The 57671-nt window shown below is 38.5% G+C and carries 60 protein-coding genes (2 of these 60 cut by a window edge); 50 read left to right on the forward strand and 10 right to left on the reverse strand.

The window, feature by feature from the left end; genetic code table 11:
* Positions 1-661, reverse strand: partial view of a T9SS type B sorting domain-containing protein gene (locus ML462_RS12275; RefSeq protein ID WP_240714119.1) — the beginning only. It extends 3545 nt beyond the left edge of the window; 661 of the gene's 4206 nt are visible here — the first part of the coding sequence; its start codon is at positions 659-661; its stop codon lies off the left edge, out of view.
* Positions 662-976: 315 nt separating this feature from the next.
* Here ML462_RS12275 and ML462_RS12280 point away from each other — a divergent pair, with 315 nt between their 5' ends.
* Genes ML462_RS12280 through ML462_RS12315 form a run of 8 tightly spaced genes read left to right on the forward strand, consistent with a single transcriptional unit; the run spans position 977 to position 8692 of the window.
* Positions 977-1723: a tetratricopeptide repeat protein gene (locus tag ML462_RS12280; protein ID WP_240714120.1), complete on the forward strand. Its 747-nt coding sequence runs from the start codon at positions 977-979 to the stop codon at positions 1721-1723.
* 47 nt (positions 1724-1770) lie between these two features.
* Complete coding sequence (locus ML462_RS12285; RefSeq protein WP_240714121.1) at positions 1771-3123, forward strand: UDP-N-acetylmuramate--L-alanine ligase; 1353 nt, start codon at positions 1771-1773, stop codon at positions 3121-3123.
* Positions 3124-3183: 60 nt separating this feature from the next.
* The gene (gene radC, locus ML462_RS12290; RefSeq protein WP_240714122.1) at positions 3184-3882 is read left to right on the forward strand and encodes a RadC family protein; all 699 of its coding nucleotides are present in this window, start codon (positions 3184-3186) and stop codon (positions 3880-3882) included.
* A 12-nt stretch (positions 3883-3894) separates the two neighbouring features.
* A complete protein-coding gene (locus tag ML462_RS12295; RefSeq protein WP_240714123.1) occupies positions 3895-5184 on the forward strand; it encodes a polysaccharide deacetylase family protein in 1290 nt (429 codons plus the stop codon).
* Positions 5171-5860 (forward strand): YjjG family noncanonical pyrimidine nucleotidase, encoded by a 690-nt coding sequence (locus ML462_RS12300; RefSeq protein ID WP_240714124.1) that lies wholly within the window; start codon positions 5171-5173, stop codon positions 5858-5860. Before ML462_RS12295 ends, ML462_RS12300 begins: the two co-directional genes overlap by 14 nt.
* 42 nt (positions 5861-5902) lie before the next feature.
* The gene (locus ML462_RS12305) at positions 5903-6454 is read left to right on the forward strand and encodes a hypothetical protein (RefSeq protein ID WP_240714125.1); all 552 of its coding nucleotides are present in this window, start codon (positions 5903-5905) and stop codon (positions 6452-6454) included.
* A 1-nt stretch (position 6455) separates the two neighbouring features.
* Positions 6456-7865, forward strand: a complete 1410-nt coding sequence (locus tag ML462_RS12310; RefSeq protein ID WP_240714126.1) for a DUF5723 family protein — start codon at positions 6456-6458, stop codon at positions 7863-7865.
* On the forward strand, positions 7862-8692 hold the full coding sequence (locus ML462_RS12315) for a hypothetical protein (RefSeq protein WP_240714127.1): 831 nt from the start codon (positions 7862-7864) through the stop codon (positions 8690-8692). Before ML462_RS12310 ends, ML462_RS12315 begins: the two co-directional genes overlap by 4 nt.
* Here ML462_RS12315 and ML462_RS12320 read toward each other — a convergent pair.
* Positions 8686-9960, reverse strand: coding sequence for a replication-associated recombination protein A (locus ML462_RS12320; protein ID WP_240714128.1), 1275 nt, complete (start codon positions 9958-9960; stop codon positions 8686-8688). The genes ML462_RS12315 and ML462_RS12320 overlap by 7 nt on opposite strands.
* Positions 9961-10039: 79 nt before the next feature.
* Between ML462_RS12320 and ML462_RS12325 the strand changes: the two genes are divergently transcribed.
* Positions 10040-10783, forward strand: coding sequence for a rhomboid family intramembrane serine protease (locus tag ML462_RS12325; protein ID WP_240714129.1), 744 nt, complete (start codon positions 10040-10042; stop codon positions 10781-10783).
* Positions 10784-10848: 65 nt separating this feature from the next.
* Here the strand turns inward: ML462_RS12325 and ML462_RS12330 are convergent, their stop codons facing one another.
* From ML462_RS12330 to ML462_RS12350, 5 genes are all read right to left on the reverse strand, one after another.
* Positions 10849-12222, reverse strand: a complete 1374-nt coding sequence (locus tag ML462_RS12330; RefSeq protein WP_240714130.1) for a SusD/RagB family nutrient-binding outer membrane lipoprotein — start codon at positions 12220-12222, stop codon at positions 10849-10851.
* Between the two features lie 6 nt (positions 12223-12228).
* On the reverse strand, positions 12229-15441 hold the full coding sequence (locus ML462_RS12335; protein ID WP_240714131.1) for a SusC/RagA family TonB-linked outer membrane protein: 3213 nt from the start codon (positions 15439-15441) through the stop codon (positions 12229-12231).
* A 295-nt stretch (positions 15442-15736) separates the two neighbouring features.
* A complete protein-coding gene (rlmB, locus tag ML462_RS12340; RefSeq protein WP_240714132.1) occupies positions 15737-16471 on the reverse strand; it encodes a 23S rRNA (guanosine(2251)-2'-O)-methyltransferase RlmB in 735 nt (244 codons plus the stop codon).
* A 96-nt stretch (positions 16472-16567) separates the two neighbouring features.
* A complete protein-coding gene (locus tag ML462_RS12345) occupies positions 16568-18034 on the reverse strand; it encodes a SusD/RagB family nutrient-binding outer membrane lipoprotein (RefSeq protein ID WP_240714133.1) in 1467 nt (488 codons plus the stop codon).
* Positions 18035-18046: 12 nt separating this feature from the next.
* Positions 18047-21343 (reverse strand): SusC/RagA family TonB-linked outer membrane protein, encoded by a 3297-nt coding sequence (locus ML462_RS12350; RefSeq protein WP_240714134.1) that lies wholly within the window; start codon positions 21341-21343, stop codon positions 18047-18049.
* A 327-nt stretch (positions 21344-21670) separates the two neighbouring features.
* Between ML462_RS12350 and rpsL the strand changes: the two genes are divergently transcribed.
* The 38 genes from rpsL (at position 21671) to ML462_RS12540 (ending at position 46112) form a co-directional block, all read left to right on the forward strand.
* Positions 21671-22045: a 30S ribosomal protein S12 gene (rpsL, locus tag ML462_RS12355; protein WP_010230128.1), complete on the forward strand. Its 375-nt coding sequence runs from the start codon at positions 21671-21673 to the stop codon at positions 22043-22045.
* Positions 22046-22068: 23 nt separating this feature from the next.
* A complete protein-coding gene (gene rpsG, locus ML462_RS12360) occupies positions 22069-22545 on the forward strand; it encodes a 30S ribosomal protein S7 (protein ID WP_156274161.1) in 477 nt (158 codons plus the stop codon).
* 6 nt (positions 22546-22551) lie between these two features.
* A complete protein-coding gene (gene fusA, locus ML462_RS12365; RefSeq protein ID WP_240714135.1) occupies positions 22552-24663 on the forward strand; it encodes an elongation factor G in 2112 nt (703 codons plus the stop codon).
* Positions 24664-24673: 10 nt separating this feature from the next.
* Positions 24674-24979 (forward strand): 30S ribosomal protein S10, encoded by a 306-nt coding sequence (gene rpsJ / locus ML462_RS12370; protein ID WP_010519396.1) that lies wholly within the window; start codon positions 24674-24676, stop codon positions 24977-24979.
* 146 nt (positions 24980-25125) lie between these two features.
* Positions 25126-25737 (forward strand): 50S ribosomal protein L3, encoded by a 612-nt coding sequence (rplC, locus tag ML462_RS12375; RefSeq protein ID WP_240714136.1) that lies wholly within the window; start codon positions 25126-25128, stop codon positions 25735-25737.
* Positions 25737-26363 carry a 50S ribosomal protein L4 gene (rplD, locus tag ML462_RS12380; protein WP_240714137.1) on the forward strand — a complete coding sequence of 209 codons (627 nt, stop codon included), beginning with the start codon at positions 25737-25739 and terminating at the stop codon, positions 26361-26363. Before rplC ends, rplD begins: the two co-directional genes overlap by 1 nt.
* 9 nt (positions 26364-26372) lie before the next feature.
* Positions 26373-26663 (forward strand): 50S ribosomal protein L23, encoded by a 291-nt coding sequence (gene rplW / locus ML462_RS12385; protein ID WP_240714138.1) that lies wholly within the window; start codon positions 26373-26375, stop codon positions 26661-26663.
* Positions 26664-26672: 9 nt separating this feature from the next.
* Entirely contained in the window at positions 26673-27512 is an 840-nt protein-coding gene (gene rplB, locus ML462_RS12390; RefSeq protein ID WP_240714139.1) for a 50S ribosomal protein L2, read from the forward strand.
* 3 nt (positions 27513-27515) lie between these two features.
* Complete coding sequence (rpsS, locus tag ML462_RS12395) at positions 27516-27794, forward strand: 30S ribosomal protein S19 (protein ID WP_011710692.1); 279 nt, start codon at positions 27516-27518, stop codon at positions 27792-27794.
* 8 nt (positions 27795-27802) lie between these two features.
* Positions 27803-28210, forward strand: coding sequence for a 50S ribosomal protein L22 (gene rplV / locus ML462_RS12400; RefSeq protein WP_240714140.1), 408 nt, complete (start codon positions 27803-27805; stop codon positions 28208-28210).
* An 8-nt stretch (positions 28211-28218) separates the two neighbouring features.
* Positions 28219-28938 carry a 30S ribosomal protein S3 gene (gene rpsC / locus ML462_RS12405; RefSeq protein WP_072553859.1) on the forward strand — a complete coding sequence of 240 codons (720 nt, stop codon included), beginning with the start codon at positions 28219-28221 and terminating at the stop codon, positions 28936-28938.
* Positions 28939-28958: 20 nt separating this feature from the next.
* Positions 28959-29378, forward strand: coding sequence for a 50S ribosomal protein L16 (gene rplP, locus ML462_RS12410; protein WP_156274147.1), 420 nt, complete (start codon positions 28959-28961; stop codon positions 29376-29378).
* A 10-nt stretch (positions 29379-29388) separates the two neighbouring features.
* Positions 29389-29580: a 50S ribosomal protein L29 gene (gene rpmC / locus ML462_RS12415; protein WP_240714141.1), complete on the forward strand. Its 192-nt coding sequence runs from the start codon at positions 29389-29391 to the stop codon at positions 29578-29580.
* Between the two features lie 18 nt (positions 29581-29598).
* Positions 29599-29856: a 30S ribosomal protein S17 gene (gene rpsQ, locus ML462_RS12420; protein ID WP_240714142.1), complete on the forward strand. Its 258-nt coding sequence runs from the start codon at positions 29599-29601 to the stop codon at positions 29854-29856.
* A gap of 2 nt (positions 29857-29858) precedes the next feature.
* On the forward strand, positions 29859-30227 hold the full coding sequence (gene rplN / locus ML462_RS12425) for a 50S ribosomal protein L14 (RefSeq protein ID WP_026933550.1): 369 nt from the start codon (positions 29859-29861) through the stop codon (positions 30225-30227).
* 12 nt (positions 30228-30239) lie between these two features.
* A complete protein-coding gene (gene rplX, locus ML462_RS12430) occupies positions 30240-30551 on the forward strand; it encodes a 50S ribosomal protein L24 (RefSeq protein ID WP_240714143.1) in 312 nt (103 codons plus the stop codon).
* Positions 30552-30553: 2 nt separating this feature from the next.
* Positions 30554-31105: a 50S ribosomal protein L5 gene (gene rplE, locus ML462_RS12435; RefSeq protein ID WP_240714144.1), complete on the forward strand. Its 552-nt coding sequence runs from the start codon at positions 30554-30556 to the stop codon at positions 31103-31105.
* Positions 31106-31107: 2 nt separating this feature from the next.
* Positions 31108-31377, forward strand: coding sequence for a 30S ribosomal protein S14 (gene rpsN / locus ML462_RS12440; protein WP_026915158.1), 270 nt, complete (start codon positions 31108-31110; stop codon positions 31375-31377).
* 57 nt (positions 31378-31434) lie between these two features.
* On the forward strand, positions 31435-31833 hold the full coding sequence (gene rpsH, locus ML462_RS12445; protein ID WP_240714145.1) for a 30S ribosomal protein S8: 399 nt from the start codon (positions 31435-31437) through the stop codon (positions 31831-31833).
* A 19-nt stretch (positions 31834-31852) separates the two neighbouring features.
* Entirely contained in the window at positions 31853-32395 is a 543-nt protein-coding gene (rplF, locus tag ML462_RS12450) for a 50S ribosomal protein L6 (protein ID WP_240714146.1), read from the forward strand.
* A 12-nt stretch (positions 32396-32407) separates the two neighbouring features.
* A complete protein-coding gene (gene rplR / locus ML462_RS12455; RefSeq protein ID WP_156274135.1) occupies positions 32408-32764 on the forward strand; it encodes a 50S ribosomal protein L18 in 357 nt (118 codons plus the stop codon).
* 5 nt (positions 32765-32769) lie between these two features.
* Complete coding sequence (rpsE, locus tag ML462_RS12460) at positions 32770-33294, forward strand: 30S ribosomal protein S5 (RefSeq protein ID WP_011710679.1); 525 nt, start codon at positions 32770-32772, stop codon at positions 33292-33294.
* 13 nt (positions 33295-33307) lie between these two features.
* Positions 33308-33490 (forward strand): 50S ribosomal protein L30, encoded by a 183-nt coding sequence (gene rpmD / locus ML462_RS12465; RefSeq protein WP_240714147.1) that lies wholly within the window; start codon positions 33308-33310, stop codon positions 33488-33490.
* A 9-nt stretch (positions 33491-33499) separates the two neighbouring features.
* Positions 33500-33952 (forward strand): 50S ribosomal protein L15, encoded by a 453-nt coding sequence (gene rplO, locus ML462_RS12470; protein WP_240714148.1) that lies wholly within the window; start codon positions 33500-33502, stop codon positions 33950-33952.
* 11 nt (positions 33953-33963) lie between these two features.
* Positions 33964-35301: a preprotein translocase subunit SecY gene (secY, locus tag ML462_RS12475; protein WP_240714149.1), complete on the forward strand. Its 1338-nt coding sequence runs from the start codon at positions 33964-33966 to the stop codon at positions 35299-35301.
* Positions 35302-35303: 2 nt separating this feature from the next.
* Complete coding sequence (infA, locus tag ML462_RS12480) at positions 35304-35519, forward strand: translation initiation factor IF-1 (protein WP_072553873.1); 216 nt, start codon at positions 35304-35306, stop codon at positions 35517-35519.
* A gap of 117 nt (positions 35520-35636) precedes the next feature.
* Complete coding sequence (gene ykgO, locus ML462_RS12485; RefSeq protein WP_010519235.1) at positions 35637-35753, forward strand: type B 50S ribosomal protein L36; 117 nt, start codon at positions 35637-35639, stop codon at positions 35751-35753.
* Between the two features lie 2 nt (positions 35754-35755).
* Entirely contained in the window at positions 35756-36130 is a 375-nt protein-coding gene (gene rpsM, locus ML462_RS12490; protein WP_240714150.1) for a 30S ribosomal protein S13, read from the forward strand.
* Positions 36131-36138: 8 nt separating this feature from the next.
* Positions 36139-36540: a 30S ribosomal protein S11 gene (gene rpsK / locus ML462_RS12495; protein WP_026933561.1), complete on the forward strand. Its 402-nt coding sequence runs from the start codon at positions 36139-36141 to the stop codon at positions 36538-36540.
* 83 nt (positions 36541-36623) lie between these two features.
* Positions 36624-37229, forward strand: a complete 606-nt coding sequence (gene rpsD / locus ML462_RS12500) for a 30S ribosomal protein S4 (protein WP_240714151.1) — start codon at positions 36624-36626, stop codon at positions 37227-37229.
* Between the two features lie 22 nt (positions 37230-37251).
* Entirely contained in the window at positions 37252-38244 is a 993-nt protein-coding gene (locus ML462_RS12505; protein ID WP_240714152.1) for a DNA-directed RNA polymerase subunit alpha, read from the forward strand.
* Between the two features lie 104 nt (positions 38245-38348).
* Positions 38349-38888: a 50S ribosomal protein L17 gene (gene rplQ, locus ML462_RS12510; RefSeq protein ID WP_240714153.1), complete on the forward strand. Its 540-nt coding sequence runs from the start codon at positions 38349-38351 to the stop codon at positions 38886-38888.
* A gap of 113 nt (positions 38889-39001) precedes the next feature.
* Positions 39002-40114 carry a glutamine-hydrolyzing carbamoyl-phosphate synthase small subunit gene (gene carA / locus ML462_RS12515; RefSeq protein WP_240714154.1) on the forward strand — a complete coding sequence of 371 codons (1113 nt, stop codon included), beginning with the start codon at positions 39002-39004 and terminating at the stop codon, positions 40112-40114.
* Positions 40115-40254: 140 nt separating this feature from the next.
* Positions 40255-40779 carry a hypothetical protein gene (locus tag ML462_RS12520; RefSeq protein WP_240714155.1) on the forward strand — a complete coding sequence of 175 codons (525 nt, stop codon included), beginning with the start codon at positions 40255-40257 and terminating at the stop codon, positions 40777-40779.
* A gap of 1 nt (position 40780) precedes the next feature.
* A complete protein-coding gene (locus ML462_RS12525) occupies positions 40781-41440 on the forward strand; it encodes a hypothetical protein (RefSeq protein ID WP_240714156.1) in 660 nt (219 codons plus the stop codon).
* Between the two features lie 141 nt (positions 41441-41581).
* Positions 41582-42871 (forward strand): phosphopyruvate hydratase, encoded by a 1290-nt coding sequence (gene eno / locus ML462_RS12530; RefSeq protein WP_240714157.1) that lies wholly within the window; start codon positions 41582-41584, stop codon positions 42869-42871.
* Positions 42872-43026: 155 nt separating this feature from the next.
* Positions 43027-44571: a glycogen synthase gene (locus tag ML462_RS12535; protein ID WP_240714158.1), complete on the forward strand. Its 1545-nt coding sequence runs from the start codon at positions 43027-43029 to the stop codon at positions 44569-44571.
* A gap of 257 nt (positions 44572-44828) precedes the next feature.
* Positions 44829-46112: a citrate synthase gene (locus tag ML462_RS12540; RefSeq protein ID WP_240714159.1), complete on the forward strand. Its 1284-nt coding sequence runs from the start codon at positions 44829-44831 to the stop codon at positions 46110-46112.
* Between the two features lie 50 nt (positions 46113-46162).
* On the opposite strand, the gene ML462_RS12545 is transcribed toward ML462_RS12540, so the two are convergent.
* Entirely contained in the window at positions 46163-49951 is a 3789-nt protein-coding gene (locus tag ML462_RS12545; RefSeq protein ID WP_240714160.1) for a glycosyltransferase, read from the reverse strand.
* Entirely contained in the window at positions 49941-51158 is a 1218-nt protein-coding gene (locus tag ML462_RS12550) for a glycoside hydrolase family 2 TIM barrel-domain containing protein (protein WP_240714161.1), read from the reverse strand. Before ML462_RS12550 ends, ML462_RS12545 begins: the two co-directional genes overlap by 11 nt.
* A gap of 272 nt (positions 51159-51430) precedes the next feature.
* On the opposite strand from ML462_RS12550, the gene ML462_RS12555 reads away from it, so the two are divergent.
* Together ML462_RS12555 and ctlX are read left to right on the forward strand one after the other, a co-directional pair.
* Complete coding sequence (locus ML462_RS12555; RefSeq protein WP_240714162.1) at positions 51431-52342, forward strand: dimethylarginine dimethylaminohydrolase family protein; 912 nt, start codon at positions 51431-51433, stop codon at positions 52340-52342.
* 12 nt (positions 52343-52354) lie between these two features.
* Positions 52355-53281 carry a citrulline utilization hydrolase CtlX gene (gene ctlX, locus ML462_RS12560; RefSeq protein WP_240714325.1) on the forward strand — a complete coding sequence of 309 codons (927 nt, stop codon included), beginning with the start codon at positions 52355-52357 and terminating at the stop codon, positions 53279-53281.
* Between the two features lie 57 nt (positions 53282-53338).
* Here ctlX and ML462_RS12565 read toward each other — a convergent pair whose 3' ends face one another.
* Positions 53339-55822 (reverse strand): right-handed parallel beta-helix repeat-containing protein, encoded by a 2484-nt coding sequence (locus ML462_RS12565; protein ID WP_240714163.1) that lies wholly within the window; start codon positions 55820-55822, stop codon positions 53339-53341.
* A gap of 399 nt (positions 55823-56221) precedes the next feature.
* Here ML462_RS12565 and ML462_RS12570 point away from each other — a divergent pair, with 399 nt between their 5' ends.
* Positions 56222-57671, forward strand: partial view of a M61 family metallopeptidase gene (locus tag ML462_RS12570; RefSeq protein WP_240714164.1) — the 5' portion only. Its footprint extends 41 nt past the window's final position; only the first 1450 of its 1491 coding nucleotides appear in the window; its start codon is at positions 56222-56224; its stop codon lies off the right edge, out of view.

Raw genomic sequence — 57671 nt, forward strand, 5'->3', positions numbered from 1 at the left:
CAAGATCTGAAATAGTAGAATCTTCGCAAAGTGTTTGATTTGCAGAGGCAGATGGAGCAGTAGCTAAAATTGGATCATATTTTATAGCCAGTCTCGATGAATATTCACAAGATGTAGATGTATCATCCTGACCAACAAAATAACTACGACCTTCTACAAGAACGTCTGTGTCATCTAATTCTACAGTTCCGAATTCCTGGGATTGATCATATACATTTAGATCATCTGCAGATCCAGTTGTGCTGATTAGAGCTTTTAATTCTGCTACTGTTGTAACATCATCAGAGCTATATTCGCAAGGCTCGTAAAAGTTTCCAAAGGATGATACTGGTGGTCCAAGATCATCAACGGTTACAACTACTTCCTCTCTAGATGCACAATCACCAGAATTATTTCCAGCGAAATAAGAGCCATCCTGAAGGATTTCCTCACTTGGAATAGGAGTTGTAGATGTGGCAGTTCTGTACCAGCTTAATCCATCTCCGTTGGGATTGGCTTGTAGGTCTGAAACTCTGGATAAATAGCAGAAATTCTGCGTGTCATCACCAGGGTCTAGTGTGGGGCAATTCTGGGCGTAAGATGCCGACAAATTGCCAACAAATAAAATGAAGGCGAAAAGGAACCAGTTAAGTCCTTTCCTCCCAAAAGTAAAATTTTGCATAGGCTAGGTGTTAAATTCAAAATTAGTAATCGGTTATAACTCATTAAAAAGTTGCACAAATATTAAAATAATTTTTAATATGCGGAGTTAAATTAAGAAACATCTTAACATTATGCCGCTGGACACCTTAAGTTTTCTGACTTACAACAGTTTGGGTCGGTTAAATCTAAGAAAAAAATAATTATGTTAATAAAATTAAAGGTCTTATTCGTTTGTTTTTGTCTTTTGGCAGGCAATTCAGTTGCTCAAGAACCCCTTGAGAATGGTGAAATTCTACTCAATAATGGGGAAATTGAGGATGCAAAAAAATTTTTTTTGAAGCTTGAAAATAATGACCAGGCAATTCATTATTTAGGTGATATTGCAAGTTTTGAAAAGAACTGGGATGAAGCTATATCCTACTATGAAAATTTACTAGAAAAAGATCCAAATAATGCTATGTATAATTTTAAATTGGGAGGTGCACTGGGTATGAAAGCCTATTACGGTTCCAAATTTCAGGCGGCCATCCTAATTGGAGATGTCAAGAAATATTTAAAAAGAGCTGCAGAACTGGATACATCGCATAAAGAAGCTCGGCGTGCCCTTGTAGAGTTATACATGCAAATACCAAGTTTTATTGGAGGTAGTAAAACCATTGCAGAGAGCTATGCCTCAGACCTGGATAGATTGAATGAAGTAGATGCACTTCTTGCAGATGCATACATTTATAAAATTCAGGAATATAGAGATCTTGCAAAAGCCAAATATGAAGAGGCTATTCGGCTGGCGGAAAAAAAACCAGAATTGATCAGTCGAAATTATTTAAATTACGAATTGGGAGAAGCTGCCGCTATTTATGAAGTTCAGTTGAAGGCAGGAGAAAGCTTTCTTAAGAACTATATTGAAAATTACGGCTACAAAGACTTGAAGTCGCCTGCTTGGGCTTATTTGAGACTTGCTCAGATAGAAAGAAGTAAAAAGAACCAGTCTGAGGCTCTGGCTTTAATTGAAAAGTCCCTGGCTATAGATCCAGATTTTGATAAAGCACTTATTGAAAAACAAAAAATTCAAAGGTTGTAATCCTGCAATTGCTTCGAGCAACTATTATATTTGCACAAAATTTACATATGAGAATTCATTTTATTGCTATTGGAGGAAGTGCCATGCATAGTCTTGCTATAGCTTTGTCTCAGAAGGGGTATGAAATTACTGGGAGTGATGATGCAATTTTTGAGCCTTCAAAATCTAAATTAAGCGATCATGGAATTCTACCAAAAAGGCTAGGCTGGAATGAGGAAAATATCAATTCTTCAATTGATGCCGTGATCCTGGGGATGCATGCTAGGCAAGACAACCCTGAACTTTTGAAAGCCCAAGAAATCGGATTGAAAATATACTCTTATCCCGAATTTCTTTTCGAGCAATCAAAAAATAAAACTAGGGTTGTAATAGGAGGGTCTCATGGAAAAACCAGTATTACATCTATGATTCTTCATGTTATGAATTACCATGATAGGGAAATAGATTATATGGTTGGCGCTGCTCTGGAAGGAATTCCGAATCCTGTTCATTTGACCGAGGATAATGATTTTATAGTAATTGAAGGAGACGAATATTTATCTTCACCAATAGATCGAAGGCCTAAATTTCATCTTTACCAACCAAATATTGCCCTTTTAAGCGGTATTGCCTGGGATCATATCAACGTTTTTCCGACTTATGAGAATTACGTTGAGCAATTCAGGATTTTTATAGATACAATAGTAAATGGCGGGATACTGGTATATAATGAGGAAGATGCGGAGGTGAAAAGACTTGCTGAAGAAACAGAAAATCCAATTAGAAAACATCCTTATCATACACCGGAATACCACACTGAAGGAGAGGAAACTATTCTTGAAGTTCCTGAGGGAGAGATGCCATTAGAAATTTTTGGAAGACATAATTTGAATAATCTTGCCGGTGCAAAGTGGATCTGTCAGCATATGGGGGTAGATGAAGATGATTTCTATGAAGCTATTGCAACTTTTAAAGGTGCCTCTAAAAGGCTGGAAAAGATCGCGGAAAATAATTCAACCATAATTTTTAAAGATTTTGCCCATAGTCCATCAAAGGTTAAGGCGACTACGGCCGCGGTTAAAGAACAGTATGAAAATAAAAAGTTAATTGCGTGCCTGGAGCTTCATACTTACAGCAGTTTAAATGCAGAATTCTTAAATGAATACAGAGGTAGTCTAGAGAAGGCAGACGAGGCGCTTGTTTTTTATTCACCGGAAGCTGTGGCAACCAAAAAATTAGAAAGAGTAACTGCCGAACAGATTAAAGAAGCTTTTCAGGAAAAGGACCTGAAAGTTTTTGTTGAGCCTGAAAGTTTCAAAAGTGAATTGAAGGATCTTGACCTGGCGAACTCCGTTTTACTTATGATGAGTAGCGGAAATTATGGAGGTCTTCAAGTAGACGAAATAAAGAGGTTGATATAGTTCGCTGATATTTAATCAATTATTCAGATATTTCAATTCATTGTTTATCTTTAGAGAAGGATGAATAATGAGAATAATAGTCTAAGTATAAAAAAGTGGGCAGAGGATGATAGGCCCCGGGAAAAATTATTTCAGAAAGGTAGGGTTAGTTTAAGTGATTCAGAATTACTGGCAATATTGCTTGGTTCAGGGAGCAAGAACGAGAGTGCAGTAGAACTTGCTAAAAAAATACTTTCCTCAACTGGAAATAATCTGAATGAATTAGGTAAACTGTCTATAGCTCAGTTATGTAAATTCAGAGGTATTGGCCCGGCGAAAGCGGTGACGGTAATAGCTGCTTTGGAGTTAGGGCGCAGGAGGCGCTATGAAGAGGCTCAGGAAGAGAAAAAGATCACTTCCAGTCTTTCGGTATTTGAGATCATGCAACCTCTAATTGGCGAGCTGGGACATGAGGAATTCTGGATACTTTATCTAAATAACAGTAATAAAGTGATAGAACGCTACCAGATAAGTAAGGGCGGAATTACGGGAACCTTGGTGGATGTTCGTATAGTTTTGAGAAAAGCCCTGGAGGTTGGAGCCGTTTCTCTTATTCTTGTACATAATCATCCTTCTGGTAATCTGAAAGCCAGTGAAGCAGATAAGCAACTTACCCAAAAATTGAAGACAGCTGCCGAAAGTCTCGATATCAAAGTACTTGACCATATTATTGTTACTGAAAAATCATACCTTAGCTTTGCCGATGAGGCTATGCTTTAAGACAGTCTTTTAATGTTATTGATATACACCCAAAAAGTCACCCCAAGGATTATTTATATATTCAAGCATATTTGTACTCATATCCTGGGTATTCCTATCAAGTTCACCTCTAAAATTGAAGAATTTATAGCTCACGATGGAGCAAAACTTTCCTATGGTAAACAGGCTTTGGGAAATGAATTTTTTATTCAAAAGGTTGAGTTGCTAATGGAGCAGGGGTTTTCAGAATTGGAAATTAAAGTACAGCCATGGGATGATACCATTTGTTTTTTTCCTTTGCCAGATGCCAGCGATCTTCCTTTTGATATCTTTGCAGCCTCTTTTTACCTTCTAAGCCGTTACGAAGAATATTTGCCACATGTAAAAGATGAAGACGGCAGGTTTCCTGCTTCAGAAAGTCTTGCTCATCAGGAAAGTTTTTTGCATAAACCTGTAGTGGATATCTGGGCAATAAAGTTCAGGGATATTCTTTTGCAGCGTTTTCCCGATCTCGAATTTGTCAATAGAAAATTCAGGGTTGGAACAATCGTGGCTTCTGAACATACTTTTATTTTTAAAAATAAAGGCTTCCTGCGTAGTTTCATAGGTTTGTGGGCCGATCTTTTCCAGTTCAATCTCACTAAAGTTATAGATAGGTTGCAGGTATGGATAAGGATTAAGGACGATCCCCATGATATTTTTGAGGACCTAATTCAAATGATCAAAAAACATAAACTTTATATGGTTTTTATGTTTCAGTTGAGTGATTTCTCTATTCACGATCGTAATATAAGCCATAATAGAATTCCACATAGGGCCGTTATTAAGTCGGTGGCAGATTATGCCAAGGTTGGACTTTTAATGGGTTATTATGCGATGGATAATATAAAGGTGCTGCGGAAGGAAAAATTAAGGATGGAAGAGATTGTGCACAGTCCTGTTGAGGATGTAATGAACTCCAGGTTTAATCTTCGGTTACCAGATCAATATAATAATTTGACAGAGCTGGAGATTAATAATGATCATTCCATGGGGTATCCAGATGCACCAGGTTTCAGGGCAGGAACCTGTTCGCCTTACCTTTTTTATGATATCAATATGGAAGTAACCACCCCGCTAAAAGTCCACCCTTACGCTTTTAATTCAGATATGGTTGGGACTGTATCGAAAACAAAGATTAAGGAAGACTTAGCACGACTATTGCAGGAGGTTAAAGAGGTTAAAGGGATATTTCGGGGAGTTTTCAGCAATGGTGATTTCTCCAGATATGCCGATCAGGATTTTTATTACTCACTTTTAAAGCAAATTCATGAAGTTGAATAATATAGAACATGTTTTCTTCGATTTAGATCATACTCTTTGGGATTTCGAGAAGAATTCTGAACTGGCTTTTAAAGAGATTTTCGAGAAGCAGAAAATTGCCATTGAGATCGACGAATTCCTGAAGGTTTATTCTCCTATTAATTTTCGTTACTGGGAGTTGTATCGCAATAATTCGGTTTCTAAAGAGGCTTTGCGCTACGGCAGGTTGAAGGAAAGTTTTGATTCTCTGAAATTTGAAACTGAAGATGCTACCATCAACGAAATTGCACATGAATATATCGAATACCTGCCTAAAAACAATCATTTATTAGAGGGGAGTCTTGAATTGCTGGAGTTATTTAAAAATAAATACAGGCTTCATATTATTACAAATGGTTTTGAGGAAGTTCAACATAAAAAGATGAAGAGCTCGGGAATTCATCAATATTTTGAAACTATTACTACTTCTGAAGAAGCAGGTGTAAAAAAACCACATCCCGGAATTTTTCAGACGGCCATGGATAAAAGCGGGGCAAATATAGACCGGTCTGTAATGATAGGAGATAATCTTGAAGCAGATATCATAGGAGCCCATAAATTCGGTTTACAGGTTATTTATCTGAATTCGGAAAATAATGGTGAGCAGAGGCAATTTCCTCAGGTTCAAAAGTTAAAAGAACTTTTAGATTATTTATAAATATAAAGAATAGGTAATTTCGCGCGCAACGAAAGTAAACTGGTGAAGAGATTGGATTCCCTTAAAATACCAATATTAGTCCTTTTTGTAGGTCTTCTTTTTTCGTCCTGTTTTAAGGATGTAGATTTTGGGCAGGCAGAAGATATCACTCTCGAACCCGATCTTGAGGTGGACCTGTTATACTATACTTTAACCGAAACAGATTTTTTAGATTCTGAATCTGGAAATTTTACTCCGGTAATAAGGGATACAGTAAGGCTTGAATTCCTCGATGATGATTATATACAGGAAAACCTGATGTATGCCGCCCTGCGTTTTAAGCATGAGAATGACTTTCCTTATGACATAAAAAGTAATATTAGATTCCTTGGGGAGAACGGAAGGAACCAGTTTAACGTTGCTTATACCATACCTTCTGCTGAAGATGGAAATACTTCAATAGTAGATACAGTAAGAGTTTTGGAGGGCAATGAAATTGTAAGATTAAGGAGATCCATTCAAATAGTGTTACAGCTAGAGGTTGTAGGCGCAGATAAGGACCTGCAGGGAGAATTAGATTTTTTATCGAAAGGACTTTTCAGGTTTGAATTTTAATATGTGGAAAAAAGCCCTGATCTTATTTGTTTTTTCTACTTTCCTGGCTAACGCCCAAAATCGTCCCCTGCTTTATAATGTAGATGATTTGCCTCAGTCTTTGCTTCAAAACCCTGGTGCAAGAATAGATTTTACCAAGCATATAGGAATGCCATTTCTATCTCAAATTCATTTGTCTGCCGGATCTACCGGGGTGACCGCTTACGATATTTTTTCTGATGAGAATAATAACGTGAATCAGAGGGTTCGGGATGTGATGAATTCCATAACCAACAGAGACTACTTTTCAGTTAATCAGCAAATTGAGGTGCTTTCCCTGGGCTGGAAAGTTGGAAACAAAGGATATTTTTCTACCGGAATTTATCAGGAATTAGATGTATTCGCTTATTTTCCGAAAGATCCTGCTATCCTTGCTTTTGAAGGTAATGCAGATTATATTGGGAGGGATTTTAAGTTTTCTGATGCCAGTTTTACAGGCGAGATCCTCACCGTTTATCATGCCGGTTTAAACTATAAGGTGGATGCTAAGCTGACGGTAGGAGGAAGGTTTAAGCTTTATTCCGGGATTTTTAATGTAGAAAGCACCGGAAATGAAGGTATTTTCAGAACTATAGAAACTCCGGGAGGTCCCAATTTTTATCGTCATGAGGTTAGCGAGTTGAATGTTAGGATAAATACCTCAGGCTATGCCTCTCTCAAGGATGAAGAAGGTATGACGGTAGACCAGGCGGTTTCAGAATTACTCAGTAGATCATTCTTTGGTCAAAATGTTGGGCTGGGCTTAGATCTTGGGTTTAATTACCGGGTGACCGATCAGTTTTCAGTAAATGGCTCTATTCAAGATCTAGGTTTGATGTTCCATCAAAAAGATGTGGAGAACTATAATTATTACGGATCTTTTCAAACCAGCGGACTGGAACCTTTATTTCCGGAATTGGATGATAACGAACAGGCTATACCATACTGGGAGATTTTTGAAGAACGTCTAGATAGGAGTTTACAAGATGAGACTACCGAAAACGCCTATACCACCTGGCGACCTTTAAAGTATAATGCTTCCTTTCAATTTGGTACAGGAAAATCGATTCTGCCTTGTGATTACCTTCTAAGTAAAAAGCCCAGGTTCATGAATTTATTCGGGATGATCATTTCCGGTGCTAACAGGCCAAAAGGTCCTACCTACGGGGTAACCGCCTACTGGGATAGAAAAGTGACCGATAATCTTAGATTCCGCCTGGCCTACGCAGTAGATGAATATACCCTTACGAAATTAGGATTCATGGTATCTTCAAGATTTAAAAATTTTAATATTTATCTTGCAGCTAACGATATTATTGGATATACTAATTTAGCGAATGCCAACAGTGCGTCTCTTCAACTGGGGATGCAATTTATATTTAAAGACCTATGAAAAATTTAATTGCCGCAATTTTTCTTTTTGGAGGAGTGTTTTTTTCTTCAGCGCAGAATATTGATGATTACAAATATATACTTATACCTGAATCCTATGAGTTTTTAGGGGAGGTGAATCAATATCAACTAAATGCCCTGACTAAATTCTTATTTGAAAGAGAAGGTTTCAATACTTTAATGTCTACGGGCGAAAAACCACAGGATCTAAGCAGGAACGGTTGTCTTGGGTTGAGTGCGAATGTCTTGAATAACTCCGGGATTTTTGTAACTAAACTTCAGATAGAACTGAAAGATTGTAACGGTAAGGTCATTTTTAAATCGGAAGAGGGTAGAAGCCGGGAGAAGGAGTTTAAGGTGGCTTATAATGAAGCGCTTCGTGATGCTTTCAAATCTGTAGAAAAACTGAATTACAAATATGATCCTACTTCGGAAAAAAGTTCAGAAGAGAGTGTTGAAACCGTTGCAGTGAAATTTGCTGTAGATACAACTTCAAGCTCAGAAATTACCAATGAAAGCTCTTCTCAACCAGAAATTATTGAAAAGGAAGCTAAATCTGAACCTTCTGAAGATAAACCGAAATATGTACATAAGAATAAAAGTTACCTGCTGAATAAAAATTCTCAGGGATTGGCATTATTTCAGGAAGGTTCTACCGAGCCTATCGCCATGCTTATAGAAACTGACGGAGGAAAAAGTTATATCTATAATTCCTTAACCAGGCAGGGAATTGCCTATTTCGATGCAAACGAAAACCTGGTTGTGGAATATTTCGATCAGCAACAGAATAAAAAGGTGATTCTTAAATACGAGTTATCATCTCAATAGCCGTATTTCTTTTTCCAGCGCTTTTTTAAAAATTCCCTCTGCGCATTTTCCCTTTGGTTATTTCCAGGATTATATAAAGTTGTATTCTTTATTTCTTCTGGCATAAACTCGGCAGCCACAAAATTGCCCTGATGATTATGGGCATATTGGTAATCTTTCCCGTAACCTATGTCTTTCATCAATTTGGTAGGAGCGTTCCTGATAGATAGTGGGACTGAAAGATTCCCTGTTTTCTTGACCAACCGCTGAGCTTCATTAATTGCCATGTAAGACGCATTGCTTTTTGGAGAGGTGGCAAGGTAAGTCACACACTGACTCAGGATAATTCTTGCCTCTGGATATCCAATGGTATTCACCGCCTGGAAAGAATTATTTGCGATCACAAGCGCTGTAGGATTAGCGTTACCTATGTCCTCACTTGCCAGGATTAGTAATCTTCTTGCAATGAATTTTACGTCTTCTCCGCCCTCGATCATCCGTGCCAGCCAGTAAACAGCAGCATTCGGGTCGCTTCCCCGAATAGATTTAATAAAAGCCGAAATGATATCGTAATGTTGTTCGCCGGTCTTGTCATAGAGAACCGTATTTTGCTGAACCTTGGCAAGAACCAGGTCGTTAGTGATCACAACATCCTTTTCTGAAGATGTTACCAGCAGCTCGAAAATATTTAATAATTTCCTGGCATCACCTCCGCTTAGCCTAAGTAGGGCTTCAGTCTCCTTTAATTTAACATTTTTTGAAGCGATGATCTTATCCTTTTGGATAGCACGCTCAAGTAGTGCTACCAGGTCATCTTTAGAAAAAGGTTTTAAAATATAGACCTGACATCTGGATAGCAGGGCAGAAATAACCTCAAAACTCGGGTTTTCTGTAGTTGCACCAATTAGAGTTACCCAGCCTTTTTCCACTGCACCTAATAGAGAATCCTGTTGAGATTTGCTAAATCTATGTATTTCATCTATGAATAAAATTGGACTCCTGGTAGTGAAAAGGCCATCACTTTTTTTAGCTTTTTCAATAACCTCCCTTACATCTTTTACTCCACTGCTAATTGCGCTAAGAGTAAAAAATGGGCGATCAGATTCAGCAGCAATGATATTTGCCAGGGTGGTCTTTCCAACTCCCGGTGGTCCCCAAAAGATCATGGAAGGAATGATTCCCTGCATAATTTGCTGTTTCAGAGCTCCGTTTTCTCCAATTAAATGCGACTGACTAAGATAGTCTTCAAGAGATTTGGGCCGGAGTCTCTCAGCAAGAGGTTGATTCATAGCGATAAGTTATATGACAGATTTACATCTGTAATAGTTTGGATGCTTTTTTGTAATATTAATTAAAATTGAAGAAAATTTGAAAGCATCTAACCCTTTTGTTTTTACCAGCGGAACTATAGGATATCCCATTTTATTCGTCCTTTTGATCTGGATCGTATTCTGGGTTGAGGTGCGGTTTGGAGTCAGTTTTAATAGTTTCGGGGTAAGGCCTGGTGAAATTGTAGGTTTGCGAGGTATATTGTTTTCTCCGTTTATACATTCAGATATTGAGCATTTATTCAATAATACCATTCCACTTTTCATATTGTCCCTTGCACTTTTTTACTTTTACCGGCCTATCAGCTGGAAAGTACTTCTTATTGGCCTGGTCGCTTCAGGCTTGCTCACATGGCTAATTGGCAGGCCTTCGAATCATATAGGGGCCAGTGGGATCATTTACCTTTTAGCTTCATTTTTGTTTTTTAAAGGAATCTTTTCAAAATATTATAGATTAGTCGCCCTCTCGCTTATCGTGGTTTTTATTTATGGCAGTTTGGTGTGGTACGTTATGCCTATAGATCCCACCATTTCCTGGGAAGGTCATCTTGCAGGTATGATCAGCGGTTTTTCCCTGTCTTTAATTTTCAGAAATAATATTGCTGAAGCTCCCAAATATCAATGGCAACAACCAGATTATTCCGAAGAAAATGATCCTTTTATGAAGCATTTCGATGAAAACGGAAATTTTATCGAACACTTACCTGAAGAGGAAAATGAGGTAGATCACAAAGAAACGGAATACAGATACATTTACAAGGAAGATCCAGAAAAGGGGAAGTAAGCCTTCAAATAATCTATTTAAATAAAAAAACCACCCGAAGGTGGTTTTTTATTGATTGGCTAATTCTAATTATTTGGGAAAGCCCAAATATCGTCATCTAATAAATGTCCACCTTGCGCCTGGATCGCTGCATTATAGTTTTCCAGATTGGCTTGACGTTCAGAAATTGGATATAAAAATCTTCTTGGTATAATTCCAGATGGATTCACATTAGGTACAGCATCAGGATTTGGCATCAAATCTGGATAACCTGTTCTCCTGTAATCTACCCAAGATTCTATAGGAGCATTGCCATAAAGTGCAACCCATTTTTCATTGATAATTGTTTCGATCTTTTCACTTTCTGAGCCAGATAAGCTTAATCCATTTACATAAGCATTGGCATCGCCAGAGTCAACTCCAATGTAAAGCATATTTGCAGTTACCGCCTCCTTTAAGGCATCAAGGGCATCAGCATCTGAGCCTCCTGTTCTAACTATAGCTTCAGCCTCGATGAATTTAACTTCCCAGTAGGAGATAAGAGGAGTTGGAGAGTCTGCCTGCCCCCAGAATAATCCTTCAATTCCGGCAAAGCTTTCGCCATCTGTACTATACAAAGGTAGTCTAGGATCGTTATTACTCTCTAATTCATTATAAAGGACTTCAGATATACCCAAAGTGCTAGGTCGGTCATTATCAAATAAAAACCATGGGTTTGCATTTTGAGCTGGAGTACTGTAAATAAAATCTGGCTGCTGAGCTGTACTCGTAAAGGCCTGTTGAATCTCTGCAAGAGCATTTTGTGCAGCAGTAGTTCCATTGACCGACGTTAAATGGAGGTAATACCTGGCCTTTAAAGCATGGGCTACTCCTTCCCAATCAACGTTGTCTGCACTTCCGGCACCGCCGAAAGCTCCAATTCCAGAGGCTACACCTTCATCTATAGATTGGGTTAGCAATGACTGAATTTCCATATAAATTGACTCCTGAGTATCGTAAGTTGGATTCAGGTTACCCTGGTCGCCTACAAAGGCATCAGAATAAGGAATGTCACCCCAGGAGCTTGTGGCTACACCAAGGTTCGCTGCCATATATAATTTAGCCAGAGCGCTAATTTCACCTTCATTGTTCTGTATAATCACGAAGGCATCTTTCATTGAGCCTGCTCCGTACAATCCAAAATCCCAAAGGTCATCAACATCACTCTCTCCTATGTTATATTGGTCATAAGCAATTTGCTGCGCATCAAGGCCATCAAAGTGCTGTACCAGGATACCTGCGATTCTTCCTCCGAGCGCTACTGAATTTCTATGGGTTTGGGCGATCATACCAGGATAAATAGCTCCGGCATTTACTAAATCTGCTGATGGATTGTCTGGATCTATATTCGCGTCTGTAATTTCACAAGAAACAGAAACGCTGATTAAAGCTATCCAGATTAATATTTTTAAAGTTTTCATGTTTTTCTAAAAATTTAATTGAACGTTTAAACCGTAACTTTTGGTATTGGGCTGGTTAAAATAATCCAGTCCCATACCGTTACTATCTCCTGTAAGGTTTGTTTCGGGGTCGACGCCGGGATAATCTGTTTCTAACCAGAGGTTTCTTCCGAAAGCTGAGAAAGATATTCCTTCAAAGAATGAATTGTCAAAGAATTTATCAGGAAGGGAGTATGATAAGGTTACTTCTCTAAGACGTATCCAGGAACCGTCATAAACATTACCCTCATCTACATCTCCAAAACCATATCTTCTCCAGTAGTTGTTATTCTCACTAATTGTTGGATCTGAATAAGGTACTTCCTGCGCATTAGGTTGCCCGGTAGACTGAACTATTCCTTCAAAAACAGTAGTTTGATCTCTTAATAATGTCTCTTCAGACATTCCGAAATAATCCAGGATACCGCAGGTTCCACACCAGATATCACCTCCCTGGCGAATATCGATCAGGAATGATAATCCAATATTTTTATACTGGAACTGGTTGCTAATACCTGCCAGCCAATCTGGAATAGGATCTCCTATAACTCCATCTGTATCGGCCAATAGTGGGTAGCCATCATCATCAATCAGGATGTCTCCAGCATCATTTCTGGCATATCTGCCGCCAAATATGGCTCCATAAGATTCACCAACAACGGCACGAGAACTAGTACCAGAGAATCCGTTAAGGGTAACCGATTCTACTCCCTCTACCAGTTCTTCAACCACGTTTTCGTATGTAGTCCAGTTCGCACTAATATTCCATTCAAAATTTTCAGATCTAATTGGAGTACCTCCAAGGCTCACCTCATAACCCGAGTTGGTAACCAAACCAACATTGGCATATCGGTCTACAAATCCTGAAGAAGGCGCGGCATCTACAAAGATGATCTGGTCTTCGGTTTCTTTGTCGTAATAGGCAAAATCGAATTTTAACCTGCTGTCTAGCATGGATAATTCGATACCAACCTCAAATTCTGTTGTGGTTTCCGGGGTTAGGTCAGGATTACCTGCCCGAGAAGATCTTTCAAAGGAGGTTGCATCATAAGCCGGGAAAGTTACACTCTGTATAAATCCATCCCCGCTTACTGAAGTTCCGCCAAAATTCGTGATCGTTGCAAATACAGGTGCATCATTACCTGCAGAACCCCATGCACCTCGAATTTTTCCGTAATTCAAAAAGTTGCTGTCAAGAAGTTCAGAGAACACAAAACTACCACCTATAGAGTAGGACTGGAAAGTATTGTCACCTACCGGAAGAGTAGAAGACCAGTCATTTCTGAATGATGGTGTTAAGAATAACATATTATTGAAACTTAAAGTGGCAGTCGCAAATACACCAATAAGTTCCCTTCTGGTTGAAACTTCCTGAGCCTGTGTGGTACTAACATTCGACAAATTGAAGAATCCTGGAATAGTCATACCATCACCAAGTACCGTTTGTCGGTTTGTTTTGTTATAGTAGCCGTCATAACCTATGTTGGCATCTATACCAAAGGTATCGCTGAAGTCATAAACCGCGTTAAAGATTCCATTCCAGTTCACATCCTGATTTGATATTACATCATTGATAACACGACCGTTTCCGAACGAAGCGTCCAGAATGTCGAAACCTATCTTTCTGGTGTCGGTATATCTATCAATAGAACCGGAAGTTTTGAAGCTTAACCAGTCGGTGATATTATAGGTTAATCCCATTTTACCAATAAACCTATTAACATCATCCAAGTTCATATTCCTTGCTACAGCAAAATATGGGCTATTATATATACCATCCCTGTAGCTTCTATGGCCTGGAAGCTCAGATCCAGGAATGTCATAAAAGTAGCTGTCTGGATCATCTGCTGCCGCCTGGCCCGATTTTCCGTTACCCATGTCGAAAGTTGGGGTATTCCTTAGAAGTCCAAGCATTACTCCAGAGATATTAGATCCTCTCTGTACACGATTACCTCCTGAATTTGTGTATTGTCCCGAAGCATCCAGAATTAAATCATCTGTTAGGTTTGCTCTAAGATCCAATCTAAAAGTTTTTCTTTCGAATATCTCATTAGGAGAGATCCCTTGCTGATTTAGTTTTCCTATGGAAGCTCTATAGTTTATTTTTTCAGAGCCTCCACTCATGCCAACGCTTAAGTCGGAAGTGATACCTGTTCTAAAAAAATCATAATTATCATAAGCTCGTGCCGGCATTCCGTTACCAGTACCTTCTGGTACCAATCGGCCATTTCTGTCGAATGGATAATCTGTGGCACCATCAAATTCCAGGTCTGAGATAAGTGGTCCCCAAGAATCTCCTTCAAAGGTTTCAGGTCCGCGGTATTGAAGTGCACCTTCAAAATGTCTACCCTGAGCATATTCTCTTTGCAGATCTGGTACTTTGTTATATTCTGCAAATGAAACAGTTGAATTTACAGTAAATCTAGTTTTTCCAGCCTTACCTTTCTTAGTTGTGATAAGTACTACACCATTTGCAGCCCGCAATCCATAGAGAGTCTGGGCGGCAATACCTTTTAAAATCGAAATAGAGGCAATATCATTAGAGTTTATATCAATTGCCCGGTTAGAGAAGTCACTACCCCCTAAACTTGAGTTGTTGTTTGTTTGGGTTGGATCTTCTGAAAAGGATGAGTTATCTATCGGTACTCCATCTACTACAAATAGCGGGGAGTTAGATCTCGTAATGGAGGTGTTACCTCTAACTCGAATATTAGCTGATGCTCCAACAGAGCCTGAAGAAGAGGTTACTTGTACACCCGAAGCTTTGGAACTTAAAGCTGAAACCAGGTTAGTTTCCCTTGATTTCTCTACATCGTCTGCGTCGACCGATTCCAAAGCGTAACTCAGTGATCTCGGTTTTGCCCGAATACCCTGGGCAGTTACAACTACTTCTTCCAACTCAGATTCATCTGCAGCTAAAACTACGTCGATCTGGTTCTCAGCTCCAACCTCAACCTCCTGAGTTTCCTTTCCTACGAAGGAGAAAACCAGAATATCCCCGGGACCTGCGTTGATGGAGTAAAGACCATCAAAATCTGTTTGAGTACCAGATGTAGAATTTTTGATGAAAACATTTACACCTGGAAGAGGCAATCCAGCATCGTCAGTAACGGTACCTGTAATTGTTTGTGTCTGGCTGAATGATAAATGCCCAATTAACACGAACAATAATGCTAAAATGCGTGGTAATTTTTTTTCCATTTTTTATTGACTTTATGATTACGGCATAAAATTGTCAAAAAAACGTTAATAAAAATCAGTAAAAATGTTAAAAAAACAAAAAAAAGATGTATAAAGGTTTAAAAACATGGCGAATAGCCAATATTTGCGGGTGAGTAGCTAGAAAATGATAAAAATCAAATTCAGGTGTATAAACCTCTGTAAAACAAATATTTGTAGGAAATGACTTATTTTTGTTTAAAAAATAAGCTCGAAAAAATTAAAAATGATAAACAAATGTTAAGTTGTTTTTCCAGTGATGGTTAGAAATGGAGCGTTAAAGTCTCTGTCTTACAACTTCATATAAAAATGCTCCGCAGGCAACAGAGACATTAAGAGAGGCGATGTTGCCAAGCATGGGTAGTTTTGCTTTAAAATCTGCCGCTTTTAAAATAGAATTTGAAACTCCTTTCTCCTCATTTCCCATAATAATTCCGAGAGGCTGGTTTAACTCCAGGTCAAAAAGGATATCATTGGTCTTTTCGGTAGCGGCAACCATTTTAATTCCATAGGTCTGTAGATGAAAAACAGCATCTTTTATATGGTTCACCTTACAAATAGGAATCTTGAAAACTGCTCCTGCAGATGTTTTCACTGTATCAGCATTGATTGGAGCCGATCCTTTTTCCGGGATAATAATTCCGGTAACACCACAACATTCTGCGGTTCTTATAATAGCTCCAAAATTACGAACATCTGTTAAGCCGTCTAGTAAAAGAAAGAGAGGAGTAGTGGTTGAATTTTGTGAATTTTCGACCAATTCCTCTAATTGTATGAAAGATATAGGTGAGATGTTTGCGACCACTCCCTGGTGATTTCCCTTGCTAAGTTTGTTCAGTTTTTCAACAGGGACGTAAGAGACACTAATATTTTCCTTTTTCAAAAGTCTGTTTAGCTCTTGAAATAACGGGCCGGATATCCCTTTTTGAACAAAGATCTTTTCAATGGATTTTCCACTTTCAATAGCTTCAATTACTGTTCTTATTCCGAAAATGCGGCTGGTCTCTTTCATTTGGCAAATTTAGTATTATTTGTGAGCATGCTTCATATTAAGACATAAAAAAACCACCCGGTTAAGGGTGGTTTTAGAAATATAAGAAATAAATTCTTACTCTACGTCATCTAGACAACCAACGTAAGTTGACTGGTCTGGAGTTGTTGTATCCCAGAATACGGTAGTTTCAGTAGTATTACCTCCAATCGCAGTTGAAGCTGCAATGAAATTTTCTTCGTTAAGGTTCTGCTCATCTACAGGATAAGTATATCTGTAAGGAACATTATTACAATATTCCTGTGGGATCTTAAGGTCTGGATAATCATACTTTCTCCAAACAGACCATCCCTGGAATGGGTTGTCGAACATAGCGATCCAGTACTGTAAACCAAATTGCTCATCAGATCCGTCATAGGCAACTTCAGACTGTGCAAGATAATCTGCAGCATCAGCTTCAGATCCACCCCAGTATGTTATAGAGGCAGTAATTGCATCATTGTAATAGTCTTCAGCAGAGCCTCCAACTGAATATCCTAATTCAGCTGCTCTAGACAGGTTGAAAGAAACTTCAGTGTAATCTAATAAAATTCCTTCTCTAGTTGGATCTAAAAATGCAGTTCCAATATGAGTGTAAGACAGGTAGTTATTACTAGCTCCGTAGATACCACCTTCGTATCCATCACCAAGGTTATCATCGAAATAAGCCATTCTACGTGGGTCTTCCAAATCGTTCATATATTCACTGATTGTATTCGAAATCAAGAAATCTGAACGACCACTCTGTACTAGGTCTTCCCAAAGTGGGTTAGTGTTAGGATCTGCTCCCTGATATGCGATATTTGCGCTTTCAGAGTTAGACATAAAAACACCACCATTATATGCTGCTTCCACAGCTGTTTGAGAAAGCCCTGGATTAGCATCAGAAATTCTCATACCAAGTCTCAATAAAAGAGAATTGTTGAATCTCATCCAGCTATCCATATCTCCGTTAAAGATAACGTCTGCAGTAGAGTATCCATCACCGGCAGATAGCATTGCCATATTCGCTTGAAGACGGCTAATTAAGTCTTCATAAATGGCTGCATCATCATCATATTCAGGATTTGGAAATTCTTCCGCCTGAAGAGCTTGATTATAAGGGATGTCTCCGAAAGAATCTGCTAGAACACTCCATGCGTAAACTTCAATTACCTCAAGCTGTCCTAATCTTGCATCGATCTCTGATTGCTCAAGTTCAGCGTTTCCCTGAACAATTGATTTAGCATCCTGAAGATCTAATAATACATCTCTGTATAATTCAGACCATACCTGATCTGGATTCTGACGTGCAGTAAAATCATAGTTTGGTTCATCCAAATATGTTGTTGCAGTCAAATATTGACCTAAGAATCTAAAAAGTGTGTTGTTAACGTTTGGGCTAGCCATCTCGTCACCTAAAGCCACGGTTGCAGAAGTAAATAAGAAATCTGAAGCAACCTGTGTTGGGTTTTTAGGGTCTCTATTGTATCTCTCGTACTTCTCGTCGGTCATACATGACCATAACGTTACGAGGGCTGTAATAGCTACTATATACTTTTTCATGATTGTTTTTTATTAAAAGTTTAATTTAAGACTTCCACCAATTTCACGTACTGCTGGATATGCTCCAGATTGGTATCCCTGGATGTTACCAGCACTTAAACCTGCTTCTGGATCAGAGTAAGGAATGTTCTTGTGGATGATCCAAAGGTTACGACCAATTACAGAGAAAGATGCTCTGGTAAATGGAATCGCGTCCAGGATCTTGTCTCCAAAGTTCCAGGTAATGTTAGCTTCTCTAAGTTTTACGAAAGAAGCGTCATAAATGTGACCTGCGTTAGCATTTCTGGCATATCCAAAAGGGTTACCAAAATAGTCAGCTCTACCTCTCACAGTATTTTCACTTGTGTTAGTTACGTCATAAGTACCATCGTCGTTGAAAGTAACATCTGCTTGTACACCATCAAGAAGTACTCCTCCACTGGCTGGATCATATGTTCCATCTTCATTTTGAATGATTGGGTCTCTTCGTGGGTTACCAAGGTCATTTGGACCAACACTTTGATCATAAACACCAGTTGCGTAACCATACCAGGTATCAAGAGAGAAGATGTCTCCTCCTTTTTGAACATCGATAAGGAATCCTAAAGATAGATTTTTGTATCTGAAAGTGTTCTGAACACCACCGGTCCAGTCTGGCTGGTAATTACCAATTACGTTGTTGGCAGTTGGAGTTCTTAGGTAGTAACCACCAGAGTTAATAACCTTGTTTCCTTGGTCATCATATACATAATCTGTACCTCTAATAGTACCATAAGGCTCACCTGGAGTAGCGTTAATTGATACACCACCCTGTAGGCTTGCAAGCTGAAGGTTGTCTATACCATCAGTAAGTTCAAGAACTTCACTTCGGTTTCTTGCGAAGTTCACGTTCATAGACCAGTCAAAGTTTTCAGTTCTAATTGGGTTTAATCTAAGAGAAGCTTCAATACCCTTATTCTCTACTGTACCTGCATTAAGCAGTTTAGATACGAAACCTGTTGAAGTAGATACCGGTACTGGAGTAATCTGGTCGTAAGTTCTGGAGTTATAGTAAGTTACGTCAAACCCAACTCTGCTGTCGAAGAAATTAGCTTCTAAACCAACTTCCCAAGACTCAGTGCTCTCTGGTTTTAAGTTAGGGTTATTAAGGCTGTTATTGTTGCTAGCTACACCTGCACTTCCAAAAGGAGCTACAATACCATAGGTATTAAAAACTCTGTAAGGATCTGTATCGTTACCTACTTCAGCGAAGTTAGCTCTAAGTTTTGCAAAACCTAACCAGTCTGCATCGATCCAGTTAGAAACGATCACGTTACCAGAAATAGAAGGATACCAGAAAGTGTTGTTATCTACCGGAAGAGTAGAAGAACGGTCTCTTCTTATTGTTCCTTCAAGGTAATAAGTATCTAAGTATCCAAGGCTGGCACGAGCATAGATACCATCTACCATTCTCACCGCTTCATACTCGAGTGGAGGATTTAACGGGCTGGTACTGTTACTTAATGCATAAAACCCAGGTGCATTAAGTCCACCGTTAGTGCTTGCTCTAATAGAAGAATTTTCATTTCTACGAATATTGAAACCTACGTTACCATCAAGGTTAAGGTCTTCCGTAAGATCTTTGTTGAAGTTAAGAATAAGATCCCAGTTATATTCAGCAACACGGTTGTTAAATCTTGAGTAGGAAGATACTCCTACAGAACCTACGTTTCTTCTTTCTTCCTGTAATTCATCGTATGTATCGAAAGAGAATCTACCAAGAACGGTAAATACATCACTCAATTCATAGTTAAGGTTTACGTTACCAAAATATCTGTTTCTGGTATCGGTCTGGTAGTTCTCATAGAATGTCCAGTAAGGGTTGTCCGTATATATAGGAGTAAGATCTTCTGGTCCGTTAGGGTTCCAGGTGATGTTTTCTCCAGTTTCGAAATACGCAGTTCTCTGGTCTCTGAAATCTACGTTAGCCTGGTTCCACTGTCTGAAAGACTGCATAACGTTAAGTGCACTATATCCTGTACCGTAACGTCCTTTACCATCTGTTTTAGTGTAGGTAATGTTGGCCTCAGCAGAAAGCTTGTCTGTAAATTCGTGAGTTCCGCTGAATTTAAGAGAGTTCCTCTTTATCTTACTGTTTGGAAGGTTACCAGTCTGGTTGAAGGTAGTTCCACTAAGCCTGAAAGAGCTAGTTTCGTTACCGCCATCTAAGGCAACAGAGTTAATTGAAGTGTAACCAGTTCCCCAAACATAGTTAGGGTCGTTTTCTGCAGCAACCCAAGGAGTTGCCTGCTGATAAAAATCAAGAGCCGTTCCTTCTAATGATGGATAAATAGAATTCCACTGGTAGATCATTCTGTTTGGATCGAATGCTGCTCCGAAGGAAGCATCCTCTGTAAATGGAGTAACCTCGTCTAGATTTCCGTCTCCATCAACATCATAAAGGTTGAAATAACCATCTTCAGACTGGTAATAAGCACCATAACCAGCACCATACTGCTTCTGGTATGTTGGTAATGTTTCAGAATGAACATTGCTCACCATAAGGGTGGAGTTAACAGAAACACCAATTCCTTTTCCTTTAGAACCTTTTTTAGTTTCGATAATTACCGCACCGTTAGCTGCACGAGCACCATATAAAGCGGTTGCTGCTGCACCTTTTAATACGTTGATAGAGGCAATGTCATTTGGATTAATATCCGACACCGCGTTACCGTAGTCATAACCTCCTCGACCGGTATTCTGGTTTCTTGTGTTTGGAGTTTCGTTGCTCACAGGGGTACCATCAATAACGAATAAAGCCTGGTTGTTTCCGGTAATAGATGCGTTACCACGAATAACGATGTTAGATGAACCACCAAGAGTTCCGGTGTTTCTAACATTTAAACCAGCAACTTTACCAGATAATGCATTAGTGAAGTTTTGGGTAGGCACAGTATTTACTTCTGCTCCGTCAACTTCCTGAGTTGCATAACCAAGAGATTTCTTCTCCCTTTTAATACCTAATGCTGTTACAACTACTTCCTCTAATTGTGCAGAGTCAGCTTCCATAACCACATCAATGGTATCATTGTCTCCTACTGTGTACTCTGCAGTTTTAAGTCCAACAAAGGTGTAAACTAACACGTCTCCCTGAGTAGCAGAGATCGAGTAATTTCCATCAAAATCGGTTTGTACACCAGTAGATGTACCTTTTACAACGATGTTTACACCGGGTAGCGGCAGACCATCTTCGTCTGTCACCGTACCGGTAATCGTTTGTTCTTGTGCAAAGGTTATTTGCACTACAAACGCCAGTAATAGCGTTAAAATACTACTAAATTTTGCTTTCATTTTTAAATTTGTTTGAATTAGCCAGCGCCAAATGTGCTAATAAAACGTCGATAAAACAAGTATTTAATTTTAAAATCTGGGATATAACCGAATTTTTATTGAAAGTCTTGTTTTCATCGAACCAATAGTGAGAATATTCACATTATGTAGGTTTTTTCTCATCAATTATGCTTTTTTGAAAATTTCTAAAGTGTAAAATTTTGACACTCACTAACTTTATTTGGAAATAAATAAGGTAAAGTTTGAATAATATGTTTTTATTTTTACCTTTGCAGACCCTAAAAAACAGGGGAGTAAATTTTATTAATAATTAGTGTATAGGAAATTATGCCAACAATTTCACAATTAGTACGAAAAGGAAGAGCCAAAATAACCAAGAAGAGTAAATCGGCTGCTTTGGATTCGTGCCCTCAAAGGAGAGGTGTTTGTACACGTGTGTACACAACAACTCCTAAGAAACCAAACTCGGCTATGAGAAAAGTAGCAAGGGTGAGGTTGACAAACGGAAAAGAGGTGAATGCCTACATTCCGGGAGAAGGACACAATCTGCAAGAACACTCGATAGTATTGGTTAGAGGTGGAAGGGTAAAAGATTTGCCTGGTGTTAGATACCACATTGTTCGTGGTGCGCTAGATACTGCCGGTGTTGAAGGTAGAACTCAGCGTAGATCTAAGTATGGTGCAAAACGCCCTAAGAAGTAATTAAAAACTTTTAATGTAAAGAAATGAGAAAAAGACAGGCGAAAAAACGACCTCTTTTACCGGATCCAAAATTTAATGATCAGCTTGTTACACGTTTTGTGAACATGATGATGTGGGATGGTAAAAAATCGGTTGCCTTTAAAATTTTCTATGATGCTATCGCGATCGTAGAGGAAAAGAAACAAGACGAAGAGAAATCTGGATTAGAGATCTGGAAAGACGCTCTTTCTAACGTAATGCCTCACGTAGAAGTGAGAAGTAGACGTGTTGGGGGTGCAACTTTTCAAATTCCAATGCAGATAAGACCAGACCGTAAGGTGTCTACTGCTATGAAGTGGCTTATTAGTTTCTCTAGAAAGAGAAATGAGAAGTCTATGGCGGCTAAATTAGCTGCTGAAGTTCTTGCTGCTGCCAAAGAAGAAGGTGCTGCAGTTAAGAAACGTGTAGATACTCATAAAATGGCTGAAGCTAACAAAGCATTCTCTCACTTTAGATTCTAAAACAACATGGCACAAAGAGATTTAAAATTTACTAGAAATATCGGAATTGCAGCTCACATTGATGCGGGTAAAACCACAACAACTGAGCGTATCCTATATTATACAGGTATCAGTCACAAGATTGGTGAAGTTCATGACGGTGCTGCTACTATGGACTGGATGGAGCAGGAGCAGGAGCGTGGTATTACCATTACCTCTGCGGCTACTCATTGTACCTGGCCTTATAGAGATCAGGAATATATTGTAAATATTATTGATACACCTGGTCACGTTGACTTTACTGTAGAGGTAGAGCGTTCATTGCGTGTACTAGATGGTGTGGTTGCATTGTTCTCTGCGGTAGACGGGGTTGAGCCTCAGTCTGAAACTGTTTGGAGACAGGCAGATAAATATAGAGTTCCACGTCTAGGGTTCGTTAACAAAATGGACCGTCAGGGAGCAGATTTCTTCAACGTATGTCGTCAGGTAAAAGAAATGCTTGGTGGTAACCCGGTACCTCTTCAGGTTCCAATCGGTGATGAAATCGACTTTAAAGGTGTGGTTGATCTAATTTCTAAGAAAGCGATTATCTGGAATGATGAGGATCATGGGATGACTTATGAGACTATCGATATTCCTGCTGAATTAGAAGCAGATGTAAATAAATACCGTGCAGAATTAGTAGAAGCGGTTGCAGAATATGATGAAGCTTTGATGGAGAAATTCTTCGAAGATGAGTCTTCAATTACTGAAGATGAGATCATCGCTGCGTTGAGAGCGGCTACTATAGATATGAGCATCATCCCGATGATGTGTGGTTCTGCATTTAAAAATAAAGGTGTTCAGGCGATGCTAGACGCAGTAATGCGTTACCTTCCATCTCCAGTAGATGTAGATGCGATTGAAGGTACCAACCCTGAGACCGGTGAGGAAGAAAAACGTAAGCCAAATGTGGATTCTCCATTCTCTGCGCTTGCCTTTAAAATTGCTACCGATCCTTTCGTTGGACGTTTAGCATTCTTCCGTTCATACTCAGGTACTCTTGAGGCTGGATCTTACGTGTTGAATGTTCGTTCCGGTAAGAAAGAACGTATATCTAGAATTTACCAAATGCACTCTAATAAACAAGAGCCAATCGATAAGATCGAGGCTGGAGATATTGGAGCAGCTGTTGGTTTCAAGGATATTAAAACAGGTGATACTCTTACAGATCTTAAACACCCAATTATTCTTGAATCAATGACCTTCCCGGCACCGGTAATCGGTATTGCTGTTGAGCCTAAAACAAAGGCTGATGTTGAGAAAATGGGAATGGCGCTTGGTAAGTTAGCTGAAGAGGATCCAACATTTACTGTTAAGACTGACGAGAATTCAGGACAGACAATTATCTCTGGTATGGGTGAGCTTCACCTTGAGATCATTATCGACCGTATGAAGCGTGAGTTCAAGGTAGAAGTTAACGTTGGTGAGCCTCAGGTTGAGTACAAAGAAGCAGTAAGAAGAAACGCAGATCACAGAGAAGTTTATAAGAAACAGTCTGGTGGTCGTGGTAAGTTTGCTGATATCGTATTTGAAATGGGACCTGTAGACGAAGATTTCGAAGGTACAGGACTTCAGTTCGTAGACGAAATTAAAGGTGGACGTATTCCTAAAGAATTTGTTCCTTCAGTACAGAAAGGATTTGAAGAGGCTATGAAGAATGGTCCTCTGGCGGGATTTACAATGGATAGCCTGAAGGTTACCCTTAAGGATGGATCTTTCCACCCTGTGGATTCTGATCAACTTTCTTTCGAATTGGCTGCTAAAATGGGTTATAAAGCTGCTGCTAAATCAGCTGGAGCTGTGATCCTTGAGCCAATCATGAAGGTGGAAGTTGTAACTCCGGAAGAAAACATGGGTGATATTGTTGGTGACCTTAACAGAAGAAGAGGTCAGGTGAACAACATGTCAGACAGATCTGGAGCGAAGGTAATCAAAGCTGAAGTGCCACTTTCTGAAATGTTCGGTTATGTAACTACATTAAGAACACTTTCATCTGGTAGAGCAACTTCAACTATGGAATTCTCTCACTATGCTGAAACTCCTTCTAATATTTCTGAAGAAGTGATCAAAGCAGCTAAAGGAGCAGCAAACGAATAATCTTAAGGAAATGAGTCAAAAAATCAGAATAAAACTAAAATCTTACGATCATAACCTGGTAGACAAGTCTGCTGAGAAAATCGTAAAAACCGTAAAGACTACGGGAGCTGTTGTTACCGGACCAATTCCGTTACCAACAAATAAAAAAATCTTTACTGTTCTTCGTTCACCTCACGTGAATAAGAAATCCAGAGAGCAGTTCGAGTTAAGCTCTTACAAGAGATTGCTTGATATCTATAGCTCTTCTTCAAAGACGATTGATGCGTTGATGAAGCTTGAATTGCCAAGTGGAGTAGAGGTAGAGATCAAGGTGTGATAAAACAGTTCCGCGCACTTCGGTGCGCGGTTAACATGTCCGGAGCGTTTCGCGAAGGAAAAACGGTGAAAAATACAATTCAGGGCTGAAGTGTGTTTTTCAGCCCTAAGTTTTTTAAATAAGTAAACAATTAATAATTAATAAATATGTCTGGGTTAATAGGAAAAAAGATCGGCATGACCAGCATTTTCGACGAGAATGGGAAGAATATCCCTTGTACCGTGATCGAAGCTGGACCATGCGTGGTTACCCAAGTCAGAACCAAAGAGGTTGACGGGTATGAAGCACTTCAACTTGGTTTCGATGACAAAAAGACTGTAAATAAAGCTGCTGAAGGGCACGCTAAAAAAGCAGGTACCGTTGCAAAACGTAAAGTCGTTGAATTCCAGGGTTATAATGAAGATTACAAATTAGGTGACTCTGTTACCGTGGAGCATTTCAGCGAAGGTGAATTTGTGGATATCGCAGGTACTTCTAAAGGTAAAGGTTTCCAGGGTGTTGTTAAGAGACACGGATTTGGAGGAGTTGGGCAGGCCACTCACGGTCAGCACAACAGATTAAGAGCTCCCGGTTCTATTGGTGCAGCTTCTTATCCTGCGAGAGTATTCAAAGGAATGAAGATGGCCGGAAGAATGGGCGGTGAGAGAGTAAAAGTTGAAAACCTTAAAGTTTTGAAGGTTGTGGCAGATAAAAACCTTTTAGTGGTAAAAGGATGTGTGCCAGGACACAAAAACTCATACGTAATCATTAGTAAGTAATGGAAGTAGCAGTTTTAGATATAAAAGGAAAAGAAACAGGCAGAAAAGCAAAGCTTTCTGATTCTGTTTTCGCTATAGAGCCTAATGAGCACGCTGTTTATCTTGATGTTAAGCAATATCTTGCTAACCAACGTCAGGGTACGCATAAAGCAAAAGAAAGAGCAGAGATCGCGGGTTCTACTCGTAAGATCAAGAAGCAAAAAGGTACTGGTACTGCGAGAGCAGGTAGTATTAAGTCTCCTATTTTTAAAGGAGGTGGACGTGTTTTTGGACCAAGACCAAGAAACTACGGTTTCAAATTGAACAAAAACCTTAAGCGTCTTGCTAGAAAATCTGCGCTTTCTATGAAGGCAAATGATAAAGCAATTATGGTAGTTGAAGATTTTTCTTTCGATACTCCAAAGACCAAGAATTTCATCGAAGTTCTTAAGGCTCTGGGGATTGAAACGAAAAAATCTCTAATAGTATTGGGTGACTCAAATAAAAACGTATATTTGTCGTCGCGCAATTTGAAGGCCTCTGAAGTTATAAGTAGCTCAGAATTAAGTACTTACAAAATTCTGAATGCAAAAAATATTGTCTTTTTAGAAGGTTCTTTAGAAGGAATTGAGTCGAAATTAAGTTAATAAACCGTTATGAGCATCTTGATAAAACCTGTTATTACAGAAAAAGCTACTGCAGATAGTGAGATGAACAACCGTTTCACATTTGTAGTGAGTAACAAGGCAAATAAGATTCAGATCAAAGACGCGATCGAATCTGCTTATGGCGTGTCTGTTACTAAAGTTCGAACTATTAATGTCCGTCCAGATCGTAAAACCAGATATACAAAATCTGGAATGATCACTGGTAAAACTAATGCTTACAAAAAAGCAGTAGTACAGGTGGCGGAAGGTGAAACAATTGATTTATACAGTAATCTTTAAGATTAAACAATGTCAGTTAGAAAATTAAAACCAATTACACCTGGTCAGCGTTTTAGAGTAGTTAATGGGTATGACGCCATTACTACTGATAAGCCGGAGAAAAGCCTATTGGCGCCGATAAAAAAATCAGGTGGTAGAAACAGTCAGGGTAAGATGACCATGCGCTACAAAGGTGGTGGTCACAAGAAACGTTACCGAATTATCGATTTTAAACGTGACAAGCAGGGTATTCCTGCAACAGTTGCGTCTATAGAATACGATCCAAACAGAACGGCCTTTATCGCATTATTGAACTATCAAGACGGTGAGAAAAGGTATATTATTGCTCAGAACGGGCTTCAGGTAGGTCAGAACATCGTGTCAAGCAATGAAGCTGCAACTCCTGAAATAGGGAATGCTATGCCATTGGCAAACATTCCTCTTGGTACTGTGATCTCTTGTATCGAGTTAAGACCGGGACAAGGTGCTGTTATGGCGCGTAGTGCTGGTGCTTTTGCTCAATTATTGGCAAGAGAAGGAAAGTATGCTACTATTAAATTGCCTTCTGGTGAGATTCGTAGAGTTCTTGCTTTATGTATGGCAACGATAGGAGCTGTTTCTAACAGTGATCATCAGTTAATGATCGGTGGTAAAGCCGGTAGAAGCAGATGGTTGGGTATCCGTCCAAGAACAAGACCAGTAGCGATGAACCCTATCGATCACCCAATGGGTGGTGGTGAAGGTAGAGCTTCAGGTGGTCACCCACGTTCTAGAAAAGGTCTTCCTGCAAAAGGATTTAAGACCCGTTCAAGAACGAAAGCGAGTAATAAATATATTGTAGAACGTAGAAAGACTAGAAAGAAAAAATAAGATATGGCACGTTCATTAAAAAAAGGACCTTTCGTTCATTACAAACTGGAACAAAAAGTGGCTCAGAATGTTGAGTCAGGAAAGAAAGCCGTGATCAAAACCTGGTCTAGAGCTTCTATGATTACTCCAGATTTCGTAGGACAAACTATCGCAGTTCATAACGGGAAGCAATTTGTTCCTGTTTATGTAACAGAAAACATGGTAGGTCATAAACTAGGAGAATTTTCACCAACACGTTCTTTCAGAGGACACGCTGGTGCAAAAAATAAAGGTAGAAAATAATTGAAGCTATGGGAGTTCGTAAAAGAGAAAGAGCAGAGCAAATAAAAGAAGCCAAGAAACAGGTAGCTTTTGCAAAGTTAAATAACTGCCCTACTTCACCTAGAAAGATGCGCCTTATGGCAGATCTTGTAAGAGGTGAGAAAGTAGAAAAAGCGCTTCATATTCTTAAATTCAGCAAGAAGGAATCTTCTAACCGTCTGGAGAAGTTGTTGCTTTCAGCAATCGCTAACTGGCAGGCTAAGAACGAAGATGCAAGTATCGAAGATGCTGAATTATTTGTGAAAGAGATTCGTGTAGACGGAGGAAGTATGTTGAAAAGACTTCGTCCTGCTCCACAGGGTCGTGCACACCGAATTAGAAAGAGATCCAACCACGTTACATTAGTGCTTGGAGCAAACAATAATACACAAAGCTAAGAGATAGTATGGGACAAAAAACAAATCCAATCGGAAATCGCCTTGGTATCATTAGAGGTTGGGAATCCAACTGGTACGGAGGTAATGACTACGGCGATAAATTAGCCGAAGACGATAAGATTAGAAAGTATATCCATGCTCGTCTTTCTAAAGCGAGTGTATCGCGTGTAATCATCGAGCGCACGCTTAAGCTTGTAACCGTTACTATCACCACTGCAAGACCTGGTATCATTATCGGGAAAGGCGGTCAGGAGGTAGACAAGCTTAAGGAAGAGCTTAAAAAGATTACCGACAAGGAAGTTCAAATAAACATCTTTGAGATTAAGAGGCCAGAACTTGACGCACATTTAGTTGCTGCAAGTGTTGCCAGGCAAATTGAGAATCGTATCTCTTACCGTCGTGCAATTAAGATGGCTATCGCGGCTGCTATGAGAATGAACGCTGAAGGGATCAAAATTGAGATCTCTGGTCGTCTAAACGGTGCTGAAATGGCACGTTCAGAATCATACAAAGATGGTAGAATTCCATTGTCAACTTTTAGGGCTGATATTGATTATGCTTTAGTTGAAGCTCATACTACCTATGGTAGATTGGGGATTAAAGTATGGATCATGAAAGGTGAGGTATACGGAAAAAGAGAGCTTTCGCCTCTAGTTGGCCTTGCGAAAAACCAAGGTAAGAAATCCGGTGCCGGACGAGGTGGAAACAAATCACGTCGTAGAAAGTAATTTTTTAAAGGAAAGAAAAAATGTTACAACCTAAAAGAACAAAATACCGTAAGCAACAAAAAGGCCGTATGAAAGGTATGTCTCAAAGAGGACACAGGCTTTCTAACGGTACCTTTGGGATCAAATCTATGGATTCCAGTTTTGTTACTGCACGTCAAATAGAAGCAGCGCGTATCGCCGCTACCCGTTATATGAAAAGAGAAGGATCTATCTGGATCAAGATTTTCCCAGACAAGCCTATCACTAAGAAACCTCTTGAAGTACGTATGGGTAAAGGTAAAGGTGCCGTTGAATATTGGGCAGCTGTAGTGAAGCCAGGAAGAATCATGTTTGAAATTGGTGGTGTACCAATGGATGTAGCTAAAGAGGCATTACGTCTTGCGGCTCAGAAACTTCCTGTGAGAACTAAATTTGTTGTAGCTAGAGATTATCAAGAATAATATTGGAATTATGAAACAATCAGAAGTAAAAGAATTGTCTGTTGCAGAATTGCAAGAAGAGCTTGGTAAGTCTAGAAAAGCTTATTCAGATTTAAAAATGGCTCACGCTATTTCGCCTTTGGAAAATCCGATACAGTTAAGAACTGTAAGAAGAGACGTGGCGAGATTGGCTACAGAGTTAACTAAAAGAGAACAACAATAATTGTTATTCTGCTGAAAGATGGAAAAAAGAAATTTAAGAAAAGAGCGTGTAGGAGTTGTTACAAGTAACAAAATGCAGAAATCTATCGTGGTTTCTGAAGTGAAAAAAGTAAAACATCCTATGTATGGTAAATTCGTTTTAAAGACGAAAAAATACGTAGCACACGACGAAAATAACGACTGCAAGGAAGGAGATACTGTAAAGATCATGGAAACAAGACCTTTAAGTAAATCCAAGACTTGGAGACTAGTAGAAATAATTGAAAGAGCTAAATAATCATGGTACAACAAGAGTCCAGACTAAAAGTAGCAGACAATACAGGAGCTAAGGAAGTTTTAGCTATTCGTGTATTGGGAGGTACAAAGAAAAGATACGCATCTGTTGGAGACAAAATAGTTGTCAGTGTAAAAGAAGCTACACCTAACGGAAATATCAAGAAGGGTGCAGTTTCAACAGCAGTTGTTGTTCGTACCAGGAAAGAAGTTCGTAGACCAGATGGATCTTATATCCGTTTCGATGATAATGCATGTGTATTATTAGGTCCACAAGGAGAAATGCGCGGAACCCGTGTATTTGGTCCTGTAGCACGTGAACTTCGTGATAAGCAATTCATGAAAATTGTATCATTGGCACCAGAAGTGCTTTAATACATTAAGAAAATGACAAAGCTTAAGATAAAATCAGGAGATACTGTTCGTGTAATTGCCGGAGACCACAAAGGTCAGGAAGGTAAAGTGCAGAAAGTACTTCGTGAAAAGAATAAAGCCATCGTGGAAGGGATCAATATGATCTCTAAGCATGAGAAGCCTAGTGCTTCTAACCCACAAGGTGGAATTAAAGAGAAGGAAGCTCCTATCCATGTTTCTAACCTGGCGCTTATCGACAAGAACGGTAACACTACCAGAGTTGGATACAAAGAAGAGGATGGGAAGAAAGTAAGATTTTCTAAAAAATCTAATGAAGTAATTTAGTTATGGCATACGTACCAAGACTTAGACAGGAATATAACGAGAGAGTGAAAAATGCTCTTAAGGAAGAATTCAGCTACTCCAATGTAATGGAGGTGCCAAAACTTACGAAAATAGTAATTAGCCGTGGAGTTGGTGGAGCAGTAGCCGATAAGAAACTTATCGATCATGCTGTAGACGAGCTTTCAGCTATTAGTGGTCAGAAGGCCGTTGCTACTATTTCGAAGAAGGATGTCGCATCGTTTAAGCTGCGTAAAGGAATGCCAATTGGTGCTAAAGTTACTTTACGTGGATATAGAATGTATGAATTCTTAGATAGACTTATTACTACCGCTTTACCGCGTGTACGTGATTTTAACGGTATCAAATCTAACGGATTTGATGGTAGAGGTAATTATAACCTAGGGGTAACTGAGCAAATAATTTTCCCAGAGATCGATATCGACGCAGTGAATAGAATTGCTGGTATGGATATCACATTCGTTACTACTGCTGAAACCGATAAGGAAGCAAAAGCATTGTTAACCGAACTAGGATTACCTTTTAAAAAGAACTAATTATGGCTAAAGAATCAATGAAAGCCCGTGAGGTTAAAAGACAGAAATTGGTAAAGAAGTATGCTGAGAAAAGAGCCGCGCTTAAAGAAGCTGGTGATTACGAAGCACTACAGAAATTACCAAAGAACTCTTCTCCGGTTCGTTTACATAACAGATGTAAATTAACTGGTAGACCTAAAGGGTATATGAGACAGTTTGGTCTTTCTCGTGTAATGTTCAGAGAAATGGCTAACCAAGGTCTTATCCCAGGTGTTAAGAAAGCAAGCTGGTAAAATTATAAATTGGATGAAGGTTCAAACATTGAAAACCACATCCGCAAATAAAGATAAATGAATACAGATCCTATTGCAGATTACTTAACAAGAATCAGGAATGCAAATGCTGCAAACCACAGAGTAGTGGAAATTCCTGCTTCCAATGTTAAAAAAGAGATCACTAAGATATTATTCGATCAAGGATATATTCTTAGTTACAAGTTCGAAGATAATACCGCTCAGGGAACTATCAAGATCGCTCTGAAGTATGATAAACTTACTAAAGAGCCAGTAATTAAGAAAATTCAAAGAATAAGTAAACCTGGTTTACGTAAATACGCCGGATCAACTGAGATCCCAAGAATCCTTAATGGTCTTGGAATTGCTATTGTTTCTACTTCTCACGGAGTAATGACAGGAAAGCAAGCGAAAGCTGATAAAGTTGGTGGTGAAGTATTGTGCTACGTTTACTAATACTTAAAAGACTAAAGAAATGTCAAGAATAGGTAAAAGCCCAATTACGATTCCAGAAGGTGTGACAGTAGATCACAAAGACGGTCTTGTAACGGTAAAAGGAAAATTAGGAGAGCTTACACAAAAGGTTGATGACATCGATGTGAAAATCGAAGATAATGTTATTACTTTTGAGCGTTCTTCAGAAAAAAGTGATCAGAAAGCAAAACACGGTCTTTACCGTGCTTTGATAAACAATATGATTGAAGGTGTAACTAAAGGTTTCACAAAAGAACTTGAACTTGTAGGGGTTGGTTACAGAGCTAGCAACCAGGGAAACAAGCTTGATCTTGCCGTTGGTTATTCTCATAATATTGTACTAGATTTGGCTCCCGAAGTAAAAGTGGAGACTGTCTCAGAAAAAGGTAAGAATCCTATCGTGAAGCTTACTTCTCATGACAAGCAGCTTGTAGGACAGGTTGCTGCTAAGATCCGTTCATTCAGGAAACCTGAACCTTACAAAGGGAAAGGTATTAAGTTTGTAGGCGAGCAATTGAGAAGAAAAGCAGGTAAATCAGCTTAATAAAGTTTAGTTATGGCAGTGTCAAAACAAGATAGAAGAAATAAAATCAGAAAACGTATCCGTAAGGATATCGTTGGAACTGAAAGCCGTCCAAGATTATCTGTTTTTAGAAGCAATAGAGAAATTTATGCTCAGATCATCGACGACGTAGAAGGTAAGACCTTAGCATCAGCTTCTTCAAGAGATAAGGAAATCGCTTCTGCTTCTGCAGATAGAAAAGAGCAGGCTGTGATGGTTGGAAAAGCCATTGCGGAAAAGGCGAAGAAAGCCGGGATAGATACGATTTCTTTCGATAGAGGTGGATATTTATACCACGGTAGAGTTAAATCATTAGCAGAAGGTGCTCGCGAAGGAGGACTAAAATTCTAGAAAATATGTATCAAGATTATAAAAACGTAGAACATGTAAAACCAGGTGGTCTTGAATTGAAAGATCGTTTGGTTGGAGTACAACGTGTTACTAAGGTTACAAAAGGTGGTAGAGCTTTTGGATTCTCTGCTATTGTAGTAGTAGGAGATGAAAATGGTGTTGTTGGGCAAGGACTTGGAAAATCTAAGGAAGTTGCAGACGCTATCTCTAAAGCGGTAGAAGACGCTAAGAAAAATCTGGTACGCATTCCTTTACATAAAGGAACTTTACCTCACGAACAAAAAGGTAAGTATGGTGGAGCAAGAGTAATGTTGCTTCCAGCTGCTGCCGGTACCGGTATTATTGCTGGTGGTGCGATTCGTGCGGTATTGGAATCTGTAGGAGTACATGATGTACTTTCTAAGAACCAGGGATCTTCAAACCCTCATAACGTTGTAAAAGCTACTTTTGATGCCTTACTTCAATTAAGAAGTGCTGAAACTGTTGCAAAACAGAGAGGTGTTTCATTGGAAAAGGTTTTTAAAGGATAAATCAAGGAATAAGATGGGAAAGATAAAAGTCACAAAAACAAAAAGTGCTATCAACCGCACTAAGAATCAAAAGCTTGTTCTTGAGTCTTTAGGACTTAAAAGAATTGGGCAGACGGTTGAGCATGACGATACGCCAAACATCCTTGGTATGGTAAATAAAGTTAAACACTTAGTTTCTGTAGAAGAAACAAAATAATAATCTCTCATGGATTTAAGTAACTTAAAACCTGCAGAAGGTTCAGTTAGAAAAAATAGCAAGCGTATTGGGCGTGGTGAAGGATCTGGTAAAGGTGGAACCGCTACCAGAGGTCACAAAGGTGCCAAGTCACGTTCTGGTTATTCTAAAAAGATAGGTTTTGAAGGTGGGCAGATGCCACTTCAAAGACGTGTTCCAAAATTTGGATTCACTAACAGAAATCGTAAGGTATACCAGGGTATCAACCTTGATACTCTTCAGACTCTTGTAGATGAAGGGAAAATCAAAGATACAGTGGATATGGACGTGTTAGTTGAAAACGGTCTAGCTGGAAGAAACGAGCTTGTTAAGATATTAGGTAGAGGTGAATTAAAGGCAAAGTTGAAAATATCTGTTCATAAATTTACGGCCTCAGCGAAAGAAGCTATCGAAGCTGCCGGAGGTGAAGTTGTTACTTTATAATAGATAATCAAATGAAATTCATCAATACGATCAAGAATATTTGGAAAATCGAGGAGCTAAAAAATAGAATTTTAGTTACCCTCGGTTTGCTTTTGGTATATCGTTTCGGGGCGCAAGTTGTGCTTCCCGGAATCGATGCCGCTCAACTCTCTAACCTGGCTAGCCAGACTGATAGTGGATTACTAGGGCTTCTTAATGCCTTTACAGGTGGTGCGTTTTCTAACGCTTCTGTATTTGCATTAGGTATTATGCCTTATATCTCTGCTTCAATCGTGGTTCAGTTGATGGGGATCGCGATTCCTTATCTGCAAAAGCTGCAGAAAGAAGGTGAGAGTGGGCGTAAGAAGATTAATCAGATCACGCGTTGGCTTACCATCGCGATTACTCTTGTACAGGGGCCAGGTTATATCTATAACCTGTTCGCAACGTTACCGGGAGAGGCATTTATGCTTGGAGACAACATTACATTTGTTGTTTCATCGGTAATCATCCTTACTACAGGAACTATTTTCGCAATGTGGCTGGGTGAGAAGATCACAGATAAAGGTATTGGTAACGGTATTTCATTATTGATTATGGTCGGTATTATTGCCACCCTACCGCAAGCCTTTATTCAGGAATTCGCTTCAAGAGTATTTGAATCGAATGGTGGTCTGGTAATGATACTGATAGAATTAGTTATCTGGTTTGCCATTATCATGGCTTCAGTTATGCTGGTTATGGCTGTTCGTCAGATCCCGGTGCAATATGCCAGAAGATCTGCCTCTGGTGGATATGAAAAGAATGTTTTCGGATCAAGACAATATATTCCGCTTAAGCTGAATGCATCAGGAGTAATGCCAATCATCTTTGCTCAGGCAATTATGTTTATTCCTGTAGCGGTTGCGGGTCTTTCAGACTCAGATACTGCACAGGGTGTTACTGCAGCATTTCAGAATATATTCGGATTTTGGTATAATCTGGTGTTCGCTATATTGATTATAATATTTACTTATTTCTATACAGCGATCACTGTTCCAACAAATAAAATGGCTGATGATCTTAAAAGAAGTGGTGGATTTATTCCTGGGATTCGTCCTGGAACTGAAACCGCAGAATACCTAGATCGTATTATGTCTCAGATAACCCTTCCAGGATCTATATTCCTGGCGCTAATTGCAGTGTTCCCTGCAATAGTATTCTCTTTGCTGGGTGTACAGCAGAGCTGGGCGTTATTCTTCGGAGGTACCTCGCTTTTAATTATGGTTGGAGTTGCAATAGATACTATGCAGCAGGTTAATTCTTACTTGTTGAATAGACACTATGACGGATTAATGAAAACAGGTAAAAACAGAAAAGCAGTAGCTTAATTATGGCAAAACAACCACCAATTGAACAAGACGGAACTATCATTGAAGCATTGTCAAATGCGATGTTTCGTGTAGAATTGGAGAATGGTCACGTCGTGACTGCCCATATCTCCGGGAAGATGCGTATGCATTATATAAAATTGCTTCCCGGTGATAAGGTAAAACTGGAAATGAGTCCTTACGATTTAACTAAGGCTCGAATAACTTACAGATACTAAAAAGTAATTTTCAGCCTTTTATAAATTTTTTATACTTTTGCACTCTGAAAAATTTATGAAGGCTAAAATTTCATCGAATGGGGTAAGGCTCTGCCGGTGAATCAAAAAGAGATAAAGATGAAAGTTAGAGCATCAATAAAAAAGAGAAGTGCCGACTGCAAGATAGTACGCAGAAAAGGGCGCCTTTACGTGATTAACAAAAAGAATCCTAGATTTAAACAAAGACAAGGCTAATTATGGCAAGAATTGCAGGGGTAGATATACCTAAACAAAAGCGAGGAGTTATAGCATTGACCTATATCTTCGGAATTGGCAAAAGCAGGGCTCAGGAGATACTTGCACAGGCTAAAGTTGACGAAAGTAAGAAAGTTTCAGATTGGGACGATGACGAGATCGGTAAGATCCGTGAGGCTGTTGGTCAATTTACAATCGAAGGAGAATTACGTACTGAGGTTCAAATGAGTATTAAGCGTCTTATGGATATTGGATGCTATAGAGGAATTCGCCACAGAGCGGGACTTCCTTTAAGAGGCCAAAGAACTAAGAACAACTCCAGAACCAGAAAAGGAAGAAGAAAAACAGTTGCTAACAAGAAAAAGGCAACTAAATAGTAAGTAGTATGGCAAAGAAAGCGAATCCAAAAGCTAAAACTCAGAAGAAACGTAAAGTAATCGTTGAGTCAAACGGTGAAGCACACGTAACTGCTTCTTTCAACAACATCATTATTTCCCTTACTAATAAAAAGGGAGATGTTGTAGCATGGTCATCTGCAGGAAAGATGGGCTTTAGAGGATCTAAGAAGAATACTCCTTACGCTGCACAGCTTGCTGCTGAAGATGCATCTAAAGTAGCTCACGAAGCTGGACTGCGTAAAGTAAAAGTATACGTTAAAGGTCCTGGAAACGGTAGAGAATCTGCGATCAGATCTATTCATAATAATGGAATAGAGGTGACTGAGATTATCGATGTAACACCGCTTCCGCACAACGGTTGTCGTCCACCAAAGAGACGTAGAGTTTAATAAAATTTAATAATAGGAAAGGATTTAGATTATCGAAGGACTTATGCCTTAATTCATAATCCCTTTCTAAAACAACAATAGTAATGGCAAGATATACTGGTCCAAAAACTAAAATAGCCCGTAAATTCGGTGAAGCTATTTTTGGAGACGACAAATCTTTCGAAAAAAGAAACTATCCTCCAGGACAACACGGGAATAACCGTCGTCGTGGAAAAAAATCTGAATATGCTATCCAGTTAATGGAAAAGCAAAAAGCTAAGTATACTTATGGTATTCTTGAGCGTCAGTTCCGCAACATGTTCGAAAAAGCAACCCGCGCGCAGGGAATTACAGGTGAGGTGCTTCTTCAACTTTGCGAATCTCGTTTAGATAATGTGGTGTACCGTATGGGTATTGCTCCATCAAGAAGAGCTGCCCGTCAGTTAGTTGGTCACCGTCACATCACTGTAAACGGAGAACTAGTAAATATACCTTCTTACCACCTGAAAGCTGGAGATGTAGTTGGGGTAAGAGAAAAATCTAAATCACTTGCTGTGATCCAGGAATCACTATCAAATAACAGCAGTGTTTACGAATGGCTTTCATGGAATTCAGAGAAGAAAGAAGGAACTTTCGTATCTGTACCAGGAAGAGTTCAGATTCCTGAAAACATTAACGAGCAATTTATAGTCGAATTATATTCGAAATAATAATTCACACAGAAGTCTAAATATGGCAATATTAAATTTTCAGAAGCCCGATAAAGTTATAATGATTGATTCAACAGATTTCGAAGGGAAATTTGAATTTCGCCCTTTGGAACCTGGATATGGATTAACCGTTGGTAACGCTTTAAGACGAGTGCTTTTATCTTCTTTGGAAGGTTTCGCGATCACTTCAGTTAGAATTGAAGGCGTAGATCACGAATTCTCTACCATCGCAGGAGTAGTGGAAGACGTAACCGAGATAATCCTTAACCTGAAACAGATCAGATTTAAAAGGCAGATCGATGAGATCGATAACGAATCGGTTACCATTTCAGTTTCCGGAGAAGATCAATTAACTGCCGGTCACTTCCAGAAATTCATCTCAGGATTTCAAATTCTTAATCCAGACCAGGTAATCTGTCATATGGATAAGAAAGTAAGCCTGAACATGGAAGTAACTATCGAAAAAGGTAGAGGTTACGTTCCGGCCGAAGAAAACAAAAAAGCCAATGCTCCTCTTGGTACGATCTTCACAGATTCTATTTACACTCCTATTAAGAATGTAAAGTATAGTATCGAGAACTACCGTGTTGAGCAGAAGACTGACTACGAAAAACTTGTATTTGAAATTATAAGTGACGGTTCTATTCATCCAAAGGATGCTTTAACCGAAGCTGCTAAGACTCTTATTCACCACTTTATGTTATTCTCTGATGAGAGAATTACTCTTGAGGCTGATGAGATTGCTCAAACTGAGACTTATGATGAAGAATCTCTTCACATGAGACAATTACTTAAGACTAAACTGGTAGACCTCGATCTTTCGGTTAGAGCTCTTAACTGTTTGAAAGCAGCTGAAGTTGATACCTTAGGAGACCTTGTTTCTTACAACAAGAATGATCTTATGAAATTCAGAAACTTCGGTAAAAAATCACTTACTGAGTTGGAAGAACTTGTAAGCAACAAAGGTTTGAACTTTGGAATGGACCTTTCAAAATATAAATTAGATAAAGACTAGAAGAACCGGGAATTTCATTCCCGGCTTTTAGTTAAGTAATATAAATCCCATCATATTTTGCTCCTCAAAATGGGTCGCAGCAAGATGATGAAATAAAAAATGTCATGAGACACGGAAAAAAAGGAAACCATTTAGGTAGAAAAACAGCACATCGTAAGGCAATGCTTGCGAATATGGCTTGTTCCCTAATTGAGCACAAAAGAATCAACACTACAGTTGCAAAAGCTAAAGCTCTTAAAGTATTTGTAGAGCCTCTAGTAACTAAGTCTAAAGAAGATACTACCCATAACAGACGTGTAGTTTTCAGTAAACTTAGAAGCAAAGAAGCTGTTAGTGAGCTTTTCAGAGATGTAGCTCCTAAGGTAGGAGATCGTCCGGGAGGTTATACCAGAGTTATTAAACTAGGTAGCCGTCTTGGAGATGCTGCTGAAATGGCAATGATCGAGCTTGTAGACTACAACGAAACTTATGGTGTAGATAAGCCTAAGAAGAAAAAGTCTACTCGTCGTGCTGGTAAGAAGAAGTCTGATGATTCAGCTTCTACAGCTCAGCCGAAAGAAGCTGCTGCTAAAGAAACTAAAAAAGAAGAGCCAAAAGCTGAAGAGCCAAAGGCTGAAAAAAAGGACGATAAAAAAGAAGAATAGAAATGATTCTCTTTGCAATCTAAATTTTAAAAGGATAAGCTTTAATAGTTTATCCTTTTTTTATACCCTATTGATAATTAATTTTACAGCCACAGTAACACAACAACACAAGTATGAAATATCAGGCGAAAAGAAAAGCGATCATTTTACTGGAAGACGGTACTATCTTTTATGGGAAGGCCGTTGGAAACAAGGAAGGAAATGCAGTAGGAGAAGTTTGTTTTAATACCGGGATGACCGGGTACCAGGAGATCTTTACAGATCCTTCCTATTACGGGCAGCTCATGGTGACCACCAATGCGCATATTGGAAATTATGGTACTAATGAAGAAGAGAATGAATCTGATAGTGCCAAAATTGCCGGGCTAATTTGTAAGAACTTTAGTTATACTCCCTCCAGGCCGGCTTCAGACAAATCTCTTGAGGATTTTTTAACTGAAAACAACATTTTTGCAATTTCAGATGTAGATACAAGAGCCCTGGTTACCTACATTAGAGAAAATGGTGCCATGAATGCTATTATTTCGACTGATGTTGAAGATATTGAAAAGCTTCAGGAAAAATTGAAAACCGTTCCCGATATGAACGGACTTGAACTTGCATCTAAAGTGTCTACTAAAGAGCCTTATTTCTTTGGTAACGAAAATGCGAGTTTAAAGATCGCTGCTTTAGATGTTGGGATCAAAACCAATATTCTTAGAAATCTTGCTCAAAGGGATGCTTACATTAAAGTGTTTCCATATGATGCCAGCTATGAAGAGATGAAGGAGTGGAATCCGGATGGATATTTCCTATCTAACGGCCCTGGAGATCCACAACCTTTGGATAATGCCATTAAGGTAACAAAAACCATAATAGAAAATGATCATCCACTATTTGGTATTTGCCTTGGTCACCAGATCATCGCTATCGCCAATGGTATTAAAACTTACAAGATGCATCACGGGCATAGGGGAATTAATCATCCGGTTAAGAATTTGATCACTGGTAAAGGTGAAATAACTTCACAAAACCACGGTTTCTCTGTAGATAAAGAGCAAACAGAAAATCATCCAGATGTAGAGATAACTCATATATGTTTAAACGACGGAACTGTAGGTGGCCTGGCCATGAAGAGTAAAAATACATTCTCTGTGCAGTATCACCCTGAAGCAAGTCCGGGTCCACATGACGCCAGCTATCTTTTTGATGAATTCATAGAAAGGATCAAAAAAGTGAAAGCATAACTGTCAGCACAATTTACATATTATAAAGACCGGATTGATTTCCGGTCTTTTTAGTTTTAACGTTTGGCTATAAAATAAATTTGTTGGAGAACGTGTAATTAGGTAGTTTCGGGAATTATTAAATTGAACCCAAACCTAACATGAAGAAAATTCTACTTGCCGTATTCCTGTTTACTGGAATATTTACCAATGCTCAATCTACCCAAAATCAATTTTCACTAAACTTTTTAATACCATCTGCTGAGTATGAACTCGCGGTTTCAGATAATACATCTGTCGATCTGATGCTGGGACTTGGCTTTGGCTACCATGATGCCGATTACCTTGAAGAAGCGGAGTTTGGTATTTTTCCTCAATTTGGAGCACAGTACAGATATTATTACAATTTTAAAAAAAGAGCTGAAAAAGGGAAGAAGGTTTCAGAAAATAGTGCCAATTATATAGCTCTCGCTGGTTTACTTGGGAGTGGAGACGCCATTATTGGTGATATGGAGATTGATCTTACCGGTTTCATAGGACCAACCTGGGGTCTTCAAAGAATTTACAATAGTAATTTTAAATTAAATCTGAACCTTGGTGCTGGTTTAGGTTTCAACGACCTGGGAGACACCTATTTTTCTCCCCTTATCGATATTCAACTAGGTTTCAAATTAGGAAAGGAGTAGATTGATACGTTTTCTATTTTTCCTGTGGTTGATTGCATGCTCATTCCAGGGACAGGCACAATTTGAACCTAAGATCTATACTGGGGCAAAACCGGTTTATGATAAAGGTTTTGAATCTAACCTTTATGGTGGCTTTGAAGTGGGAATTGAAGTTTTTCGCTTTAAATTCATAGCTCCCGAGGTAGGAATTAATTACTATTCTGGCCAGCCCAATGAATTCGAACGACTAAATTTTGAAAGTTCACCTCCCCTGGCTACAGCCAGGTACGATGGGAGGTTTAATTCCTTGAATTTTTCGGTAGCACCAAAGTTTATATTCGGCAATGAAGAGGCTGCCTTAGTATTGCTCCCGGAATATAACCTGGGAAGTATAAAAGCCTCTGAAAGATTTTTTCGCAGGAATGCTAACCAGTATGATCTTACTGAAGAAGTAAGTGAAAGAACTAGTCATAGTTTCTGGACATTTTCTGCAGGTGTGGAAGGTGACTTTTTTGGATTGGACAGAATAAAATTCAGCTTTCTGATAACCTATTCAACCCTAGATACTAAAAAGGCCTTTGAGGATCTTCAATTTTCAGAAACTAAATATAATTACAAGGAGGGTAGTGCCGACGGACTAGGACTTACATTTCGCGCATATTTCGATATTTTCAAAAATTAGGGTTTTCTCTTATTTCATTTTTCCGAAAACGTTTGAGTTTCATTTTAAGTTATAAATGCCTTAAAACTGGGGTGTTCACTCGCTTTTTAATAGCTGTATTTGTATCTTGCAGCTGTTCAATTAACTAATTAAAATGATATTATGAGTGCTATTTTAGATATTCATGCCAGGCAGATTTTTGATTCCAGAGGAAATCCAACGGTAGAAGTAGATGTTTATACCGAAAATGGAATTATGGGACGTGCTGCGGTACCTTCTGGAGCTTCTACTGGAGAACATGAGGCCGTAGAGCTTCGTGATGGAGGAGACGACTTCATGGGAAAAGGAGTTAAAAAAGCTGTGGACAATGTTAACGGAGAGATCGCCGATAAATTAATGGGCTACTCTGTTTTTGAACAGAACCTGATAGATCAAACTATGAGAGATCTTGATGGAACTCCGAATAAATCTAAATTAGGAGCCAATGCTATTTTAGGAGTTTCTCTTGCTGTTGCCAAGGCAGCTGCCAATGAATTGAATATGCCTCTTTATAGATATGTTGGTGGTGTTAGCGCAAATACACTTCCGGTACCAATGATGAATATCATCAATGGTGGTTCTCACAGTGATGCGCCTATTGCCTTTCAGGAGTTTATGATCATGCCGGTAATGGCAGAAAGTTTTTCTCATGCCCTTAAAATGGGTACAGAGATCTTCCATAATCTTAAGAAAGTTCTTCACGACCGTGGTCTGAGTACTGCTGTAGGTGATGAAGGTGGTTTTGCGCCAACACTGGAAGGAACTGAAGATGCTTTGGACACAATATTGAAAGCTATTGAAAAGGCAGGTTACAAGCCAGGCAAAGATGTGATGATCGCACTAGACTGCGCTGCTGCTGAATTCTTTGTGGATGGGAAATATGATTATACTAAGTTTGAAGGAGATAAAGGTAAGGTAAGAACCAGTGAAGAGCAGGCCGAATATCTTGCAGAACTTGCTTCGAAATATCCAATTATTTCTATCGAGGATGGAATGGACGAGAATGACTGGAAAGGCTGGAAAGCCGTAACCGATAAGATCGGGGATAATGTTCAGTTAGTAGGAGATGACCTTTTCGTAACCAACGTAGAACGTCTTGGAAGAGGGATCAAAGAAAATATCGCTAATTCGATTTTGATCAAGGTAAACCAGATAGGTACTTTAACTGAAACGATCGCAGCGGTGAATATGGCTCACAATGCCGGATATACTTCTGTAATGTCTCACCGTTCCGGAGAAACTGAAGACAATACCATTGCGGATCTAGCTGTAGCCTTGAATACGGGTCAGATCAAAACAGGTTCTGCTTCACGTAGTGACCGTATGGCGAAATACAATCAGTTGATAAGAATAGAGGAAGAATTAGGTCATATGGCTTATTATCCTCAGGATAATGCGTTCAAGATTAAGTAAAAATCTATCGCTAAGATTTAAAGCCTCTTCGTAAGAAGGGGCTTTTTTTGTTTACTTCTAATTATTTTATATGTTATATTAACAATCATTTAAATAATAATAATGTGAGAGCTGTTCTTTAATTGCTAATTTCAGCTAAATAACCAACCAACCTCTTGAATACAAATTTTTTATTCGTAGCTGCCGAGAACGATGGTATCTCCCGATGCAAGGCAGGAGGAATGGGAGACGTTGTTCGTGACGTTCCCCGGGAAATTTCTAATAGGGGAGACCAGGTTAATATTATTACTCCTTCCTATTCCAGGCTTCATCTTTCTGAAGCAACGAAGATCACAGATATTCATTTTGTATTTCGAGGTGTTCCTCATAATGGCGAGATTTATGAAATAGCAGGGAAAAAGCAAATTAATGGCATAAAGCATTTTGTGCTTCACCACGAGGATATAAAGGCTGGCGATATTGCACACATCTATTTTAATGATCCCGATCAACCATTTTATACAGATGCGAATGTATTTTCTTTATTCTGTACCGCGGTCGCCGCGGCCATCAGGGAAGAAGTCTTCGGAAAAATTGATATTATTCATCTTCATGATTGGCATACCAGCATGTTACTTTTCCTTCGAGAGTATAATCCCAGGTTTGAAATATTGAAAGATATAAGAATAGTTTATACGATTCATAACCTGGCAATCCAGGGGATAAGGCCGTTCGACAATAATTATTCTTCTGTCCAGGCATTTTTTCCGGATATAGAATTTGACCGTGAACAGTTGTACGACCATCGATATACAGATTGTATCAACCTAATGGCGGTAGGTATAAGACTTTCTGATGCAGTGCATACAGTTTCACCTTCCTATATGGAAGATATTCAGAAGTCAAGTGATCCTCCACATTTTATAGGTGGGGAAGGACTTGAAGATGACTTGAGAATTGCCAAAAAGGAAGGAAGATTATTCGGAATCCTGAATGGTGCATCTTACGAAGGTTTTATTCAGGTAGAAAAAGGAATCCTACTTAGGCAATGTGTAAGAAGACTCTTCCGATGGTTACAGGAAGAAAAAAAGGATTATAAGGCACATTACCTGGCGCATACAGGCGAGAAGATAACCCGTTGGCAAGAACATAAACCAGACTTTATTTGTACCAGTGTAGCCCGGCTTACCGAACAGAAGTTTTTCTTTTTTCGGGAAGATCCCGAATTGCTTCCAGCACTTATGAATAAGCTGAAAGAAGTGAATGGCATTTATATCTTACTTGGGACCGGCGCTCCCGAATATGAATCGATATTCAGAGAGGCTAGTTATCATCATAAGAATTTCATTTTTATCAATGCGCAGTCAGAGAGTATCATTGATATGTTATACCAGGAATCGAACCTGTACTTAATGCCAAGCCAGTTTGAACCATGTGGAATAAGTCAGATGCTGGCAATGAGAAATGGTCAGCCGTGTCTTGTTCATAGTTCGGGAGGCCTTAAGGATACAGTAAAACACAATATAACAGGATTCAGTTTCGATGGAAAAACAACTGACGAAAAAATTCAGAATTTCATCAAGGTTTTTTCTGATGCTGTAGATCTTTATTTTCAAGACCGAGCAAAATGGAATAAGATATCATCTAATGCAAAGGAGCAAAGATTTACCTGGAAGAAATCTGTTGAAAAATATTATCAATATCTATACTTGGTAAAATAATTTGTTTCCAATTACAAATCTCTTGATGCTACCTATTCCTGTATAGATAACATATATAAGGCTCAAGATTTTTTCCATATTTCAGCCTATCTTATTAAAACAAGCCTAACTTTTTGGTATAATAAAGTTAAAATTCACGAAAACTGAACAAAATCGGGCTATTTCTGATATTTCGTTACTAAGCTTAAAATTATTTTAACACTAAATTTCGTATTTTAGCAATCCTTAAAAATTAATCTAAAAGAACTATATATAATATGTCTAAAACAGCGACACTCGAATTTGACGGAAAGAAATATGAGTTTCCCATTACCGTAGGAACAGAAGATGAAATAGGGATTGATATTAAAAAACTTCGCGGAGAAGCAGGTCTTATTACTTTGGATCCTGGATTTAAGAATACAGGAAGTTGTGAGAGTGCCATCACATTTTTGGACGGTGAGAAAGGTATTTTGAGATATCGGGGATATGCTATTGAAGATCTGGCAGAAAAAGCAGATTTCCTTGAAGTAGTATATCTTCTGATCTTTGGAGAATTACCGAACAAGGAGCAGTTAGAGAAGTTCACAAATGATATCAAGGAGCAGTCCCATGTAGATGAGGAAATGAAAAAGATCCTTGACGGATTTCCTAAATCTGCCCATCCAATGGGGGTTCTTTCATCGCTTACAAGTGCCCTGATTGCTTTTAATCCATCTTCTGTTGATGTGTCTTCAGAAGAAGACATGTATAAAGCGATCGTTAAGATATTAGGTAAATTTCCGGTACTTGCAGCCTGGACCCTTAGAAAGAAAAATAGCCTTCCGTTGAATTATGGAGATGAAGATCTTGGTTATGTAGAGAACCTCCATAAAATGATGTTCGAAAAGCCAAATAAGACCTATAGTGTGGATAAAGCAGTGATTAATGCTTTGGATAAGCTTTTAATACTGCATGCAGATCATGAGCAGAACTGTTCTACTTCTACAGTAAGAATGGTAGGTTCATCTCATGCTGGTCTTTTTGCCTCTCTTTCAGCAGGTATTTCTGCGCTTTGGGGACCACTTCATGGTGGAGCTAACCAGGCGGTGATTGAAATGCTTGAAAATATTAAGGAAGACGGTGGGGATACCAAGAAATTTATGGAAAAGGCTAAGGATAAAGAAGATCCTTTCCGTTTAATGGGCTTTGGACACCGTGTTTACAAGAATTTCGATCCGCGTGCTAAGATTATTAAGAAATCTGCTGACGAAGTTCTTGGTCAGCTTGGAATAGAGGATCCTGTTCTTGATATAGCTAAAGGGTTGGAAAAGCAAGCCCTTGAAGATGACTATTTCGTGAAGAGAAAATTATATCCAAACGTAGATTTCTATTCTGGAATCATTTACCGTGCATTAGGGATCCCGGTTGATATGTTTACCGTAATGTTCGCACTTGGTAGACTTCCAGGGTGGATTGCTCAATGGAGAGAAATGAGATTAAAAAAGGAACCAATTGGTAGGCCAAGGCAAATTTATACCGGTGAAAATCATAGAGAGTTTAAGCCGCTAGGTAATAGATAATTTTCAATCTATTTAATAAAAAAAAGCCTCTTCATCAGAAGCGGCTTTTTTTATTCATCATCATCAACTTCTTTCGTTTTAAGTGGAATATTCAAAGAGATTAGTTTTCTTAAAACATATTCTTCAGCAGGGGAGGTTACAGTAAGTAGCAACCTGTAATTTTCGTAATCCTGAGGCACGTTTAATGTTATCTTTGGACCGTTACCTAGTTTTTTCAAAGCTAGGGGGTTGGAGAATGTGTCAGTTTTTATTAAGGTCCATTCATAGCGAAGGTCTTTATCAAGATTGTTTTCATGATGCCAGCTATTATTAAAATATAACACTGCGTGATAGGTGGCTTTTTCATTCCCGATTGCCAGGAGTGGTACCGCAGGTTTTAGAATACCTAGTTTTAATTCAGATTCTGTGAGGTTATTTTTACCCCAATTTTCACTTATAGTACGAAGATTGCTCTTTTTTCTGCCTTCAAAATCTAGCATACCATCATAACTCAACTTATTGGTGAATCTTTCATCCTGCCAGTTTTCTAGTATCGCGGTAGACTGGTTTATGTTAATTTGATCCAGAAATTCAGGCGAAATCGAGGTTATTAGAAGTGGTATTTTTTCCTTAGTAGCCAAATCTATGGTTTTATCAAGATATGCAGTATCCCTAACTACCAAACCAAAATAATCTGCCGGTACGTATTTGTTCAATTCACTAAGTATATATCTGGTTTCAGAATTTAATTCAATATTTAACACTACCGGTGTAGAAGGCGAGTAAAGTTTTATTTTAGGGAATAATTGCGTGTACCAGTCGACCATCGCCTGTTGCTGTTCAAATAGTAATGGTTTATTATAATAGTCTTCCAGCCGAAGATTAAATGAGTATCCGGTTATATTTTCATGATTGTTTAAGTTTTTTACTTTTTCAAGTATTTCTTCTTCCATTTCCGTTACTACTGCTTCATTATTGATGAAATCAACAGGCTCAAAGGTCTGAAAGTCATACATGATATTTATATTGTTTCTCTGAGAGTATTTCAGGGTATTATGATCGTATACGTTCCCACCAGGATAGAGAATGGTGTTTATTCCAACCTTTTTCATCAGCCTGAAATCCTTGAGCAAAGTTTTCCTACTAAGAACATAATAATTATCCTTCCAGTTCAAGCCTTTTTTATATCGAACTCCTCTGGGATATTTTTTAAATTTTAAACGATTATTCGTGCTAATTCGATTCCTAGTATCGGGCTTCCTATAAGATATACTACCTTGGTATTCTGAAAACAGACCTATAGAATCTGTAGTCCAATCGATATATTCTTCCAGGTAAACCTTCCCCTCCGGTATATTATTATCATAAGCACTGTTGAACATCACTACAGCCTTAACTTCCTCAAATTCATTGCGTAATATTTCTGAAGAATTTCTTAGCCAATTAGATTGTTCATTCGAATTTGAAGATTTAACAGAGCCAAACTCTGCCAGCATCACTGGTTTTCTGGTGAACCAGTATAATTTATCATGAAATTCCTTGTAAAGCTTTTCGAAGGCAACAGTTTTGCCTCTCTTATTTAACTTAGCGTAATTCAAAAGAGTGAACCCTACCCAGTCAACATATTCATCACCAGGATAAAATTTATTCATATTCTCAAATTTCCATGGATTCCATACCATCATTATTTTGTATGCTCCCTGAGATTTCAGGAGATTATATACATGTTTCCAGGCCAATTTAAATTCCTCTTCAAGATTTCCTTTTGTCTTGCTCCAGGGGTATTGAGGGTTGTCGAATTCGTGAGCAAATCGAAGGTATACCGGTTCATCGAATTCAGCCAACTGCTTTCCGAAGGTATTGATATAAGAGTCATATTCTCCATTAGCAATGCGTTTAAGAATACTTTCCTGCCCCTTTCTAGAATTCTCAGTATTTTTTTCTTTAAGCCAGGGCTCCCAGGTTATCATTGGGATAGCGTTTTCGGCCTTAATAGATTTTAATAACTTCTCGGGAAAGTTATTTTTGGCATTCTTGTCCCATGAGAGGTAGAAGGAAATTATATTAAAATCAAGTTGCTGCTCTTTCTCGATCTTCTTTATTTCAGATAGATTCACTACTCCGGTGTCTCGGTCTGGATGATATATTCCCAGATAAGAGCCAGATTCAGGTTGATAATACTGTGCGGATATGTCATCCCATCTTTTACCATCCTTTTGTTGTTTCAGCCAAACGGAGGTTATCAGGACAATAAGCAATATTGGTAATGCTGTAAATCTGGTAACCGTAAAAAGAGAATTTCCAGCTTTAAGAGTTTTAATTCTTAATGAATTAAGTTTAGCAACAAGGTCTTTCCTTAAATTGTTTCGGAGTATATTATTTTCATTCGTGGTTTTAATTGTTAGATAAATGCCTAATAGCATTATAATCGCATTGAATATAGCGAAGCCAGACATTACCATGGTGAAAGGGGTGTAGTCATTGGAAAGACCAATGAAAACAGCAATTACGGAAATAAGAGCAACAATTGAGTTTGGAATAATAATCCTGTAGTTCGTCGCAAATTCATTTTCCTTTGGCGTGGGGAGGTAAGGTATATTCTTGTTCAGTATCGTATAGAAGAATCCTAATAAATAGATCCACCAGGTGTTAATTTCCAGCAAGCCGCCAATAAGATGAAAGCCTCTTTCTTTTCTCTGTATAACCCATTTTTGAATATACGTTCTAATTAATATGGAACTTCCAACCATTGGGAGTAAAGCCAGACCGAAATCGATAACGTTTCCTTTCCAGGGTGTAATGGAAAATAACAGAGAAATGATTGGAATTATAAAATTCAATAAGGTGATCAGGCCGCTCAGGTAATGAAGGGGAAGAATGCCAAAATGAATTTTTTGGCGTAAAGAAAATTTGTTAAAAAGTTTAGGGTAAACCTTAAATAATAGATCGAAAGTTCCTCTGGCCCATTTCAGCTGTTGCTTAAAATAACTGGTAAGGTTAGAAGGAGCTAATCCCTGGGCTAAAATCTTTGGGAGGTATACTGCCTTCCAATTCCTGGAATACAGCTTCATAGCTGTATGCATGTCCTCGCAAAGACCAGGTGCGTGTCCTCCAATACTATCCAAGGCGGATCTTCTAAAAACACAATTTGCTCCTATTGCATTTACGCTTCCATAGGAATTAAGTGTCATCATCATGGGACCGTAGAACTGGAAAGTTTGTTCAGCCGCTCCTCTGGCAACCAGGGTCTCTTTAATATTATAATATCCCTGGACTGTTTGTACAAATCCTATTTCCGGGTCTGAGAAATAGGGAATTACCTGATCAAGAAAATCTGGATCAGGTATATGATCTGGGTCCAGAATAACGGTGATATCTCCTTTAGCAACTTTTCTTAGGGCATTATTGATATTCCCTGCTTTCGCGTCTACGCGGTTATTTCTGGTTACATGGTGGATTCCATGGCTTTTGCAAAAATCTTTTAAGTAAGGATCATTTGCTTCATCACATAAAAAAGTTTCGTGGGGGTATTTAATTTTAATAATAGCCTCCAGGGTTGTGATTATCATTTGATAAGGTTCCCCTGGAAAATAAGTCGTAAGAACATCTACCGTGAAGTCCTGTTTTTTATCCGGTTTTTTGGGAATTGAAATGTTGGAATAATTGTACCACAGGTAAATTTTTTTAAGGATCCCATAAAAAAGACTAATGGAAAGTAGAATGAATAAGAATGTATTACCCCAGGATTCCCGATCCAGGAAAAAATATAGAAAATTCAGGATACTAACGATACCGAGTAAAATTAAAAACTTGATTACCCTATTCTCATTAGTAGTAGGGGCTTTAATATTATTCCTCATCACTCGGATTTAGAACATAAAACGGAATATTTGCAGTGGCAAAATATTCGGTTTCATTGGTCAGATAAACAAATAGGCGATAGGGACCTTCCTTTTTCGGAACATTAAATTTTACAATATTTTCATCCTTCTTAAAATCTATTTCTGTTAAGACTTTACTTTCATGGGATTTATACCAGGATTCGGGTCTTAACTCCCATTGATATTGAAGTTGTTGATCAAAGTTACCTGGTAGAAAGACTTCAGCTCTAACTTCTTCATCTGGAGATAAGGTTATACTTTTATTTGCTCCAAGTTCATTTAGCAATATATAATCCAAACGGGGACCTTTATAAATTCTGTTTGTTTCTTTCCAGATATTTTCAAGCTCAAATACCGCCTCTGTTTTAAGTTTGTTTTCTTTAAAAAGGCTATACCAGGTTGGAGTAGATTCAATTTTATGTGCGAAATAAAAAACGAAATTTCCTAACGAACCGTTCTTCTTAATAGGTTCCAGGTAATTATTATATCGTTCTTTTATTAGTTGAGCTTTTTTGGTGCTGGTTTCTTCTATAGGTGCCTTCCAGGAAGTGAAATTTGATTCCCAGGGACCATTTACTCCCCATTCCGTGATCACATGTGGTCCATCCCATATCGGTGAAATTGGACTTAATAAATCTGAAAAACGACTTAAATTTCCAAAGGCATTAAAAGAGATAAAATCTAATTGCGGACTTTTGGTTATAATGGTTAGTACTCTGTATTTATTGGCTCCAATAGTACTGGTGCTAACAGGATGATTAGGATCTATTTCATGTATTAGATCAATTAACTCATTATAGTTAGAGAAGAAGTTGGTAGATTTATAAATATAGGGATAGTATATTTCGTTGCCCAGATTCCAATAGAGCAAAGCCGGATGATCGTAATATTTTTCTACTAAATTTTTAACCTTTTCCTTTACTAAAAGGAAGTATTCCCTTTCTTCATAATATTTAAGATTATTATAATATTTTGGAATAGGAATGTCCACAACAACCATTAGGCCTAATGAATGCGCCTTATCAAGAGTTCTCTGTAAATAAAGGGTGTCATAGATTCGGGCGGTGTTCGCGCCGGCAGCCTTTAATTCTTCCAGGTATTCGGCATTAGTTGCACCTCCTTTAATATAAAACTTTTCTCCATTTCGGATAAGGCTATAACCTTCCTCAGTTTTTTCAATATGCACGGTGGCAGAATGATTTTCGCATTTATCATCTGTACATGAAAGCACCACAACCAGAAGTGACGCTAATAAAAGTTTTAAACCAAGTTCTTTCAGAAAATAGATTTTACCCCAAAATGTAGATTAGACGGGCCTAAGATATTAAAGTATACTTAAATATACAGAGTGAGCTCACTCAAACTTCAGTTGGAAAGGAATATTTAAAGGAGAACTTTTCTTCAGTATATTCTCACGCTTGGGTAAAGCCTTTTATTATCTTTGCCAAAATTTATTGCATGAATTTACATATAACCAATGAAACTTCAAGGCTCAAGGCTGTTGTGTTAGGTACAGCTGAGAGTATTGGTCCTATTCCAACTCTGGAAGAGGCATATGACCCAAAGTCAAAAGAGCATATCAAGGCTGGAACATATCCTAAGGAAGAAGATATGGTTAAGGAGATGGAGGCCGTCGCAGAAGTTCTTAAGAAGTATAAAGTTGAGGTCTTCCGTCCTAAATTAATAAAAGACTATAACCAGATTTTTACCAGGGATATTGCATTTGTGATCGATGATAAATTCATTAAATCCAATATCCTCCCAGACAGAGATCAGGAGATTGAAGCCATAGATCATGTTCTTAATAAAATTGACCCTGAAAAGATCATTACTTTACCTGAGGCAGCACATATAGAAGGCGGTGATGTTATGCCCTTGGGTGATTATATTTTCGTAGGTACATATAAAGGGAAGGATTATAAAGATTTTATTACAGCCAGAACAAACCGGCAGGCTGTAGAAGCTTTAGAGAAAATTTTTCCTGAGAAAAAGGTGGTTTCATTCAGCTTAAAAAAGTCTAATGAAATTGCAAAAGATAATGCCCTTCATCTGGATTGTTGTTTTCAGCCTGTTGGAAAAGACAAAGCCATTATCTATAAGGGAGGTTTTCTTATTGAAGAGGAATATGAGTGGCTGGTAAATTTCTTCGGAAAGGAGAATGTTTATGAGATCACAAGAGATGAGATGTATAATATGAATTCAAATATTTTCTCTATTTCCGAGGATGTAGTGATTTCAGAAAAAGGCTTTACCAGACTAAATACGTGGCTGAGAGCACAAGGAATAACTGTTGAAGAAGTACCATATGCTGAAATAGCTAAACAGGAAGGTCTTTTAAGATGTTCAACTTTACCCCTAATTAGAGAATAAAAATTTTAGATGATGAGGCAGATTACAGATACTATTTTAATGGTGAGACCGGTTGGATTCAGAATGAATGAACAAACCGCAGTGAACAATTATTTTCAAACTAAATTAGAAGGCGATGATATTAATGAGATCGCTACTCAGGAATTTGACCTGTTTGTTGATAAATTAAGGTCTGTAGGCGTAAACGTGGTTGTCGTGGACGATGTGCCTGAAGATGACACTCCAGATTCTATATTTCCGAATAACTGGGTTTCATTTCATGAAGATGGCCAGGTTGCCTTATATCCAATGTTTGCTGAAAACAGAAGGAAGGAACGCCGACTGGAATATTTTGCAAAACTGGAAGAGGCCGGATTTAAGATCTCAGACATTGTAGATTATACAATCGCCGAAGAAGATGATGTTTTTTTGGAGGGAACAGGAAGCCTAATTCTGGATAGGGTAAATCAAAAAGCGTATTGCGCCATTTCTCCAAGAGCAGATGAAGATCTTTTAATTGAATTCTGCGAAGATTTCGAGTTTACCCCGGTAATCTTTAACGCTTACCAGACAGTAGACGATAAACGACTTCCTATTTATCATACCAATGTGATGATGTGTGTTGCTGATGAATTTACGGTGATCTGTCTGGATACTATTGATGATAAGAAGGAGCGGAAAAATGTTGTAAAGCATCTGAAAATGGATGAGAAGGAGATCATCTCCATTTCAGAAGAACAGATGCATGAATTTGCTGGTAATATGCTCCAGGTTCAGGGCGGTGAAGGCAAAAAGTATCTGGTAATGAGCGCCAGGGCACACAGAAGTCTTACAGAAGACCAGATCTCCAGGATCGAGAAGCATTGCCAGATCCTGAGTTCAGAAATTAAAACTATTGAAACCTGCGGTGGAGGTAGTGCCAGATGTATGATGGCCGAAGTATTTCTTCCGAAAGCTTAAATTTCCAGAATTATAATTAAAAAAAGGTGATCATTAAAAATCACCTTTTTTTATATCCTATTTTAAAGCAACTTCACTTGATTTAATTGTAGTGTCTGCCTGATGGGCACCAATATCGTCTGAAGAGCCCGAAATTATGTTTCCAAAATAATCCCTGCTACCAGAATCGCTTATTTCTATACCTGCATTTTTAGCAGGTGATGCAGACTGTAATAAGTATGCATTCAGGTTGGAAATATTATTTCCATAACCTATGGTTTCACCGTTTCCTGGATTATTTAGGAGAGGGTCACCCTCAAAACCTGAATCTGTTCCATTATGCAACTCATTACCTGTACTTCTAAAATCTTCCAGGGAAGTATAGGTTAAGCCTTTATATTTAATACTGAAATCTGAAGAAGAATAGTAAAGGTTCCCGGCGAAATAACCGTCATAGCCTTCTGGAATGTTGATAAGATCAGCTCCATTGGAAGCAAATAAAATGTTGTTGTAGAAATTCATATTATTTTTCAAAGCCTTCCAGGGTGTGTACTTGATGTTCGCAGAACCTTGATTTGAGCTTTTTTCACTTAGATAAAGGGTATTGTTATAAACATAAATATCGCTCATAGTTCCATTGTTACCATTGAACAGGTAAACACTTCCTCCATTCGTAGCCGCGTCATTCTCACTGATGTTGTATCGAATGATAATGTTCTTCATAGGTCGTGACCCTGTAAACTGACCAGCCATAAAACCAGCTCCATCATTATCGTGGGAATAATTGTATTGCATCACCCCGTTAGTAACTCCTCCGTCCAGGTCAAATCCGCCGCCATCACATCCAGAACCGGAACTCATGTTGTACACTTCTGAATATTGAATTGTAACCTGATCTGCATCCCAGTACCAAATTCCAACCGGTCCACCGCAACTTGTATTTCCGCTACCTGAATTGTATACTGTACAGTGTTCAATTACCGAATTCTGAACATCGGATAAAAGGATCCCGTTTCCAGAATGTTTTCCTTTGCTGTAGCCTTCAATATTATAAACCTCACAGTTTCTAACCGTTATGTTGGAATGGGCATAACCGGTTTTTGAGGATGAGAATTCTCCATATGATGAAATTCCCACATCAAGACAATCATGAACTTTATTGTTTTCGATCAAAACATTGGTGTAACCGGAATTCCCATTATAGGCTCCAATTACGATTCCGAATTCTTTAAAACCATAAACTTCAGAATTAGTGATCTCAACATAATCCAGTTTCACATCACCAGAAAGATCATTGTAGAATGAGATTCCTGAACTGTTGTTTGTATGCATCCCGCTTCCTTCAATAATTAGATTGTCTATTTTAATACCAGATGTATTATAGGCATAGATCCCAGTGTCATTTCCAGCTTTGATTTTAGCTCTTCCCTCTCCGTAAGAAGAAATTAAAACCGGGTTGGCGCTGTTGTTTGCATCTTCTGAATCTAAATTTAAATTCCCGCTGAATTCTTCGCCTCCTTTAAAGAGAATTTGATCTCCAGGTTGAAATTGAATTTCATTTAGCTTCTCTATGCTTTTCCAGGCATCGTCTGGAGATAGACCTGTGTTACTATCGACACCGGTACTACTAATAAAATAGGTTTTGTTAGGGCAGGAGCTGTCACTTTTAAATTCTCCTTCTATACTCCCAAAGTTCTCATATTGTAAAGCAAAATTCCCTGCAAGCGTCGCGCAACTGCTTCCATTGGCACCTGTTGAGGTGTAGCGATGAACTCCAGACCAAACAAGGTTATCATTGGTTCCATTAATTCCACTACCATAAGAACAAAAGGTATAATCTGAATTTGTAGTACATTTTTGCTGGGAGATAACTTCAGTTTCCTGAAGCGACACAACCAAAGCCTGGATATCGATACTGGTAGTACCATCAGCGGTTGTAAGTAGCATATTAAAGGTTCTTTCTTGGTTGTTAAGAATGATACCATTTAAGGGAGAATCCTGGTCCTGGCAATTGGTACATTTATAGGTGCCTGTCACTGGTGTAACCGTATTAGAATTTGTTTCCTCAGATGCTACGATCGAGCCATCCTGGTTTTTGAAAACTACATCAGAAATAACTGGTTGGTTATTTTCATCTACAGTAAAATTGAAACTAAAGTCTTCTGAATCGAACTGAACCAGGACATCTGAATTTTTAGTGATGCCTTCACTTTGTTTGATTTGTGATACTTCAGCATCAAAATTTTCACCGGTGGAAAGCGTTAGAGTACCAATAGCTTCGGGGTCGCCGGCGAATATATCTTCAATGTTTTTAGGAACTTCGAGAAAAAATGTTCCCCTGTACTTGGTGTTATTAGTTGCGAATATACCCTTGAATTTCGATAATTTTCGATCTTCTTTCTGGGCAAGGTTGTTTTCGTTAATTACCTCTTCTTCAGTAATTTCCAGGTCATCTGTGTCTCCTGAACAGGCTGAAAAAAGAGCCATAAACATCAAAAAACATACATACTTCAATATAGTGCCGGTACCAAAAGATACCGAAGAGTAGGTAGCAGGGTTCATATAGATTTTTTCGGGGTGCAAGGATAAATCGTTTCGGGGCTGATTTATTCTTACTGTTTCAATTTCAGTGCAATTAAACAATATGAACGATTAAATACAAATAAAATCGATGAAATACATCTTTCTGATAAAAGATTTAAGAATATACACGTTCGTGTTAGTAAGATGCAGGAAATCAGGAATCTGTCATTTGTTCTAATTATTGAAATTTTAGAAATCATTAGGAAAAGTTATTCTTGGGATATAAGCGCTCTTAATCGATAAAAAAAAGGCTATGTTTCGACAATTATTCCTGTAGAAATGAATTTTATTTATTTTTCTTTCATGATGAATTGATTACTGTAACAGATTGAAAATCTGATAGTCATTAATTGTACATCAATTAAAAAATCAATCATCATGGTCAGTTTTCGAAATTTATCCCTGGGGATACTTTTTATTTCCTTTTTTCATTCTCTCTATTCCCAACAACATGACAATTATCTTTTAACCTATAGCCCAATTGAAAAAGGTGTTATTGCTGTTACGGCTAATCTTACGCTTGAAGATTCAGTTTTATATATGAGTCAGAATAGCTCGAAATGGCGAAATTTTCCAGACTATGTTAAGGAGCTTAGGGTAACTGACAATAGTGAGCAGTTAGTGAATACTCAGTTTCAGGATTCTGCAAAATGGGTCCTGAGGAATGTCCGGGCTGGAGATCGTGTTAAAGTAAAATATGAGCTGCATGTAGACCATGAAGAAAGGGAATGGCCCGGTGGAATAGATGGCGTTGCCTATAAAAGGGATTATGGTATTATGACCTCCGGAAGGGCTCTTTTTGTGATGAACGGTAGGAACAAGAAAAAAATAAAGGTTGGTGTTGAACTTCCTGAAGGCTCCAAAATCAGTACTCCCTGGCGAGAAAAGGACGGTGAAGAAAATTATTTTGAAATTACTAACCTGGAAGATCTGCAGGAATCTTTTCTTTTCGCGGGAACTCATGATGAAATATTAATGAATAGGGAATCCTTTACCTTGAAATTTGTTCTTGGGGGAAAAACTCTTAGCCAGCAAAAACAAAAACTTGTAAACACTGCCAATCAGCTTCTGGATTATTATATAAAGCTCATGGGTGGAATTCCAGAGCCTGCCTCGGGAACTAGCTTAGATCAATGCCTGGTGATCATCACCGAAAACGATAAGACCGATGGCGAGGTAATTGGAAATCATATTAGCATGTTCATGGATGCAGATGGAGAGCCTCAAGCCCAAATGATTGGCTGGTTTATCTTTGCTCATGAATTCTTTCATTTTTGGAATGGTAAGAGTCTTCGGTTTGAAGGGACCAGATCTGATTGGTTTAAAGAGGGTGTTTCCAATTATTATACTCTAAAAGGACTTAACCAGGTTGGTTTTATTGATGAAGCCGGGTATAAAACAATGCTTAATAACCTGTTCTTTCAGCGTTACATTAACGACCCGGGGCTAGGTGAGAAAAGCCCGGTATTTTCAGCAGATGGTTTTTCAAAAGATAATCATTGGGGGTTGATCTATGGCGGCGGACTTTTTGCCGGAATTGCTTCAGATATGATGATAAGACATAATTCTTCAAACGAAAAAAGCCTTGACGACCTGATGAGGTATTTGTTTAAGGAATATGCTGGTACCGATCAATTAATTGATAACTCCACTCTAAAGAAGCATATCATGGACCTTGGCTTTAAAGAATTCGATGATTTTTTTGACACTTATTTATCCGGAACTAAAACCATTCATCTCGATCCATATTTGAAATATGCTGGAGCAGAAGTAATTCAAGAAGGAGAAAATCTAAGCATCAATGTGCGTGAGGAAAGGTCTGAATTAC

Origin of the sequence: Christiangramia lutea (genome assembly GCF_022489035.1) — a bacterium.
Taxonomy (GTDB): domain Bacteria; phylum Bacteroidota; class Bacteroidia; order Flavobacteriales; family Flavobacteriaceae; genus Christiangramia; species Christiangramia lutea.

What these genes read in the sequence shown, in the direction of transcription:
- rpsG (WP_156274161.1), top strand. Translation starts at nt 22,069, where the DNA reads ATGAGAAAAAGACAGGCGAAAAAACGACCTCTTTTACCGGATCCAAAA.
- ML462_RS12545 (WP_240714160.1), bottom strand. Translation starts at nt 49,951, where the DNA reads ATGAGGAATAATATTAAAGCCCCTACTACTAATGAGAATAGGGTAATC.
- ML462_RS12310 (WP_240714126.1), top strand. Translation starts at nt 6,456, where the DNA reads ATGTGGAAAAAAGCCCTGATCTTATTTGTTTTTTCTACTTTCCTGGCT.
- ML462_RS12565 (WP_240714163.1), bottom strand. Translation starts at nt 55,822, where the DNA reads ATGAACCCTGCTACCTACTCTTCGGTATCTTTTGGTACCGGCACTATA.
- secY (WP_240714149.1), top strand. Translation starts at nt 33,964, where the DNA reads ATGAAATTCATCAATACGATCAAGAATATTTGGAAAATCGAGGAGCTA.
- ML462_RS12330 (WP_240714130.1), bottom strand. Translation starts at nt 12,222, where the DNA reads ATGAAAACTTTAAAAATATTAATCTGGATAGCTTTAATCAGCGTTTCT.
- ML462_RS12335 (WP_240714131.1), bottom strand. Translation starts at nt 15,441, where the DNA reads ATGGAAAAAAAATTACCACGCATTTTAGCATTATTGTTCGTGTTAATT.
- ML462_RS12295 (WP_240714123.1), top strand. Translation starts at nt 3,895, where the DNA reads ATGTTATTGATATACACCCAAAAAGTCACCCCAAGGATTATTTATATA.
- rplC (WP_240714136.1), top strand. Translation starts at nt 25,126, where the DNA reads ATGTCTGGGTTAATAGGAAAAAAGATCGGCATGACCAGCATTTTCGAC.
- ML462_RS12285 (WP_240714121.1), top strand. Translation starts at nt 1,771, where the DNA reads ATGAGAATTCATTTTATTGCTATTGGAGGAAGTGCCATGCATAGTCTT.
- ML462_RS12300 (WP_240714124.1), top strand. Translation starts at nt 5,171, where the DNA reads ATGAAGTTGAATAATATAGAACATGTTTTCTTCGATTTAGATCATACT.
- rpsK (WP_026933561.1), top strand. Translation starts at nt 36,139, where the DNA reads ATGGCAAAGAAAGCGAATCCAAAAGCTAAAACTCAGAAGAAACGTAAA.
- ML462_RS12315 (WP_240714127.1), top strand. Translation starts at nt 7,862, where the DNA reads ATGAAAAATTTAATTGCCGCAATTTTTCTTTTTGGAGGAGTGTTTTTT.
- rplN (WP_026933550.1), top strand. Translation starts at nt 29,859, where the DNA reads ATGGTACAACAAGAGTCCAGACTAAAAGTAGCAGACAATACAGGAGCT.
- ML462_RS12345 (WP_240714133.1), bottom strand. Translation starts at nt 18,034, where the DNA reads ATGAAAAAGTATATAGTAGCTATTACAGCCCTCGTAACGTTATGGTCA.
- rpsL (WP_010230128.1), top strand. Translation starts at nt 21,671, where the DNA reads ATGCCAACAATTTCACAATTAGTACGAAAAGGAAGAGCCAAAATAACC.
- rplF (WP_240714146.1), top strand. Translation starts at nt 31,853, where the DNA reads ATGTCAAGAATAGGTAAAAGCCCAATTACGATTCCAGAAGGTGTGACA.
- rpsN (WP_026915158.1), top strand. Translation starts at nt 31,108, where the DNA reads ATGGCTAAAGAATCAATGAAAGCCCGTGAGGTTAAAAGACAGAAATTG.
- rpsE (WP_011710679.1), top strand. Translation starts at nt 32,770, where the DNA reads ATGTATCAAGATTATAAAAACGTAGAACATGTAAAACCAGGTGGTCTT.
- infA (WP_072553873.1), top strand. Translation starts at nt 35,304, where the DNA reads ATGGCAAAACAACCACCAATTGAACAAGACGGAACTATCATTGAAGCA.
- rplR (WP_156274135.1), top strand. Translation starts at nt 32,408, where the DNA reads ATGGCAGTGTCAAAACAAGATAGAAGAAATAAAATCAGAAAACGTATC.
- rplQ (WP_240714153.1), top strand. Translation starts at nt 38,349, where the DNA reads ATGAGACACGGAAAAAAAGGAAACCATTTAGGTAGAAAAACAGCACAT.
- ML462_RS12505 (WP_240714152.1), top strand. Translation starts at nt 37,252, where the DNA reads ATGGCAATATTAAATTTTCAGAAGCCCGATAAAGTTATAATGATTGAT.
- ML462_RS12520 (WP_240714155.1), top strand. Translation starts at nt 40,255, where the DNA reads ATGAAGAAAATTCTACTTGCCGTATTCCTGTTTACTGGAATATTTACC.
- ML462_RS12555 (WP_240714162.1), top strand. Translation starts at nt 51,431, where the DNA reads ATGAATTTACATATAACCAATGAAACTTCAAGGCTCAAGGCTGTTGTG.
- fusA (WP_240714135.1), top strand. Translation starts at nt 22,552, where the DNA reads ATGGCACAAAGAGATTTAAAATTTACTAGAAATATCGGAATTGCAGCT.
- rpsQ (WP_240714142.1), top strand. Translation starts at nt 29,599, where the DNA reads ATGGAAAAAAGAAATTTAAGAAAAGAGCGTGTAGGAGTTGTTACAAGT.
- rpsC (WP_072553859.1), top strand. Translation starts at nt 28,219, where the DNA reads ATGGGACAAAAAACAAATCCAATCGGAAATCGCCTTGGTATCATTAGA.
- rpsD (WP_240714151.1), top strand. Translation starts at nt 36,624, where the DNA reads ATGGCAAGATATACTGGTCCAAAAACTAAAATAGCCCGTAAATTCGGT.
- rplX (WP_240714143.1), top strand. Translation starts at nt 30,240, where the DNA reads ATGACAAAGCTTAAGATAAAATCAGGAGATACTGTTCGTGTAATTGCC.
- rplB (WP_240714139.1), top strand. Translation starts at nt 26,673, where the DNA reads ATGTCAGTTAGAAAATTAAAACCAATTACACCTGGTCAGCGTTTTAGA.
- rplE (WP_240714144.1), top strand. Translation starts at nt 30,554, where the DNA reads ATGGCATACGTACCAAGACTTAGACAGGAATATAACGAGAGAGTGAAA.
- radC (WP_240714122.1), top strand. Translation starts at nt 3,184, where the DNA reads ATGAATAATGAGAATAATAGTCTAAGTATAAAAAAGTGGGCAGAGGAT.
- rpmC (WP_240714141.1), top strand. Translation starts at nt 29,389, where the DNA reads ATGAAACAATCAGAAGTAAAAGAATTGTCTGTTGCAGAATTGCAAGAA.
- rplV (WP_240714140.1), top strand. Translation starts at nt 27,803, where the DNA reads ATGGGAGTTCGTAAAAGAGAAAGAGCAGAGCAAATAAAAGAAGCCAAG.
- rpsJ (WP_010519396.1), top strand. Translation starts at nt 24,674, where the DNA reads ATGAGTCAAAAAATCAGAATAAAACTAAAATCTTACGATCATAACCTG.
- rplP (WP_156274147.1), top strand. Translation starts at nt 28,959, where the DNA reads ATGTTACAACCTAAAAGAACAAAATACCGTAAGCAACAAAAAGGCCGT.
- ctlX (WP_240714325.1), top strand. Translation starts at nt 52,355, where the DNA reads ATGAGGCAGATTACAGATACTATTTTAATGGTGAGACCGGTTGGATTC.
- carA (WP_240714154.1), top strand. Translation starts at nt 39,002, where the DNA reads ATGAAATATCAGGCGAAAAGAAAAGCGATCATTTTACTGGAAGACGGT.
- rplD (WP_240714137.1), top strand. Translation starts at nt 25,737, where the DNA reads ATGGAAGTAGCAGTTTTAGATATAAAAGGAAAAGAAACAGGCAGAAAA.
- ykgO (WP_010519235.1), top strand. Translation starts at nt 35,637, where the DNA reads ATGAAAGTTAGAGCATCAATAAAAAAGAGAAGTGCCGACTGCAAGATA.
- rpsM (WP_240714150.1), top strand. Translation starts at nt 35,756, where the DNA reads ATGGCAAGAATTGCAGGGGTAGATATACCTAAACAAAAGCGAGGAGTT.
- rlmB (WP_240714132.1), bottom strand. Translation starts at nt 16,471, where the DNA reads ATGAAAGAGACCAGCCGCATTTTCGGAATAAGAACAGTAATTGAAGCT.
- eno (WP_240714157.1), top strand. Translation starts at nt 41,582, where the DNA reads ATGAGTGCTATTTTAGATATTCATGCCAGGCAGATTTTTGATTCCAGA.
- rpmD (WP_240714147.1), top strand. Translation starts at nt 33,308, where the DNA reads ATGGGAAAGATAAAAGTCACAAAAACAAAAAGTGCTATCAACCGCACT.
- ML462_RS12540 (WP_240714159.1), top strand. Translation starts at nt 44,829, where the DNA reads ATGTCTAAAACAGCGACACTCGAATTTGACGGAAAGAAATATGAGTTT.
- rplO (WP_240714148.1), top strand. Translation starts at nt 33,500, where the DNA reads ATGGATTTAAGTAACTTAAAACCTGCAGAAGGTTCAGTTAGAAAAAAT.
- rplW (WP_240714138.1), top strand. Translation starts at nt 26,373, where the DNA reads ATGAGCATCTTGATAAAACCTGTTATTACAGAAAAAGCTACTGCAGAT.
- ML462_RS12350 (WP_240714134.1), bottom strand. Translation starts at nt 21,343, where the DNA reads ATGAAAGCAAAATTTAGTAGTATTTTAACGCTATTACTGGCGTTTGTA.
- ML462_RS12320 (WP_240714128.1), bottom strand. Translation starts at nt 9,960, where the DNA reads ATGAATCAACCTCTTGCTGAGAGACTCCGGCCCAAATCTCTTGAAGAC.
- rpsS (WP_011710692.1), top strand. Translation starts at nt 27,516, where the DNA reads ATGGCACGTTCATTAAAAAAAGGACCTTTCGTTCATTACAAACTGGAA.
- rpsH (WP_240714145.1), top strand. Translation starts at nt 31,435, where the DNA reads ATGAATACAGATCCTATTGCAGATTACTTAACAAGAATCAGGAATGCA.